Origin of the sequence: Rhodococcus sp. NPDC127593, from assembly GCF_042671975.1 — a bacterium.
GTDB lineage: Bacteria > Actinomycetota > Actinomycetes > Mycobacteriales > Mycobacteriaceae > Rhodococcus_F.
On record NZ_JBHXWI010000053.1, the window covers coordinates 1 to 55,719 of the forward strand.

Annotated in this window: 56 protein-coding genes and 1 other RNA gene (1 of these 57 only partly in view); 31 read left to right on the forward strand and 26 right to left on the reverse strand. The window is 68.1% G+C overall.

Annotated elements, in window-relative coordinates; all coding sequences use genetic code 11:
• Positions 1-90: 90 nt before the first annotated feature.
• Positions 91-561, reverse strand: coding sequence for a hypothetical protein (locus tag ACFVJ3_RS36980; RefSeq protein ID WP_378456781.1), 471 nt, complete (start codon positions 559-561; stop codon positions 91-93).
• Positions 562-688: 127 nt separating this feature from the next.
• Between ACFVJ3_RS36980 and ACFVJ3_RS36985 the strand changes: the two genes are divergently transcribed.
• The 4 genes from ACFVJ3_RS36985 (at position 689) to ACFVJ3_RS37000 (ending at position 5,034) form a co-directional block, all read left to right on the forward strand.
• A complete protein-coding gene (locus ACFVJ3_RS36985; RefSeq protein WP_073365890.1) occupies positions 689-1,300 on the forward strand; it encodes a heme-copper oxidase subunit III in 612 nt (203 codons plus the stop codon).
• Positions 1,301-1,364: 64 nt separating this feature from the next.
• Positions 1,365-2,216 (forward strand): c-type cytochrome, encoded by an 852-nt coding sequence (locus ACFVJ3_RS36990; RefSeq protein ID WP_378456782.1) that lies wholly within the window; start codon positions 1,365-1,367, stop codon positions 2,214-2,216.
• Positions 2,213-3,355: a ubiquinol-cytochrome c reductase iron-sulfur subunit gene (locus ACFVJ3_RS36995; protein WP_378456783.1), complete on the forward strand. Its 1,143-nt coding sequence runs from the start codon at positions 2,213-2,215 to the stop codon at positions 3,353-3,355. Before ACFVJ3_RS36990 ends, ACFVJ3_RS36995 begins: the two co-directional genes overlap by 4 nt.
• A gap of 29 nt (positions 3,356-3,384) precedes the next feature.
• Positions 3,385-5,034, forward strand: a complete 1,650-nt coding sequence (locus tag ACFVJ3_RS37000) for a cytochrome bc complex cytochrome b subunit (protein ID WP_378456848.1) — start codon at positions 3,385-3,387, stop codon at positions 5,032-5,034.
• A gap of 2 nt (positions 5,035-5,036) precedes the next feature.
• Here ACFVJ3_RS37000 and ACFVJ3_RS37005 read toward each other — a convergent pair whose 3' ends face one another.
• Positions 5,037-5,987, reverse strand: coding sequence for a DMT family transporter (locus tag ACFVJ3_RS37005; RefSeq protein ID WP_378456784.1), 951 nt, complete (start codon positions 5,985-5,987; stop codon positions 5,037-5,039).
• A 68-nt stretch (positions 5,988-6,055) separates the two neighbouring features.
• Here ACFVJ3_RS37005 and ACFVJ3_RS37010 point away from each other — a divergent pair, with 68 nt between their 5' ends.
• Complete coding sequence (locus tag ACFVJ3_RS37010; protein ID WP_378456785.1) at positions 6,056-6,649, forward strand: TetR/AcrR family transcriptional regulator; 594 nt, start codon at positions 6,056-6,058, stop codon at positions 6,647-6,649.
• A gap of 74 nt (positions 6,650-6,723) precedes the next feature.
• Here ACFVJ3_RS37010 and ACFVJ3_RS37015 read toward each other — a convergent pair whose 3' ends face one another.
• Positions 6,724-7,140 (reverse strand): cytochrome c oxidase subunit 4, encoded by a 417-nt coding sequence (locus ACFVJ3_RS37015; RefSeq protein WP_012688105.1) that lies wholly within the window; start codon positions 7,138-7,140, stop codon positions 6,724-6,726.
• A 41-nt stretch (positions 7,141-7,181) separates the two neighbouring features.
• Complete coding sequence (locus ACFVJ3_RS37020) at positions 7,182-8,249, reverse strand: cytochrome c oxidase subunit II (protein WP_016880030.1); 1,068 nt, start codon at positions 8,247-8,249, stop codon at positions 7,182-7,184.
• A gap of 272 nt (positions 8,250-8,521) precedes the next feature.
• Between ACFVJ3_RS37020 and asnB the strand changes: the two genes are divergently transcribed.
• Positions 8,522-10,447, forward strand: a complete 1,926-nt coding sequence (gene asnB, locus ACFVJ3_RS37025) for an asparagine synthase (glutamine-hydrolyzing) (RefSeq protein WP_378456786.1) — start codon at positions 8,522-8,524, stop codon at positions 10,445-10,447.
• A 70-nt stretch (positions 10,448-10,517) separates the two neighbouring features.
• On the opposite strand, the gene ACFVJ3_RS37030 is transcribed toward asnB, so the two are convergent.
• The 3 genes from ACFVJ3_RS37030 to ACFVJ3_RS37040 form a co-directional block, all read right to left on the reverse strand.
• Positions 10,518-11,492 (reverse strand): carbohydrate kinase family protein, encoded by a 975-nt coding sequence (locus ACFVJ3_RS37030; RefSeq protein WP_378456787.1) that lies wholly within the window; start codon positions 11,490-11,492, stop codon positions 10,518-10,520.
• Positions 11,493-11,670: 178 nt separating this feature from the next.
• Complete coding sequence (locus ACFVJ3_RS37035; RefSeq protein ID WP_005247725.1) at positions 11,671-12,021, reverse strand: iron-sulfur cluster assembly accessory protein; 351 nt, start codon at positions 12,019-12,021, stop codon at positions 11,671-11,673.
• A 141-nt stretch (positions 12,022-12,162) separates the two neighbouring features.
• Positions 12,163-13,236: a glycerate kinase gene (locus ACFVJ3_RS37040; RefSeq protein WP_378456788.1), complete on the reverse strand. Its 1,074-nt coding sequence runs from the start codon at positions 13,234-13,236 to the stop codon at positions 12,163-12,165.
• Between the two features lie 88 nt (positions 13,237-13,324).
• Here ACFVJ3_RS37040 and ACFVJ3_RS37045 point away from each other — a divergent pair, with 88 nt between their 5' ends.
• On the forward strand, positions 13,325-13,981 hold the full coding sequence (locus ACFVJ3_RS37045) for a DUF3043 domain-containing protein (RefSeq protein WP_378456789.1): 657 nt from the start codon (positions 13,325-13,327) through the stop codon (positions 13,979-13,981).
• 3 nt (positions 13,982-13,984) lie between these two features.
• Here ACFVJ3_RS37045 and ACFVJ3_RS37050 read toward each other — a convergent pair whose 3' ends face one another.
• Positions 13,985-14,200, reverse strand: a complete 216-nt coding sequence (locus ACFVJ3_RS37050; RefSeq protein WP_378456790.1) for a hypothetical protein — start codon at positions 14,198-14,200, stop codon at positions 13,985-13,987.
• Between the two features lie 100 nt (positions 14,201-14,300).
• Between ACFVJ3_RS37050 and cobU the strand changes: the two genes are divergently transcribed.
• The 3 genes from cobU to ACFVJ3_RS37065 are packed head-to-tail and all read left to right on the forward strand — an operon-like array spanning position 14,301 to position 16,806.
• On the forward strand, positions 14,301-14,948 hold the full coding sequence (gene cobU / locus ACFVJ3_RS37055) for a bifunctional adenosylcobinamide kinase/adenosylcobinamide-phosphate guanylyltransferase (protein WP_378456791.1): 648 nt from the start codon (positions 14,301-14,303) through the stop codon (positions 14,946-14,948).
• Complete coding sequence (gene cobT, locus ACFVJ3_RS37060; protein ID WP_378456792.1) at positions 14,945-16,063, forward strand: nicotinate-nucleotide--dimethylbenzimidazole phosphoribosyltransferase; 1,119 nt, start codon at positions 14,945-14,947, stop codon at positions 16,061-16,063. Before cobU ends, cobT begins: the two co-directional genes overlap by 4 nt.
• A gap of 2 nt (positions 16,064-16,065) precedes the next feature.
• Positions 16,066-16,806 (forward strand): adenosylcobinamide-GDP ribazoletransferase, encoded by a 741-nt coding sequence (locus tag ACFVJ3_RS37065; RefSeq protein WP_378456793.1) that lies wholly within the window; start codon positions 16,066-16,068, stop codon positions 16,804-16,806.
• A 19-nt stretch (positions 16,807-16,825) separates the two neighbouring features.
• Here the strand turns inward: ACFVJ3_RS37065 and ACFVJ3_RS37070 are convergent, their stop codons facing one another.
• The gene (locus tag ACFVJ3_RS37070; protein ID WP_378456794.1) at positions 16,826-17,929 is read right to left on the reverse strand and encodes a branched-chain amino acid aminotransferase; all 1,104 of its coding nucleotides are present in this window, start codon (positions 17,927-17,929) and stop codon (positions 16,826-16,828) included.
• A 63-nt stretch (positions 17,930-17,992) separates the two neighbouring features.
• On the reverse strand, positions 17,993-19,093 hold the full coding sequence (gene gcvT / locus ACFVJ3_RS37075) for a glycine cleavage system aminomethyltransferase GcvT (RefSeq protein ID WP_378456795.1): 1,101 nt from the start codon (positions 19,091-19,093) through the stop codon (positions 17,993-17,995).
• Positions 19,094-19,214: 121 nt separating this feature from the next.
• Here gcvT and ACFVJ3_RS37080 point away from each other — a divergent pair, with 121 nt between their 5' ends.
• The gene (locus ACFVJ3_RS37080) at positions 19,215-20,732 is read left to right on the forward strand and encodes a leucyl aminopeptidase (RefSeq protein WP_378456796.1); all 1,518 of its coding nucleotides are present in this window, start codon (positions 19,215-19,217) and stop codon (positions 20,730-20,732) included.
• 68 nt (positions 20,733-20,800) lie between these two features.
• On the opposite strand, the gene ACFVJ3_RS37085 is transcribed toward ACFVJ3_RS37080, so the two are convergent.
• Complete coding sequence (locus tag ACFVJ3_RS37085; RefSeq protein WP_005247738.1) at positions 20,801-21,139, reverse strand: hypothetical protein; 339 nt, start codon at positions 21,137-21,139, stop codon at positions 20,801-20,803.
• A gap of 328 nt (positions 21,140-21,467) precedes the next feature.
• Here ACFVJ3_RS37085 and sucB point away from each other — a divergent pair, with 328 nt between their 5' ends.
• From sucB to ACFVJ3_RS37110, 5 genes are all read left to right on the forward strand, one after another.
• A complete protein-coding gene (gene sucB / locus ACFVJ3_RS37090; RefSeq protein WP_378456797.1) occupies positions 21,468-23,207 on the forward strand; it encodes a 2-oxoglutarate dehydrogenase, E2 component, dihydrolipoamide succinyltransferase in 1,740 nt (579 codons plus the stop codon).
• Between the two features lie 92 nt (positions 23,208-23,299).
• A complete protein-coding gene (locus tag ACFVJ3_RS37095; protein ID WP_378456798.1) occupies positions 23,300-24,190 on the forward strand; it encodes a TIGR01777 family oxidoreductase in 891 nt (296 codons plus the stop codon).
• A 47-nt stretch (positions 24,191-24,237) separates the two neighbouring features.
• Positions 24,238-25,014, forward strand: coding sequence for a lipoyl(octanoyl) transferase LipB (lipB, locus tag ACFVJ3_RS37100; protein ID WP_378456799.1), 777 nt, complete (start codon positions 24,238-24,240; stop codon positions 25,012-25,014).
• 52 nt (positions 25,015-25,066) lie between these two features.
• Entirely contained in the window at positions 25,067-26,077 is a 1,011-nt protein-coding gene (gene lipA / locus ACFVJ3_RS37105; protein WP_172651133.1) for a lipoyl synthase, read from the forward strand.
• A gap of 73 nt (positions 26,078-26,150) precedes the next feature.
• Positions 26,151-26,909 (forward strand): DUF4191 domain-containing protein, encoded by a 759-nt coding sequence (locus ACFVJ3_RS37110; protein WP_378456800.1) that lies wholly within the window; start codon positions 26,151-26,153, stop codon positions 26,907-26,909.
• Between the two features lie 66 nt (positions 26,910-26,975).
• Here ACFVJ3_RS37110 and ACFVJ3_RS37115 read toward each other — a convergent pair whose 3' ends face one another.
• Positions 26,976-27,452, reverse strand: a complete 477-nt coding sequence (locus ACFVJ3_RS37115; RefSeq protein ID WP_378456801.1) for an RDD family protein — start codon at positions 27,450-27,452, stop codon at positions 26,976-26,978.
• A 211-nt stretch (positions 27,453-27,663) separates the two neighbouring features.
• On the opposite strand from ACFVJ3_RS37115, the gene glnA (ACFVJ3_RS37120) reads away from it, so the two are divergent.
• Positions 27,664-29,100 (forward strand): type I glutamate--ammonia ligase, encoded by a 1,437-nt coding sequence (glnA, locus tag ACFVJ3_RS37120; RefSeq protein ID WP_141469698.1) that lies wholly within the window; start codon positions 27,664-27,666, stop codon positions 29,098-29,100.
• Positions 29,101-29,281: 181 nt separating this feature from the next.
• Here glnA (ACFVJ3_RS37120) and ACFVJ3_RS37125 read toward each other — a convergent pair whose 3' ends face one another.
• On the reverse strand, positions 29,282-29,968 hold the full coding sequence (locus tag ACFVJ3_RS37125) for a DNA alkylation repair protein (protein ID WP_378456802.1): 687 nt from the start codon (positions 29,966-29,968) through the stop codon (positions 29,282-29,284).
• Between the two features lie 232 nt (positions 29,969-30,200).
• Between ACFVJ3_RS37125 and ACFVJ3_RS37130 the strand changes: the two genes are divergently transcribed.
• The 6 genes from ACFVJ3_RS37130 to ACFVJ3_RS37155 all read left to right on the forward strand — a co-directional run bounded on the left by ACFVJ3_RS37130 (position 30,201) and on the right by ACFVJ3_RS37155 (position 36,162).
• Positions 30,201-31,454, forward strand: coding sequence for a multidrug effflux MFS transporter (locus tag ACFVJ3_RS37130; RefSeq protein WP_378456803.1), 1,254 nt, complete (start codon positions 30,201-30,203; stop codon positions 31,452-31,454).
• 6 nt (positions 31,455-31,460) lie between these two features.
• On the forward strand, positions 31,461-32,441 hold the full coding sequence (locus ACFVJ3_RS37135) for an antibiotic biosynthesis monooxygenase (protein WP_378456804.1): 981 nt from the start codon (positions 31,461-31,463) through the stop codon (positions 32,439-32,441).
• Between the two features lie 98 nt (positions 32,442-32,539).
• The gene (locus ACFVJ3_RS37140) at positions 32,540-33,190 is read left to right on the forward strand and encodes an ABC transporter permease (protein ID WP_378456849.1); all 651 of its coding nucleotides are present in this window, start codon (positions 32,540-32,542) and stop codon (positions 33,188-33,190) included.
• Positions 33,183-34,409, forward strand: coding sequence for an ABC transporter ATP-binding protein (locus ACFVJ3_RS37145; protein WP_378456805.1), 1,227 nt, complete (start codon positions 33,183-33,185; stop codon positions 34,407-34,409). Before ACFVJ3_RS37140 ends, ACFVJ3_RS37145 begins: the two co-directional genes overlap by 8 nt.
• Complete coding sequence (locus ACFVJ3_RS37150) at positions 34,406-35,179, forward strand: ABC transporter permease (protein WP_378456806.1); 774 nt, start codon at positions 34,406-34,408, stop codon at positions 35,177-35,179. The genes ACFVJ3_RS37145 and ACFVJ3_RS37150 overlap by 4 nt, the downstream gene beginning before the upstream one ends.
• Complete coding sequence (locus tag ACFVJ3_RS37155) at positions 35,179-36,162, forward strand: glycine betaine ABC transporter substrate-binding protein (protein ID WP_378456807.1); 984 nt, start codon at positions 35,179-35,181, stop codon at positions 36,160-36,162. Before ACFVJ3_RS37150 ends, ACFVJ3_RS37155 begins: the two co-directional genes overlap by 1 nt.
• Positions 36,163-36,165: 3 nt before the next feature.
• Here the strand turns inward: ACFVJ3_RS37155 and ACFVJ3_RS37160 are convergent, their stop codons facing one another.
• From ACFVJ3_RS37160 to ACFVJ3_RS37175, 4 genes are all read right to left on the reverse strand, one after another.
• Complete coding sequence (locus ACFVJ3_RS37160; protein ID WP_378456808.1) at positions 36,166-37,131, reverse strand: endonuclease/exonuclease/phosphatase family protein; 966 nt, start codon at positions 37,129-37,131, stop codon at positions 36,166-36,168.
• Entirely contained in the window at positions 37,128-40,142 is a 3,015-nt protein-coding gene (locus ACFVJ3_RS37165) for a bifunctional [glutamine synthetase] adenylyltransferase/[glutamine synthetase]-adenylyl-L-tyrosine phosphorylase (RefSeq protein ID WP_378456809.1), read from the reverse strand. Before ACFVJ3_RS37165 ends, ACFVJ3_RS37160 begins: the two co-directional genes overlap by 4 nt.
• An 8-nt stretch (positions 40,143-40,150) precedes the next feature.
• Positions 40,151-41,491, reverse strand: a complete 1,341-nt coding sequence (glnA, locus tag ACFVJ3_RS37170; RefSeq protein ID WP_005247775.1) for a type I glutamate--ammonia ligase — start codon at positions 41,489-41,491, stop codon at positions 40,151-40,153.
• Positions 41,492-41,607: 116 nt separating this feature from the next.
• The gene (locus tag ACFVJ3_RS37175; RefSeq protein WP_378456810.1) at positions 41,608-43,176 is read right to left on the reverse strand and encodes an alpha/beta hydrolase; all 1,569 of its coding nucleotides are present in this window, start codon (positions 43,174-43,176) and stop codon (positions 41,608-41,610) included.
• Between the two features lie 183 nt (positions 43,177-43,359).
• Between ACFVJ3_RS37175 and panB the strand changes: the two genes are divergently transcribed.
• From panB to pip, 3 genes are read left to right on the forward strand one after another with little or no spacing between them, the layout of a single operon-like run.
• Positions 43,360-44,229 (forward strand): 3-methyl-2-oxobutanoate hydroxymethyltransferase, encoded by an 870-nt coding sequence (gene panB / locus ACFVJ3_RS37180; protein WP_378456811.1) that lies wholly within the window; start codon positions 43,360-43,362, stop codon positions 44,227-44,229.
• A 40-nt stretch (positions 44,230-44,269) separates the two neighbouring features.
• Positions 44,270-44,731 carry a hypothetical protein gene (locus ACFVJ3_RS37185; RefSeq protein ID WP_378456812.1) on the forward strand — a complete coding sequence of 154 codons (462 nt, stop codon included), beginning with the start codon at positions 44,270-44,272 and terminating at the stop codon, positions 44,729-44,731.
• Positions 44,732-44,738: 7 nt separating this feature from the next.
• Entirely contained in the window at positions 44,739-45,704 is a 966-nt protein-coding gene (gene pip, locus ACFVJ3_RS37190) for a prolyl aminopeptidase (RefSeq protein WP_378456813.1), read from the forward strand.
• 4 nt (positions 45,705-45,708) lie between these two features.
• Here the strand turns inward: pip and ACFVJ3_RS37195 are convergent, their stop codons facing one another.
• Genes ACFVJ3_RS37195 through ACFVJ3_RS37205 form a run of 3 tightly spaced genes read right to left on the reverse strand, consistent with a single transcriptional unit; the run spans position 45,709 to position 47,486 of the window.
• Entirely contained in the window at positions 45,709-47,109 is a 1,401-nt protein-coding gene (locus ACFVJ3_RS37195) for an RNB domain-containing ribonuclease (protein ID WP_378456814.1), read from the reverse strand.
• A gap of 30 nt (positions 47,110-47,139) precedes the next feature.
• A complete protein-coding gene (locus ACFVJ3_RS37200; RefSeq protein WP_073368463.1) occupies positions 47,140-47,325 on the reverse strand; it encodes a hypothetical protein in 186 nt (61 codons plus the stop codon).
• Complete coding sequence (locus tag ACFVJ3_RS37205) at positions 47,322-47,486, reverse strand: hypothetical protein (protein WP_378456815.1); 165 nt, start codon at positions 47,484-47,486, stop codon at positions 47,322-47,324. Before ACFVJ3_RS37205 ends, ACFVJ3_RS37200 begins: the two co-directional genes overlap by 4 nt.
• A 240-nt stretch (positions 47,487-47,726) precedes the next feature.
• Between ACFVJ3_RS37205 and ACFVJ3_RS37210 the strand changes: the two genes are divergently transcribed.
• Genes ACFVJ3_RS37210 through ACFVJ3_RS37220 form a run of 3 tightly spaced genes read left to right on the forward strand, consistent with a single transcriptional unit; the run spans position 47,727 to position 49,238 of the window.
• Positions 47,727-48,176 carry a MaoC family dehydratase N-terminal domain-containing protein gene (locus ACFVJ3_RS37210; protein WP_378456816.1) on the forward strand — a complete coding sequence of 150 codons (450 nt, stop codon included), beginning with the start codon at positions 47,727-47,729 and terminating at the stop codon, positions 48,174-48,176.
• Positions 48,173-48,592, forward strand: coding sequence for a MaoC/PaaZ C-terminal domain-containing protein (locus ACFVJ3_RS37215; protein ID WP_378456817.1), 420 nt, complete (start codon positions 48,173-48,175; stop codon positions 48,590-48,592). Before ACFVJ3_RS37210 ends, ACFVJ3_RS37215 begins: the two co-directional genes overlap by 4 nt.
• A 22-nt stretch (positions 48,593-48,614) precedes the next feature.
• Complete coding sequence (locus tag ACFVJ3_RS37220; protein ID WP_378456818.1) at positions 48,615-49,238, forward strand: LysE family translocator; 624 nt, start codon at positions 48,615-48,617, stop codon at positions 49,236-49,238.
• A gap of 8 nt (positions 49,239-49,246) precedes the next feature.
• On the opposite strand, the gene ACFVJ3_RS37225 is transcribed toward ACFVJ3_RS37220, so the two are convergent.
• Positions 49,247-50,050 (reverse strand): alpha/beta fold hydrolase, encoded by an 804-nt coding sequence (locus tag ACFVJ3_RS37225; RefSeq protein WP_378456819.1) that lies wholly within the window; start codon positions 50,048-50,050, stop codon positions 49,247-49,249.
• A 194-nt stretch (positions 50,051-50,244) separates the two neighbouring features.
• An RNA gene (rnpB, locus tag ACFVJ3_RS37230) (RNase P RNA component class A) lies at positions 50,245-50,683 on the reverse strand.
• Positions 50,684-50,743: 60 nt separating this feature from the next.
• Between rnpB and ACFVJ3_RS37235 the strand changes: the two genes are divergently transcribed.
• Positions 50,744-51,271, forward strand: a complete 528-nt coding sequence (locus tag ACFVJ3_RS37235) for a DUF1697 domain-containing protein (protein ID WP_378456820.1) — start codon at positions 50,744-50,746, stop codon at positions 51,269-51,271.
• 7 nt (positions 51,272-51,278) lie between these two features.
• Positions 51,279-52,529 carry an SLC13 family permease gene (locus ACFVJ3_RS37240; RefSeq protein WP_378456821.1) on the forward strand — a complete coding sequence of 417 codons (1,251 nt, stop codon included), beginning with the start codon at positions 51,279-51,281 and terminating at the stop codon, positions 52,527-52,529.
• A gap of 7 nt (positions 52,530-52,536) precedes the next feature.
• On the opposite strand, the gene ACFVJ3_RS37245 is transcribed toward ACFVJ3_RS37240, so the two are convergent.
• The 4 genes from ACFVJ3_RS37245 to cobC form a co-directional block, all read right to left on the reverse strand.
• Positions 52,537-53,643 carry a bifunctional RNase H/acid phosphatase gene (locus ACFVJ3_RS37245; protein ID WP_378456822.1) on the reverse strand — a complete coding sequence of 369 codons (1,107 nt, stop codon included), beginning with the start codon at positions 53,641-53,643 and terminating at the stop codon, positions 52,537-52,539.
• Complete coding sequence (locus ACFVJ3_RS37250) at positions 53,640-54,377, reverse strand: zinc ribbon domain-containing protein (protein WP_378456823.1); 738 nt, start codon at positions 54,375-54,377, stop codon at positions 53,640-53,642. The genes ACFVJ3_RS37245 and ACFVJ3_RS37250 overlap by 4 nt, the downstream gene beginning before the upstream one ends.
• A gap of 98 nt (positions 54,378-54,475) precedes the next feature.
• Positions 54,476-55,615: a Nif3-like dinuclear metal center hexameric protein gene (locus tag ACFVJ3_RS37255; protein WP_378456824.1), complete on the reverse strand. Its 1,140-nt coding sequence runs from the start codon at positions 55,613-55,615 to the stop codon at positions 54,476-54,478.
• Positions 55,612-55,719, reverse strand: the 3' portion of a protein-coding gene (gene cobC / locus ACFVJ3_RS37260) for an Rv2231c family pyridoxal phosphate-dependent protein CobC (protein WP_378456825.1). Its footprint extends 927 nt past the window's final position; only the last 108 of its 1,035 coding nucleotides appear in the window; the start codon falls outside the window, past its right edge; it ends in the stop codon at positions 55,612-55,614. The genes ACFVJ3_RS37255 and cobC overlap by 4 nt, the downstream gene beginning before the upstream one ends.

Here is a 55,719-nt window from a genome sequence, read left to right on the forward strand (position 1 = left end):
CCATCCGATCAGGATGACCGAGGTAGCGTCCAGCGACCGGCAATCAGGCGGCGTGTCGGACCAACGGGGCAAACAAACCCAGGTGCGGCACTAGTCACCGGGTGGAACGGACTCGCGCGCCGGTTGCGTCGCGTCCCAGCCGTCGACCGAGCCACCGAGCCGCTGCGCCAGCCCGGCCATTCTCGACCGTTCCTGGGAACAGTGCAGCGCATCGAGGATCTGGACACGCTGTAACACGAGTCCGACCGTCGCACCGTCCTCGGCCGGGGATGCCGGCCCGTCCGGATCCTGCGGTCGGTAGCCGTCCTGAGCGGCGATCGACAGGGCATCGGCCACCGCCGACGCGGGCAGCCGCAGATGGTGCCGCAGCACCGCTTCCGCGTCGGCGTCCCACCGCGGATCCTCGGCGGCGGCGCGGTCGAGCGCGGTCGAGCACGCCTCCACGTCTTCGAAGCTCGAGGCGACGACCACGAGGTCGGGCCGATCCTGATCGAGAGGGGCCGGTTGCCGACTGCCGAACAGCCTCCGCAGCCACCCCGTACTGTTGTCACGAGAGCGCATGTCTCCACCCTTTCACGGTCCGCCACCAGGGCTGTCAGCAGGGAGAATCGGACAAGCGGGGCGCGTCGACGCGTCGAGGGTGGACCCGGGTAGTCGTCTCTTACGACGAAGCGTCATACTTCTGTCTGTGACGAGCGCAGTAGGGACTTCAGGATCAGCAATCACCCAACGCGTGCACTCGCTGAACCGACCTAACATGGTCAGCGTTGGCACCATCGTGTGGTTGTCAAGTGAGCTCATGTTCTTCGCAGGGCTCTTCGCCATGTACTTCGTGGCGCGAGCGCAGGCGAATGGAAACTGGCCGCCGGAGCCGACCGAGCTGAATCTGTTCCTCGCGGTACCGGTGACGCTGGTGCTGATCGCCTCGTCGTTCACCTGCCAGATGGGTGTGTTCGCGGCCGAGCGCGGCGACGTCTTCGGCCTGCGCCGGTGGTACCTCCTGACCTTGGCGATGGGCACCTTCTTCGTCCTCGGGCAGGGATACGAGTACATCCACCTGGTCGAAGAAGGCACGACCATCTCGAGCAGCGTGTACGGCTCTGTCTTCTACATGACCACCGGCTTCCACGGTATGCACGTGATCGGCGGCCTCATCGCGTTCGTCTTCCTGATCGCCCGCACCAAGGTCAGCAAGTTCACGCCCGCACAGGCCACCGCCGCCATCGTCGTCTCGTACTACTGGCACTTCGTCGACATCGTGTGGATCGCCCTGTTTGCCACGATCTATTTCATCCGTTGATCAGCTGAACGCCCCAGGCAGCCCCCTGACGTCCAGTCCGTCCCGACATACCAAAGGGATACAGATGAGTTCATCCCCCCCTCCCGCATCCGACACCACAGCGTCTACCGCCAAGGCACGCCGCCAGCGGAAGCTCCGCAGGCGCGTCACGGGCGCCCTGGTCCTGATGATGGGACTGGTCAGCGCCGGTTTCCTCGCATCCGCGTTGACGCCGACCCCGCAGGTGGCCACCGCCACCGATGATCAGGCAGCACTGATCCGCGAAGGCCAGCAGTTGTACGACACCTCGTGCATCACGTGCCACGGCGCGAACCTGCAGGGTGTGCAGGACCGCGGCCCGAGCCTCATCGGTGTCGGCGAAGCCGCCGTGTACTTCCAGGTGTCGTCGGGACGTATGCCGGCATCGCGCAACGAGGCCCAGATCGAGCGCAAGCCCCTCAAGTTCGACGCCGAGCAGACGGACGCCATCGGCGCGTACGTCCAGGCCAACGGTGGCGGCCCCACGGTCATCCGTGACGAGAACGGCGAGGTCGCCCAGTCGTCCCTGCGCGGCGGCGACATCGGACGCGGCAGCGAGCTGTTCCGCCTCAACTGCGCGTCCTGCCACAACTTCACCGGGCGCGGCGGTGCGCTCTCGTCCGGCAAGTACGCGCCGGTCCTCGACCCGGCCAGCGAGCAGCAGATCTACACCGCGATGGTCACCGGCCCGCAGAACATGCCCAAGTTCTCGGACCGTCAGCTGACCCTCGAGGAAAAGAAGGACGTCATCGCCTACATCAAGTCGGCAGGCGAGACGAAGCAGCCCGGTGGCTACGGACTCGGCGGCATCGGTCCCGCCTCCGAGGGCTTGGCCATGTGGGTCATCGGAATCATCGCTGTCGTCGGTGCAGCACTGTGGATCGGAGCAAGGTCATGAGCGACGCTGGCCAGCCGGGCGGCGCCACGCCAAAGAAGTACACGGATGCAGAACTCGAGAACCTGAGCCGCGACGAACTCGTCGAGCTCGGCACCAACCTCGACCACGTCGATGTCGCGTTCCGCCGACACCGGTGGGCGGTTCCGGGGACGAAGGCCGAGAAGCGCGCCGAGCGGTCGGTCGCCTTCTGGTTCGCCCTCTCCGGCGTCTCCGCGATCGCGTTCATCGCGATCTACCTCTTCTGGCCCTGGGAGTACGCCGGCTCCGGCGAGGAGCACTACTCGGCCTACAGCCTGTACACGCCGCTGATCGGCCTCACCATGGGTCTGGCCATCCTCGGCCTCGGTGTCGGAGCGGTGCAGTTCACCAAGAAGTTCATCCCCGAAGAGGTGTCCATCCAGGACCGCCACGACGGTGGATCGTCCGAGGTCGATCGCAAGACGATCGTCGCGGAACTCGGTGACTCGTTCGACACCTCGACGCTGGGACGCCGCAAGCTCCTCAAGCGCACCCTCATCTTCGGCGGCGGTGCTCTCGGCATCATGTCCGTCATGCCCCTCGGTGGTCTGATCAAGAACCCGTGGGCCAAACGCGACGACTCCCCGCTGTGGGTCTCGGGATGGACCCCCCGCTACGCGGGCGAAACCATCTACCTGCGCCGCGACACCGGTCGCCCCGAGGACGTCGTCCTGGTCCGCCCGGAAGACCTGGACGCCGGCGCCATGGAAACGGTGTTCCCGTTCCGCGAGTCCGACCGCGGCGATCACGACGCGCTGCTCGAGGCACTGCGCGGCATCCGCAACGCGACCATGCTCATCCGCCTCCGCACGGAGGACGCGGCACGGGTCACCAAGCGCAAAGGCCAGGAGAGCTTCAACTACGGCGACTACTTCGCCTTCTCGAAGATCTGCACCCACCTCGGCTGCCCCACCTCCCTGTACGAACAGCAGACCAACCGAATCCTCTGCCCGTGCCACCAGTCGCAGTTCGATGCGCTGACCTACGGAAAGCCGATTTTCGGTCCGGCCGCTCGTGCACTTCCGCAGTTGCCTATTACAGTGAACGAAGAGGGTTTCCTAGTCACAACGGGTGACTACATCGAAGCTCTCGGCCCGGCATTTTGGGAGCGTCGACCGTGACCGACAACAAACCGTCCAGACTGAGCGCGATGGCCACCGGCCAGGCCGAGGCGATGGATTCGCGCTACCACCTCGCAGCGGGAATGCGGCGGCAGATCAACAAGGTCTTCCCCACCCACTGGTCGTTCCTGCTCGGCGAGATCGCGCTGTACAGCTTCATCATCCTGCTGATCTCCGGTGTCTACCTGACCCTGTTCTTCGACCCGTCGATGGCGCACGTCGTCTACAACGGTGCGTACGAGCCGCTGCGCGGCGTCACGATGTCCCGCGCGTACGAGACCACGCTGAACATCTCGTTCGAGGTCCGCGGCGGCCTGTTCGTCCGCCAGATCCACCACTGGGCTGCGCTGATGTTCGCGGCGTCGATCGTCGTGCACCTGCTGCGCATCTTCTTCACCGGCGCCTTCCGGCGTCCGCGCGAGGCCAACTGGGTCATCGGCTGCCTGCTGCTGATCCTGGCGATGTTCGAGGGATTCTTCGGCTACACGATCCCCGACGACCTGCTGTCCGGCACGGGCCTGCGCGCCGCGTTCTCCGGCATCACGCTGAGCATCCCGATCGCAGGCACCTGGATGCACTGGCTGATCTTCGGCGGCGACTTCCCCGGCGACCTGATCATCCCCCGCCTGTACGTCGCGCACGTCCTGCTGTTCCCGGGCATCATCCTCGCCCTGATCGCCGGTCACCTCGCGCTCGTCTGGTACCAGAAGCACACGCAGTTCCCCGGCCCCGGCCGCACGGAGAACAACGTCGTGGGTGTGCGCATCCTCCCGGTGTTCGCCGTCAAGTCGGGTGCGTTCTTCGCGATCACGTTCGGTGTACTCGCCGTGATGGGTGGCGTGCTGCAGATCAACCCGGTCTGGACCATCGGCCCCTACAACCCGTCGCAGGTGTCGGCAGGTTCGCAGCCCGACATCTACATGATGTGGACAGACGGCCTGGCCCGTCTGTGGCCGGCATGGGACATCTACCTGTTCGACCGATACACCATTCCGTCGGTGTTCGCAGTCGCGTTGATCATGGGTCTGGTGTTCACGGTGCTGATCGCCTACCCGTGGATCGAGAAGCGTCTGACCAAGGACGACGCTCACCACAACCTGCTGCAGCGTCCGCGTGACGTTCCGGTGCGTACCGCGATCGGTGCGATGGCGATTGCGTTCTACGCCGTCCTGACGATCTCCTGCATCAACGACATCATCGCGTACCACCTGAGCATCTCGCTGAACGCGATGACGTGGATCGGCCGCATCGGCATGGTGTTGCTGCCTCCGATCGCCTTCTTCGTGGCCTACCGGTTCTGCCTGGGTCTCCAGCGCAGCGACCGTGAGGTCCTCGACCACGGCATCGAGACCGGCATCATCAAGCGGATGCCGAACGGTCAGTACATCGAGATCCACCAGCCGCTCGGCCCGGTCGACGATCACGGTCACCCGATCCCGCTCGAGTACCAGGGTGCGACCGTCCCGAAGAAGATGAACAAGCTCGGATCCGCCGGCAAGCCCGGTTCCGGCAGCCTCGTCACGGCCGACCCGGTCGAGGAGAGCGTCGCTCTCGAGCACGCCCTGCACCACGGCGAGCACGAGCAGCTCACGATGCTGCGGGAGTACCAGGACCGCGCCCACGGCAACGGTTCGTCGACTTCCGGCAACGGATCGTCCGGCAACGGCGAGGCCCACTAGCCTTACCTCCGCAACCGAGCAGGGCCCCGAACCACTTCCGGTTCGGGGCCCTGCTCGTCTGTGGGCGCCGTGCCCGCTCCCCTCCCCCGCGGCTGTGTACGGAACACGAGCGCGACCGCCCCGAGTCCCAGAAGAAGTCCGAGCGCGGTGAGGATTCCGAACGGCTCGCCGAATATCACGGCCCCCCAGACAGCGGTCACCGGTGCCATCAGGAACATCAGGGCATTGACCCGGGTGACTCCACTCCGACGCAGCACGAGCCAGTACAGGCCGTAGCCGCCGAACGTGGACAGGGCGATCAGCCAGGCCACCGACCCCCAGAACGACGCCGTCGTCGGCGGAGGCACCCGTCCGGCGCATGCGGCGAGTGCGGTGAAGAGCGCGGCACTGGTCGCGCAGTGCACGGTCATGGCCACGACGGGGTCCGTGTCGGTCGGTGCGCGACTCTCCAGGAAGGTCGCGGCCACCAACGACAGCATTCCGGCGAACGGCACGAGATACGCCCACCAGGACACACCGGACGCAGCGGTGGCGTCGCCGGCGGTGACGATCACGACGCCTGCCAGTCCGAGCAGCAGCCCCCACCACTGCCGGGGCGCGACGTACTGGCCCAGCAGTGGGCCGGCCAGCACTGCGACGACCAGGGGCTGGGTGCCGTCGATCAGCGCGGTGGTGCCGGTCGAGACGCCGAGTCCGATCGCCTGGTAGACGGTCAGCAGATATCCGGTCTGCGACAGCGCGCCGACGATCACCTGACGTCCGAGCGCACGGGACCCGAGTCCCCGCCACCGGGCGCGTCCGAACAGCGCTGCTCCCAGGACGAGGGCGACGGCGAGTGGCAGGAACCGCCAGGTCAGTACCGTCAGAGGGTCTGCATCACCGGCACCGAGTTTGGCCCCGATGAAACCGGAGCTCCAGCACAGGACGAACATCACGGCGAGAAGCGCATTCACGACTGACCACCACCCAAGTAAACAGTTCGGTATACCCCCTAATTTATACCGATCTGTATACTTTTGTCATGGATACTCTGCGACGCGTCGCGCTGACACCGGGCGCGAGACGAGCGCTGGACGCGGCAGGCCGCCTCTTCTACGAGCGGGGAATTCACGCGGTCGGTGTGGATCTCATCGCCGCCGAGGCCGGCGTCACGAAGAAGACGCTCTACGACCGTTTCGGTTCGAAGGAACAGATCGTGGTCGAGTACCTCGCCGACCGGGACGAGCGGTGGCGGGCGTTTCTCGCAGACCACCTCGACGTCGCCGGCGACTCCCCCGGACGGCGCCTGACGGCGATCTTCGACGCGTCCCGGGAGTGGGCCGCGGAGAACAGCGCGAAGGGGTGCAGCATGGTCAACGCGCACGCAGAGATCAGCGACCCGTCACATCCGGCGTATGCCGTCATCATCGGCCAGAAACGGTGGATGCTCGACCTGTTCACCGGTGTGTGCCGGGACGCGTCGGTTCGCGACCCGGAGACACTCGCACGCACGATCATGCTGCTCCACGAAGGGGCCCTGGTCTCGCACGGGTTGCAGGTGTTCCCCGAGGCGGTTCGACTCGCATCCGATCAGGCGGCGGCACTCCTCGCCGCAGCGGCGGGCCCTGTCGACTAGGCGGACGACCACGAAACGGAGGCGCCGAATCCCGGGTGGAATTCGGCGCCTCCGCCGTCTGACTGTGGGTGGAACTAGTGCTTCTCGGGCCCGACGTAGTACTCGAAGACGAGACCTGCAGCGGCCGCGAGCACCGCAACCACGGCGACCACGATCATCCACGGCTGGAAGAAGGCCATCGAGACTGCGACGAATGCGGCGGCAGCGGCGAGCAGGATCGGCCAGTAGCTACCGGGACTGAAGAAGCCCAGGTCGCCTGCGCCGTCGGCGATCTCCGCATCCTCGTAGTCCTCGGGACGGGTGTCGAGGCGACGGGCGACGAACCGGAAGTACGTTCCGATGATCAGTGTCAGTCCCGCCGACAGGCAGATGCCCGTCAGACCCGCCCACTCGATACCGGTTCGTGAAACGGCGGTGAAGACGCCGTAGACGATCGCGACGAGAATGAAGAATACCGTCAGGATCTCGAAGAGCTTGGCTTCGATCTTCATATCAGCACTTGTCCTTGGTCAGTGAGGTATCAGCAGCAGGTTCAGTTACCTTCGACACCGCTCGCCTGCTTGTAGCCGCGATCGGTGGTGAAGGGCGACGTCGACGTCGCGACCGGGGACTCGCCGATGGCCTGCAGAGCCTCCGCCGTGGTCAGATCCCGGCCGCCCTCGCTCGCCGGCTTGCGCAACTCGATGTACTGCGCGAACTTGTCGGGGCTCACGGCGCGAACCTCGAAGTTCATCATCGCGTGGAACGTGCCGCACATCTCGGCGCAGCGCCCGACGAAGGCACCTTCCTTCTCGATCTCACTGATCTGGAAGACGTTGTCGGAGTGGTTCTCCTTCGGGTTCGGGTTCACGTCGCGCTTGAACAGGAACTCCGGCACCCAGAAGGCGTGGATGACATCGGCCGAAGCCAGTTCGAACTGGATCCGCTTGCCGGTCGGCAGAACGAGGATCGGGATCTCGTTGCTCGAGCCGATCGTCTCGATCTTGTCGTAGTGCAGGTAGGACAGGTCCTGGGGGGTCTTGCCGTGGATGGGGCCGGGCTGGGCGTGCTCACCCTCGGCCTCCGCCTCGGACGCCGGTGCGGACTCGACCGCGGCCTGCGCTTCCTGATCGACGCCGTCGTACTTGCCGCCGCCCTCGCCGAGGTCGATGGAGCGGTAGCCGAACTTCCAGTTCCACTGGTACGCAGTGACATCCACCACCACGTTGGGGTTGTCCTCCTTCTCGAGGACATGGTTCTGCACGATCACCGTGAAGTAGAACAGCACGGCGATGATGACGAATGGAACCGCGGTGTACGCCAGCTCGAGCGGCACGTTGTATGCCGTCTGCCGCGGGAACTCGGGTGAGTCCTTCTTCTTACGGTGGAAGATCACCGCCCAGAAGGTGAGTCCCCACACCAGCACACCCATGACGAGGGCGGCGATGACCGACCAGGTCCACAGTTCACGCATGCGGTGCGCCTGCGGGGTTACGCCCGAAGGCCACCCGAAACGAAGCACCTCGTTGTCGATTGAACAACCCGACAGCAGCAAGGCAGCAATGCCCAAAGATACTGCCAACCCTGCCCGCCGAAGGATCCGACCTTGCGCCACGTTCACGCCTTCCTGATCGCCGCAAATTCCACTAGGGCACACCCGATGGGAAGGCCCAATTACTACGCAGCGTAGACCAAAGGTGGCGGCTCTCCATCCTCGGGTCGGGCGACGTGTCGCTGCCGGCGCCGCGACGGCGCCGCTGTTCGAGCCGGGGCACCGTCACCGGCGGCCCGAACCGGACGCTCCGGGAATCTGCGGCATACTTTCCGGCAGAGATCCCTGACCACTCCACATCGTGGAGCCTTCCAAGATTCTGAATTGAGGTACCGGACGCTGTGTGCGGACTGCTCGGGCTACTGACCTCTGGAGAAACCAGCGACAACGCCGTCTCACAGGTCGACCAGGCGATGCACTGCCTGCGGCACCGTGGGCCGGACGAGCACGGGACCTGGCACGACGACCACTTGGTCTTCGGGTTCAATCGGCTGTCGATCATCGACATCGAACACTCCCACCAGCCCCTGCGGTGGGGTCCGGCGGAGAATCCGGAACGCTATGCGCTGACGTTCAACGGCGAGATCTACAACTATCTCGAGGTTCGGGCCGAACTCGCCGAGCAGTTCGGTGCGCAGTTCGTCACAGAGGGCGACAGCGAGGCCATCGTCGCCGCCTTCCACTACTGGGGCGAGGAGGCCGTCCGTCGTCTGCGCGGCATGTTCGCGTTCGCGATCTGGGACACCGAGACGCGGGAACTGTTCATCGCGCGCGACCCGTTCGGCATCAAGCCGCTCTTCCTGGCGACGGGCACCGGCGGCACCGCTTTCGGTAGCGAGAAGAAGAGCCTGCTGGAGTTGGCGAGCCTGATCGGCATCGGCACCGAACTCGATCCGCGGGCCGTCGAGCACTACACCGTCCTTCAGTATGTGCCGGAGCCGGAGACCCTCCACAAGCAGATCCGCCGGCTCGAGTCCGGCTGCTTCGCGCGTGTGCGCCCGGGCGAAGAACCCGTGATCACCCGCTATTTCGCGCCCACGTTCCCGGTGCGTCCGTTTGCCGCGGGCACCGAGCAGGCCCGGTACCGCGAGATCGCGGAGGCGCTCGAGGATTCGGTCGCCAAGCACATGCGCGCCGACGTCACGGTCGGTTCCTTCCTGTCGGGTGGCATCGACTCGACGGCCATCGCGGCGCTCGCGATGCGCCACAATCCGAACCTGATCACGTTCACCACCGGTTTCGAGCGCGAGGGCTATTCCGAGGTCGACGTCGCGGCCGAATCCGCCGAAGCGATCGGCGCGCGCCACGTGGTGAAGGTGGTGAGCCCGTCCGAGTTCGCCGCCGCCATCCCCGAGATCGTGTGGTACCTCGACGACCCGGTCGCCGACCCCGCGCTGGTTCCGCTGTGGTTCGTGGCCAAGGAGGCGCGCAAACACGTCAAGGTCGTGCTGTCCGGTGAGGGCGCCGACGAGCTGTTCGGCGGCTACACCATCTACCGGGAGCCGATTTCACTCAAGCCCTTCGAATACCTGCCCAAGGGACTGCGGCGGGCCGCCGGGAAGCTGTCCGAGCGCATCCCCGAGGGCACCCGCGGAAAGAGCCTGCTCAACCGCGGTTCACTGACCCTGGAAGAGCGGTACTACGGCAACGCGCGCAGCTTCAACGACGCACAGTTGCGCGCCGTTCTGCGCGACTTCCGGCCGGAGTGGACGCACCGCGACGTCACCGACCCGATCTACGCGCAGTCGCAGGGGTGGGATCCGGTGGCCCGGATGCAGCACCTGGACCTGTTCACGTGGTTGCGCGGCGACATCCTCGTCAAGGCCGACAAGATGACGATGGCCAACTCGCTCGAACTGCGGGTGCCGTTCCTCGATCCCGAGGTCTTCAAGGTGGCGTCGCAGGTGCCGCTGGATCAGAAGATCACCAAGAGCACCACCAAGTACGCGCTGCGTCAGGCGCTCGAGGGCATCGTGCCCGGGCACGTGCTCCATCGGGCGAAGCTGGGCTTCCCGGTGCCGCTGCGGCACTGGCTGCGCGGCACCGAACTGTTCGACTGGGCACACGAGCAGATCGCGGCGTCGGGCACCGATCACCTGCTCGACAAGGCGGCGATCACGAAGATGCTCAACGACCACCGGGACGGCGTGTCCGACCACAGCCGACGCCTCTGGACCGTGCTGATCTTCATGGTCTGGCACGGCATCTTCGTGGAGAACCGCATCGTTCCCGAGATCGCTGAGCCGGCGTACCCGGTCTCGCTGTAGGCGCTTCGCGCCCGTGCGCCTTTCTGGTAGTTGGAGCTACCAAAAAGGCGCACGGGCGGCGGAGCCGCCTCTACGGCAGAACGGCAGCGATCTCGTCCGCGGCGGTGGAGCCGTAGGCGTCCGCGAGGCGCTTGACAGCCTCGTCGCGGTCGAACGTCCATTCCTGGGTTCCGACGGTCTCCAGCACGAGCACGGCCACCAGCGACCCCAGCTGTGCGGAGCGCTCGAAACTCAGGCCTGCGCTGTGTGCGAGGAGGAATCCGGCCCGGAATCCGTCACCGACACCGGTCGGGTCGACCTTCGCCTTCTCGGGGACGACGGCGACGCGGGTCCAGTTGCCCTCGGAGTCGACGATCTCGACGCCCTTGGAACCGAGCGTCGTGACGCGGACGCCGACCTGAGCGCGGATCTCCGCTTCGGACAGTCCGGTCTTCTGCTGCAGCAGTCCCCACTCGTACTCGTTCGTGAACAGGTACTTTGCGCCGTGGATCAGCGCCGACGCCTCCTCGCCGTTCAGTCGGGCGAGCTGCTGCGACGGGTCGGCGGCGAACGGGATGTCCTGTCGGCGGCATTCCTCGGTGTGGCGGATCATCGCCTCGGGGTCGTTGGCGCCGATGAGGACCAGTTCGAGCGGTTCGGCGTCCTGCGCGATACCCGACAGCTGGATTTCGCGGGCCTCGCTCATCGCACCGGGGTAGAACGACGCGATCTGCGCCATGTCCTCGTCGGTGGTGCACACGAAACGCGCGGTGTGTGCGGTGGTCGAGATCCGGACGGCGGTGCAGTCGACGCCGTTGCTCTCGAGCCACTGACGGTAGTCCGCGAAGTCGGCTCCGACAGCCCCGACCAGCAGCGGAGATCCACCGAGGACGCCCATGGCGTAGGCGATGTTGCCGCCCACTCCCCCGCGCCGGACTACGAGGTCGTCGACCAGGAAGCTCAACGAGATGTGGCTGAGCTGATCGGCGAGCAGTTGCTCGGCGAACCGGCCCGGAAACCGCATCAGGTGGTCGGTGGCGATGGAACCGGTTACCGCAATTGTCACGGGCGGATGCCTTTCGATGAGTTCGGTCGGGATTTCTCACCGTACCCCGGAGTACCACCATGATCGGTCGGCAGCACGGGGCCCGGGTACATGGAGATCGGGCACGAAAAAAGTCTGACGCGGCAGCCGGTCGGCGCCGCGTCAGACTTGTCGATTCAGTTGTACTTCGGCCCGGGACTCAGTTGAAGGAGTCGCCGCAGGCGCACGAACCGGTCGCGTTGGGGTTGTCGATGGTGAAACCCTGCTTCTCGATGGTGTCGACGAAGTCGATCGAGGCACCCTCGACGTACGGCGCGCTCATCCGGTCCACCGCGAGGGCGACGCCACCGAAGTCCACGATCAGGTCGCCGTCCAGGTTCCGGTCGTCGAAGAACAGCTGGTACCGCAGTCCTGCGCAGCCGCCGGGTTGCACGGCGATACGCAGTGCGAGGTCGTCACGACCTTCCTGATCGAGCAGCGCCTTCGCCTTGGCGGACGCGGCTTCGGTCATCTTGACGCCGTGGACGGCGGTCTCGTTCTGCACAGTCATGGGCTCTCCCTGTAGTTCGTAACAAACCCGTGAACGCTTCAACGGTACTCCGCGCCCGACTTATTCCCGGGTTCCATTCCCTGCGGCAGCGTCCGCAGATCGATCCACGTCCATGGTATCCGACGTCGCGGATTCGGGTTACTACCCTGCGGCCGCACCGTCCCACCCGCGGGCTGCGGCGGCAGCAAGGTCTCTGAGCTGCGCGTATGCGTCCGACATCGCGAGTTCGACCGACCCCGCGTGGTCCACCAGGGAAAGTGCGTCGTCGATGCCCGCGCCGTCGAGGTCCGCGGTGTCGAGCAGGACCTGCCCGGCCAGAACGAGCGTCGCGATCGACCGCCGGCGGGCGGCAGCGGCGAGCGCGATCACGAGTTTCCCGCGCAGCGACTGCTGGTCGAGGCGGCCTTCCCCGGTGATCACGAGCTGGGCGGAGGCGAGTTGCCGGTCCTGCCGGGTGCGCTGAGCGACCACGTGAGCACCGGATTCGCGGGTCGCGCCGAGGGCGAGCAGCGCGGCGCCGATGCCACCGGCGGCGCCGGCTCCGGCCTCGGCGGCGACCTCCCGGGCCGTCACCCGCTGCAGTTGCCCCGCCCACGCGGCGTTCCGGTCCTCGAGGAATGCGACGGTGTCGGGGTCGGCACCTTTCTGCGGTCCGAACACGCGGGCGGCGCCGTGCTCGCCGAGCAACGGATGCTCGACGTCGGACGCGGCCACCAGTTCCACCGAGCGCAGGCGGGCGACGGCGGCGTCCGCGCTCCCGAAGCCCTGCGCGAGGGCTTCGACGAGGCCGCGGCCGCCGTCGGTGCAGCTGCTGCCGCCGAGACCGACGACGATCTTGCGCGCTCCGGCGTCGAGGGCGGCCACTACGAGTTGGCCGACACCCCGACTGTGCGCGTCGCGGGCGGTGCGGGGCGTCGGCGGTCCGCCCAGCAGTCCGAGTCCGCAGGCCTGGGCGGATTCGAGGTAGGCGTCGGTGCCGTCGAGCAGCCAGCGTGCCGTGACGTCGGCGCCGAGGGGCCCTTCCACGACCGCGGTCCGGACGGTGCCGCCCGCGGCCGCGACCACGTCGACGAATCCGGGGCCGCCGTCGGACTGCGGCGCCTCGATGAGCTGGTCGTCCGGACGCACGGCCGACCATCCCGCCGCGATCGCGGCGGTCGCCTCGACGGCGGTCAGCGTTTCACCGAAGGAGTCCGGTGCGATCATCACTCGCATCGGCGAAGTGTATGGCGACGGGCGCGACCCGGCATTTCGATGTGAGGGCGGTTTTCCTCCCGGTGGCGTCTTCCCATACTCTGGAAGGGTGAAATTGCTACGCCGCGGTGATTCGGACAATTCAGACAAGCGGGACGTCGAGGTCGCCGAGTCGTCCACGGCCCCGGAGGCGGAGTCCGCCGAACAGGCGGGCAAGGGCCGCCCGACGCCCAAGCGACGCGACGCCGAGTCGAAGCGACGCGGACCGATCGCGCCCGCGCCCCTGACTGCGAAAGAGGCACGCGCCCGCAAGAAGGCCACCCGCGGCAGCAAGGAAGAGCGCAAGGCCGCCGCGGCGGAGCGGCGCGCCACCGCCGGTGAGCGACGCGCCCGCATGCTCGCGGGCGAGGACAAGTATCTCCTCCCCCGCGACAAGGGTCCGGTCCGCGCGTACGTCCGGGACATCGTCGACGCCCGGCGCAACCTGGTCGGCCTGTTCATGCCGCTGGCCCTGGTTCTCATCATGGCGATGTTCGTCAGCCCGGCGCTGCAGGCCATCGTGACCCTCGCCATGCTCATCATGATGATGTTCATGGCCATGGAGGGCATCTGGCTGGGCCGCAAGATCAACAATCAGGTGCGGGAGCGCTTCCCGGACACCCCGGACGGCGGCTTCAAGCTCGGGTGGTACGCGTTCGTGCGTGCATCGCAGATCCGCAAGCTGCGGGCCCCCAAGCCGCGGGTGCGCCCCGGCGATGCCATCTGACGGTCAGTTGTGGGGCGCGCGGTGCGTCTCGGCGAGCAGTCGCCCCAGCTCGGCGTCACGGTCGTACGACAGGTCGGTCATGGGATCGGCCGGTCGGAAGAAGTTGTCGCGGTAGCTTTTCCGCAGCCGCGGATGGAGTGGACCCAGGTGCCGGCCCGCGTACATCACGGCCGCATGCAGCACGAGGAGAAGTGCAACGAGGACGAGGAATTCGGTCATGGCTGAAATTTTCCGCCCATTCACTTCCCGCCAACAGTGGCGGAATTGACGTTCTTCGTCAAAATACTGCCACTCCGCTGGGTTGGTAGCGTTTCCCTCCATGCCCACCGCCGATTCCCCGGACCCTCCGAGCCGTCCGAACCAGACGTCGCGAACATTGGTGCTCGGCGGTGCACGCTCCGGAAAATCCGCTCACGCCGAGGAACTGACCCAGGCCCTGGCCGGGACCGGCCGGGTGCGCTACGTCGCCACCAGCCACCGCGACCCCGAGGACCACGACTGGGAACACCGCATCGCACAGCATCGCGATCGGCGTCCCGGCAGCTGGCTCACCGTGGAAACCGCGCACCGGCTCGACCTCGCCGACCACCTGCGTACCCCCACCGAAGCGGCGGCCACCCTCGTCGACGATCTCGGCACCTGGCTCACCGTCGAACTCGACGGCGCCGCAGCCTGGGAATCGCCGCGGGGCACCATCACCCCCCGCGCCGACGAACTCGTCGCGAGCGTCCGCGACTACCGCGGCGCGCTCGTGCTGGTGACTCCCGAGGTGGGTCTCGGCGTCATCCCCGAGACCCGGTCCGGTCGCCTGTTCCGCGACGAGATCGGCGCCCTCAACGCGCGGCTCGCCCAGGTCTGCGATCGCGTCGTCCTCGTCGTCGCCGGGCTGACCATGACCCTGAAAGATGATCCCGCACGTGAGTCGTGGGGGGCAGAAGTGTCCACTCGAACGAGAGGCCAAGCGTGACCAGCGAGTCCGTGAGCACCGACCCCGGTCGGTTCGAACCCGTCACCCCACCCGACGAAGGGGTGCGCGCACAGGCCGAGGCCCGTCAGTTGCAGCTCACCAAACCGGCCGGATCGCTCGGACGTCTCGAGACGCTCGCATGCTGGGCCGCGGCCTGCCAGGGCGTCTGCCCGCCCGTCCCCTTCGAGCGCGCGCGGGTGGTGGTGTTCGCCGGCGACCACGGAGTGGCACGGACCGGCGTCTCGGCGTATCCGCCCGAGGTGACGGCCCAGATGGTCGCCAACTTCGTCGGCGGCGGGGCAGCCGTCAACGCTCTCGCGAACCGGGCCGGCGCCAGCGTGCGCGTCGTCGACCTGTCCGTGGACGGCGACACGGATCCGTCGGTGTCCGCGTTCAAGATTCGCCGCTCGTCGGGGGCGATCGACCGCGAGGACGCGCTCACACACGAGGAGACACTAAAGGCCATCGAGGCCGGACGATCGATCGCCGACTCCGAAATCGATTCCGGCGCAGACCTGTTGATCGCCGGCGACATGGGAATCGGCAACACCACGCCGGCCACCGTTCTCATTGCCGCACTGACGGACACCGAACCGGTGGCGGCGGTCGGCCGGGGCACGGGTGTCGACGACGCCGGCTGGATCCGGAAGACGGCGGCGATCCGCGACGCGATGCGCCGCGCCCGGCCGGTGGTCCGGGACACGGTGGCGCTCCTGCGTACGGTGTCGGGCGCCGACCTCGCCGCGATGGCCGGCTTCCTCGCCCAGGCCTCCGCCCGCAAGACCCCGGTGATCCTCGACGGCGTCGTCGTGACCGCGGCCGCGATGGTCGCGGAGGAACTCGCGCACGGCGCCCGCGCGTGGTGGCTGGCCGGCCACCGTTCCACCGAACCGGCCCACACGATCGCGCTGAAGCACCTGCAGCTCGACCCCCTCCTCGAACTCGACATGCGGCTCGGCGAGGGGTCCGGCGCCGTCACCGCGCTGCCGATCCTGCAGGGCGCCGTCGCGACGCTCGCGGAGATGGCGACGTTCGCGGAGGCCGGAGTCAGCACCCGCGACGCCGAGGACGGCGAGGGCACCGAGACCGGCTCCGCCGCCGATACCGCGGGCTGACCGTGTCGGGCGTGGTGCTCGCGTTCTCCTGGCTGACGGTCCTCCCCCTGCGCGGACCGGATTCCGTGGACCGTGCGGCGGGTCGCCGCGCGATCCGGGCGGCGCCGGTCACCGGGATCGCGCTGGGAGTCCTGGCCGCGGGAATGCTGTGGGCGCTCGTGTCCGCCGGTCTCGACCCCGCCCTCGCCGGCCTGGTGACGGTGGGTGCACACGCCCTCGCCACCCGGGGCATGCACGTCGACGGTCTGTCCGACACCGTCGACGGGCTCGGCTGTTACGGGCCGCCGGAGCGGGCGCGGGCAGTGATGCACAGCGGCGGCGCGGGCCCGTTCGGGGTGTGCGCCCTGGTGATCTGCCTGGGTGCGCAGGGGCTGGCGTTCGGATCTCTTGCCGCCGCAGGACAATTCGCGTGCGTGGCCGTCGCCGTGGCGGCCGGGCGGGTGGCGGTCGTCTTCGCCTGCCGGCGGGGAATTCCCGCGTCGTCGACGGAAGGATTCGGCGCACTGGTCGCCGAAACCCAGTCACCGTGGACCGGCATCGCCTGGACCGTTCCGCTCCTCGCGGCGGCCGCGTGGTGCACCTCGCCATGGTGGCAGGGACCGGTCGTCGCGGCGGTCGCGCTGACGCTCACCGCACTGCTGGTGGCCCACTGCGTCCGGCGATTCGCCGGCCTGAACGGCGACGTGCTCGGCGCTGCGCTCGAGATCACCGTCACCGTCTCGGCGATCGGTCTCGCTTTCTGAGCGACCGCCGAAACCGAGCTCAGCGCAGTTTGGTCATCCAGCCGTGGGTGTCGGCGAACGTTCCCCGCTGAATACCGGTCAGCGTGTCGCGCAGGGCCATGGTCACCTCGCCGGGCTCGCCGTCGGCGACCGTGAATTCACCCTCGGCCGACTTGACCCGGCCGACGGGCGTGATGACCGCCGCGGTACCGCACGCGAACACCTCGGTGATCTCACCCGACTTGGTCTTGGTGCGCCATTCGTCGGTGCTGATCCGACGCTCCTCCACCGCGAAACCGGCGTCGGTCGCGAGGGTCAGTAGCGAGTTGCGGGTGATCCCCGGCAGCAGCGACCCGGACAGGGACGGTGTCACGAGGCGGGCGTCGGGGCCGGAGCCGAACACGAAGAAGAGGTTCATGCCGCCCATCTCCTCCACGTACGACCGCTCGATGGCGTCGAGCCACACCACCTGGTCGCATCCCTCGTCGGCGGCCTGCGCCTGCGCGAGAAGCGAGGCCGCGTAGTTGCCGGCGAACTTGGCGGCTCCGGTGCCACCGGGTGCGGCGCGCACGTATTCCGTCGACAGCCACACGCTGACCGGCTTCACTCCACGCGGGAAGTAGGCGCCGGCGGGCGAGGCGATCAGCAGGTAGCGGTACTCGTCGGCCGGACGCACACCGAGACCGGCCTCGGTGGAGAACATGAACGGGCGGAGGTACAGCGCGTCCTCGCCGCCGGCGGCGGGCACCCATGCGTGGTCCAGCTCGAGCAGTTCGGTGATCGACTTGACGAACAACTCCTCCGGCAGCTCCGGCATCGCGAGACGGCGAGCCGACGTCGCAAGTCGTTCGGCGTTGGCCTCGAGGCGGAACGTCGAGATGCCGCCGTCGGGCTGCCGGTACGCCTTCAGCCCCTCGAAGATGGCCTGTCCGTAGTGCAGCACCATCGCGGCGGGGTCGAGCTGGAGCGGCCCGTACGGTTCCACCTTGGCGTCGTGCCAGCCGAGCTCCGTGGAGTAGGTGATCGACACCATGTGGTCCGTGAAGTACCGGCCGAATCCGGGCGCCGCCAGTATCTCTCGCCGTACCTCGTCGGAGGTGAGGGCGGGATGCGGGACGCGAACGAACTCGGTGACACCTGTCATGCCCGTGATCTTATCGAACGCCTTCCGCCGCCCCACGGCCGACAGGTCGTCCGCGACAGGGGCTTACTTGGTGTTGATCTCCACGAACGGCGGAGACACCACCTCGGCGCGCAGCGAGCGCCCCCGGACGTCCACGGAGATCTCGTCTCCGGCCGACACCCCGGCTCCGGAGTCGAGCAGCGCCAATGCGATCCCGACCTTGAGCGTGGGCGAGAACGTGCCCGACGTGGTCTCGCCGATCGACTCGCCGTCGCGCACCACGGTCTGACCGGCACGGAGAACCCCGCGGTCCAGCGCCTTGATGCCCCACAGCTTGCGCGCCGGGCCGGACTCCTTCTCGTCGGTGAGCGTCTCCTTGCCCCAGAACTTCGGCTTCTTCCACCCGATCGCCCAGCCGCATCGCGCCTCGAGCGGGGAGATCTCCAGCGACAGTTCGTGCCCGTGCAACGGGTATCCCATCTCGGTGCGCAGCGTGTCCCGGGCACCGAGACCGGCGACCTGGCCGCCGTGTGAGCGGACCTGCTCGACCGCGGCCCGGAACAGCTTCTCGCTGTCCTCCCACCGCGGCAGCAGTTCGAACCCGACCTCGCCGGTGTACCCGCTGCGGCACACGCGGACGGGAACCCCGTCCCACGTGGCGTCCGCGAAGGCCATGTACTCGATGTCGGTGGGCAGGCCGAGCGCGGTGAGCACGTCCGCCGACTTCGGGCCCTGCACGGCGATCACACCGAAGTCCCGGTGCTGGTTGTCCACCGTGACGCCCTCGGGCGCCGTGGCGGCCAGTGCCGCGACCACGTCGGCGGTGTTGGCAGCGTTCGGGACGAGGAACACCTCGTCGGGGCTCACGTAATAGGCGATCAGATCGTCGATCACTCCGCCCGACGGCGTGCAGCAGAGCGTGTACTGCGCCTTGCCGGGACCGATCTTGTCGAGATCGTTGGTCAGCGCCGAGTTGACGAAGGCGGCCGCGCCGCTGCCCCGCACGAGGGCCTTGCCGAGGTGGCTGACGTCGAACACCCCCACCGACTCGCGCACCGCGGTGTGTTCGGCGACGACACCGGCGTACGAGACAGGCATCTCCCAGCCGCCGAAGGGAGCGAACGTGGCCCCGAGTTCGACGTGAACGGCATGGACGGGACCTTGCGACAACTGCTCCTCGGTCATGGGCCTCAACTTATCCGACCCCCGGGCGCACCGGGTAGGCGACGGCGGACGAGCACTACCATCGGGACGGACGTCGACCATCCGACACCACCCGATCCCGAACCGCTGCAGGAGAGACACCGTGAGCACTCACACAGCCCGACCCCTCGGACCACAACTCGCCCTGGCCGGCACCGTCGGCAAGCGGGTGGACGTGTTGGTGATCGGGCTGACGTCGAGCTCGGACGGCCCCGAAATCGCGCTCGGCGACGGCATCGTCGACGAATCGGTACTGACCGATCTGCTCGACACGCTCGTCTCGGTGGGGGCCTCCGGCAAGGCGGAGGAGACGACCCGCATCCCGGCACCCGACACGCTTCCGGTCGACAGCGTGCTCGCCGTCGGCCTCGGTTCGGCCGAGAAGCTCGACGCCGAGCAGATCCGCAAGTCCGCGGGCGCAGCAGCGCGTTCACTCAGTGGCGTCGGCACCGTCGCGACCACCCTGTCCGTACTCGATCTCGGTGCGGCAGCCGAAGGTTTCGCCCTCGGCGCGTACCGGTTCACCGAATTCAAGTCCGCGAAATCCGCTCCCGGCCCGGACGCACAGCCCGTCTCGCGGGTGGAGCTGCTGGTGTCGTCGCCGCGTGCCAAGGAGTCGAAGGAGACCCTCGCACGCTCCGCGGCGATCGCCGAAGCCGTCGCCACCGCGCGCGAATTCGTCAACACTCCCCCAAGCCACCTCTTCCCCGCCGAATTCGCGGACCGCGCAAAGACTCTCGGCACCGACGCCGGACTGAAGGTCGAGGTCCTCGACGAGAAGGCGCTCGAAAAGAACGGGTACGGCGGCATCCTCGGGGTGGGCAAGGGCTCGTCCCGGCTCCCGCGGCTCGTCCGGCTGAGCTACTCCGCCAAGAAGCGGAACGCCCCCAAGGTCGCGCTCGTCGGCAAGGGCATCACGTTCGACACCGGCGGCATCTCCATCAAGCCCGCCGCCGGCATGGAGAACATGACGTCCGACATGGGCGGCGCCGCAGCCGTTGTCGCCACCGTGGTCCTCGCCGCCAAGCTCGGTCTGCCCGTCGACGTCACCGCCACCGTCCCGATGGCCGAGAACATGCCGTCGTCCACCGCGCAGCGTCCCGGCGACGTCCTCACCCAGTACGGCGGAACGACGGTGGAGGTCATCAACACCGACGCGGAGGGACGCCTCGTCCTCGCCGACGCCATCGTCCGCGCGTGCGAGGACGACCCCGACTACCTCATCGACACCGCGACCCTCACCGGCGCGCAGATGGTGGCGCTGGGCAACCGGACGCCCGGTGTCATGGGCACCGACGAGTTCCGCGACCGCGTCGCCGCCATCTCCCAGGCGACCGGTGAGAACGCGTGGGCCATGCCGATGCCCGCCGAACTGCGCTCGGACCTCGATTCGAAGGTCGCCGACCTCGCCAACGTCACCAACCACCGCTGGGGCGGCATGCTCGCGGCGGCCCTGTACCTGAAGGAGTTCGTCGCGGACGGCGTCCAATGGGCGCACATCGACGTCGCCGGACCGGCCTACAACTCGTCGGGACCGTGGGGATACACCGGCCGCGGCGGCACCGGCGTGCCCGTGCGCACCATGATCTCGGTGATCGAGGACATCGCCGCCAACGGGTAGGCCCTTCGGGCCCGTGCGCCTTTCCGGCTGTTCCCGCTACCAGAAAGGCGCACGGGCGGCGAAGCCGCCTACAGGTCGCGCTCGCGCTCCCGTTTCCGCTCGATGCGGCGCCGCGCGTCGTGGTCACGCATCCGCTGGGGGTAGCCGGTCTTGCGGACGTCGTACACGGGTATGCGGAGATCCTCACCGAGTTTGCGGGCGCCGCGTTCGCCGCCCACCCGGCGCCGGGTCCACTCGCCGTCCGCCGCGACGAGCACGACAGTGACTTCCGTCACCGTCGTCTGAGGTTCCACGTAGGCCTCCACACCGAGGTGTGTGCGAGTCCAGTTCGCGAGATACGCGGCATCTTCCGGGGACGCCTGAGATCGGCCGGACCGAGGCCGCGAGAATCGGTCGAACAACCCCACGTCGAGCCTCCTCGAGTGCGTGCGCCGGACGCCGCCGGCGACTGTCCTCCAAGTTTGCCAGCGAACCTCCGGTTTCCGCCGCACACGAAAACTACTGGCCGGTAGCGATTACGTCGCGACACACCGGAGTCCCCGACGGGTGCCCCTCGGCGGACACGCCGGTCGGATCAATGGAAAGATGTGGAGCGCCGACACAGCGAGTGGGTGACGACGAATCGGAATTACCTGCAAGTAGACGCAAGACACGTGCATCTCGAGCACAATGGTTCACGACCACAAGTCGACAAAATTCAACAACCCGAACACAACTGTCGAGGAGTCAAAAGACATGGCCTTCTCCGTCCAGATGCCAGCGCTTGGTGAGAGTGTCACCGAGGGAACTGTCACGCGGTGGCTCAAGCAGGAAGGAGACACGGTCGAAGTTGACGAACCCTTGCTCGAAGTCTCCACGGACAAGGTGGACACGGAAATCCCGTCTCCCGTGGCCGGCGTTCTCAGCAAGATCGTTGCTCAGGAAGACGACACCGTGGAAATCGGTGGCGAGCTTGCCGTGATCGGCGACGCCGGTGAGGCTCCTGCCGCCGACTCCGCTCCCGCACCCGCCGCCGAAGAGCCCGCCGCCGAGCCGGCTCCCGCCGCGGAGGCACCGGCCGCCGAGCCTGCGCCCGCAGCGTCCGGCAACGGTTCCGCCGAGGGCACCGCCGTGAAGATGCCCGAACTGGGCGAGTCCGTCACCGAGGGCACCGTCACCCGCTGGCTCAAGGCCGTCGGCGACGAGGTCGCCGTGGACGAGCCGCTCGTCGAGGTGTCCACCGACAAGGTCGACACGGAGATCCCGTCCCCCGTCGCCGGTACGCTTCTCGAGATCAGCGCCGAGGAAGACGACACCATCGCCGTCGGCGGTCAGCTCGCCGTCATCGGTTCGGGTGCGCCCGCCGCCAAGCCGGCCGCGGCACCGAAGCCCGAGCCGACCCCCGAGCCCGCGAAGCCCGCTCCGGCCCCGGAGCCGGCGAAGCCCGCGCCTGCCAAGAGTGCCTCGGCCCCGGCCGCCGCTCCGGCAGCGTCCGCGCCGGCTCCCGCAGCCGCCGCACCCGCTCCCGCGGCCACCTCCGGTGACAGCACCCCGTACGTCACGCCGCTGGTGCGCAAGCTCGCTGCGGACAACAGCGTCGACCTGTCCTCGGTGACGGGCACCGGAGTCGGTGGCCGCATCCGTAAGCAGGACGTCCTCGCCGCCGCCGAGGCCAAGAAGGCACCGGCCGCCGCTGCCGCGCCTGCCGCCGCACCGGCCACCGCCGCTGCTCCCGCAGCCGCCTCCGCCGGGGTCCGCCCCGAACTGGCGCACCTGCGCGGAACCACGCAGAAGGCCAACCGGATTCGTCAGATCACCGCCACGAAGACGTGGGAGTCGCTGCAGACCACGGCGCAGCTCACCCAGACCTTCGAGATCGACGTCACCAAGATCGCGGCCCTGCGCGCGCAGGCCAAGAACACCTTCCTCGAGCGCGAGGGCGTCAAGCTCACGTTCCTCCCGTTCTTCGCGAAGGCCGTCGTCGAGGCGCTGAAGTCGCACCCGAACGTCAACGCCAGCTACGACGAGGCGAACAAGCAGATCACCTACTACGACGCCGAGCACCTGGGCATCGCGGTCGACACCGACCAGGGCCTGCTGTCTCCCGTGATCCACAACGCCGGCGACCTGTCGCTGGCCGGGCTGGCCCGCGCCATCGCGGACATCGCCAAGCGCGCCCGCTCCGGTGGTCTCAAGCCGGACGAGCTGTCCGGTGGCACGTTCACGATCACGAACATCGGCAGCCAGGGCGCCCTGTTCGACACCCCGATCCTCGTGCCCCCGCAGGCCGCGATGCTCGGAACCGGCGCGATCGTCAAGCGTCCCGTGGTCGTGACCGACGAGTCCGGCAGTGAAAGCATCGGCGTCCGCTCGATGTGCTACCTGCCGCTCACCTACGATCACCGCCTCGTCGACGGTGCCGACGCCGGCCGCTTCTTGACCACGATCAAGCAGCGTCTGGAGCAAGGAGCGTTCGAGGCCGACCTCGGCCTCTGATCCGTCACCGGACTTCGAGCCGAACGTAGTTTCGCAGGGGCACCATTTCCAGCAGGGATGGTGCCCCTGCGCTGTGAAGGAGGCTGTTGCACATGCGAGTGGTCATCGCCGGTTCCTCCGGGCTGATTGGCACCGCTCTCGTCTCGTCTCTCCGCGGCGACGGTCACGACGTCGTCCGCCTCGTCCGCCGGTCGTCCGCGGGTCCCGACGAGTCGCGCTGGGATCCGCAGAAGGATCGGATCGACACGGGGATCCTCGCGGACGCCGACGCGGTCGTGAATCTGTGCGGCGTCGGGGTCGGCGACAAACGCTGGACCGGGGCGTACAAGCAACTGATCCGGGACAGCCGCATCGCCGCCACCGACGTCCTCGCCGAGGGCGTCACCGAGGCCGCGGTGCCCGTGTTCGTGAATGCAAGCGCAGTCGGCTACTACGGCGACACCGGAGACCGGATCGTCGACGAGACCTCGCCCTCCGGGACGGGTTTCCTCGCGGACACCTGCCGCGACTGGGAGGCCGCGACAGCCCCCGCCGACACCTCAAAGGTCCGGACGGTTCTGCTGCGGAGCGGTATGGTCCTCTCCCCCCACGGCGGCCTGCTCGGCAGGCTGAAGACGCTGTACTCGTTCGGGCTCGGCGGCCGGCTCGGCAACGGCCGCCAGTACCTGTCGTGGATCTCGCTGGAGGACGAGGTCGATGCGATCAAGTTCGTCCTCACCCGCGACGACGTCGCCGGTCCCGTGAACGTCACCGGCCCGGCGCCCGTCACCAACGCCCAGTTCAACGGCGCGGTCGCGCGGACGCTGCACCGCCCCGCGCCGTGGATCGTTCCCGGGTTTGCGCTCAGCGCGCTGGTCGGAGAGTTTGCGCAGGAAGGCATCCTGGCCGGACAGCGCGCGATACCCACGGTGCTCGAGAATTCGGGATTCCGGTTCCGGCACAACACCATCAGGGAAGCGCTCGACGCCGCCCTCGTGCGGTGACCCAGGTCGTGACGGTGCGGCCGGTGCCCGGGCGTAACCTCTAGCGCATGAGCAGCGCGACACAATCCGCCCGTTTCAGCCCATCCCCGATTTCCATCGAATACCTCGGCACGATCGGGTACGTCGACGCCTGGGATCGACAGCGCGAGCTGGCGGCCGAACGCGCCGAGAACGTGGGTACCGACACGCTGCTCCTGCTCGAACACCCGGCCGTCTACACCGCGGGGCGTCGGACCGAACCCGAGGACCGTCCGACCGACGGCACTCCCGTCATCGACGTCGACCGCGGCGGGAAGATCACGTGGCACGGTCCGGGACAGCTGGTGGGCTACCCGATCGTCAAGCTGGCCGAACCGGTCGACGTCGTGCGGTACGTGCGCCGGCTCGAGCAGGCGCTGATCACCGTGTGCACCGACCTCGGCATCGACTGCGGCCGGGTCGACGGCCGCTCCGGTGTATGGCTGCCGGCGTCCCTGAACAACGGGCAGTGGCTGCCCGAGCGCAAGGTGGCGGCCATCGGGGTGCGCGTACAGCGCGGTGTCGCACTGCACGGCTTCTCGCTCAACTGCAATTCCGTTCTCACGGGGTTCGACGCGATCATCCCGTGCGGCATCCGCGACGCCGGGGTCACGTCGCTGTCGCAGGAACTGGGCCGCGACGTCACGGTCGAGGAGGTCACCCCCGCTGTCACGGCGGCCGTCGTCACCGCGCTCGAAGGCGAACTTCCGGTGACCGAACACGACATCGAGCGGGTCACGTTCGACTCCGCCACCGCCGGGACGACGTCCTCCGCGCCCACCTTCACTACTGTTCAGTACGGTTGACCTCTGCTCCCCGGCCCGCCGGGTGCGACGGGCCGGGCGTACCATCGTCTCCGTGACTGTGGCCCCAGAAGGACGCAAATTGCTCCGCCTCGAGATCCGAAATGCGGAGACTCCGATCGAACGCAAACCGAACTGGATCAAGACGAGAGCGAAGATGGGCCCGGAATACTCCGAGCTCAAAAGCCTCGTCAAGCGCGAGGGTTTGCACACCGTCTGCGAAGAAGCCGGCTGCCCCAACATCTACGAATGCTGGGAAGACCGCGAGGCGACCTTCCTCATCGGCGGTGAACAATGCACCCGCCGCTGCGACTTCTGCCAGATCGACACCGGCAAACCCGACGACCTCGACCGCGACGAACCCCGCCGCGTCGCCGAGTCCGTCCAGGCGATGGGACTGCGCTACTCCACCATCACCGGCGTCGCCCGCGACGACCTCCCCGACGGCGGCGCCTGGCTCTACGCCGAAACCGTCCGCCTGATCCACCAGCTCAACCCCGGCACCGGCGTCGAACTGCTCATCCCCGACTTCAACGCCAAACCCGACCAGCTCGCCGAGGTGTTCTCCACCCGCCCCGAGGTGCTCGCCCACAACGTCGAAACCGTCCCCCGCATCTTCAAACGGATCCGGCCCGCGTTCCGCTACCAGCGCAGCCTCGACGTGATCACCGCCGCCCGCGAAGACAACCTCGTCACCAAGTCCAACCTCATCCTCGGCATGGGCGAAACCCCCGACGAGGTGACCCAGGCGTTGCACGACCTGCACGACGCCGGCTGCGACATCATCACCATCACCCAGTACCTGCGCCCCTCCCCCCGCCACCACCCCGTCGAACGGTGGGTCAAGCCCGAGGAGTTCGTCGAGCACTCCACGACCGCCGAGGAGATCGGGTTCGCCGGCGTCATGGCCGGACCCCTCGTCCGCTCCTCCTACCGCGCCGGCCGCCTCTACGCGCAGGCGATGGCCCACCACGGCCGCGAATTGCCTGCAGGACAGGCACATCTCACCGAAAGCGGCGATGCGTCACAGGAAGCAAGCTCCCTCATGGCGCGGCTCGCCCGCTGACCTCGACGCGTGCGCGGTGGTCGACACCGGACGGGTCATCACCGCGCACAGCCAGGGACGTATCCTGAAGAGCATGGCGAACGGCAGTAAATCCGGTAAAGCGGGCAAACCCAGTAAAGAAGCAAAGGCAGCCGCCAAGGCAGCCCGCAGGCAGGCGTCGAAGGAACGCAGAACTCAGCTCTGGCAGGCGTTCCAGATGCAGCGCAAGGAAGACAAGCTGCTGTTGCCGCTCATGCTCGGCACGCTCATCGGACTCGCGGTGGTGTTCTTCCTCGTCGGTCTGATCTGGGGCCTCCAGTGGTTCCTCCTCCCGATCGGTCTCCTCCTCGGCGTGCTCGGGGCCTTCATCATCTTCGGACGGCGCGTCCAGAAGACGGTGTACGGCAAGGCCGAGGGCCAGGCAGGCGCGGCCGCCTGGGCGCTCGACAACATGCAGGGCTCCTGGCGCGTGACCAGCGCGATCGCGGGCACCACGCACCTCGACGCCGTTCACCGCGTGATCGGACGACCCGGCGTCATCCTTGTCGCCGAGGGATCGCCGCAACGCGTGAAGTCGCTCCTGGCCCAGGAGAAGAAGAAGACGGCGCGCCTCGTCGGCGACACCCCGATCTACGACATCGTCATCGGCAACGACGAGGGACAGGTCCCGCTGTCTCAGCTGCAGAAGCATCTGAACAAGCTCCCGAAGAACATCGACACCAAGCGGATGGACGCCATCGAGTCGCGGCTCGCGGCGCTCAGCAGCCGCGGTGGCGGCGCCGCACTGCCCAAGGGTCCGATGCCCGGCGGCGCGAAGATGCGTGGCGTGCAGCGCACCATCCGTCGTCGCTAGAAGCCTGTCGCCCCCTACTCCGCCCGATGTCGATCCCCGACATCGGGCGGAAGACGTTCTGCGGGGTCAGCGCGTGCGGATCAGGGCGGTGCCGGTGGCCCGGTCCTGCATACCTCGACCGTCGATGTCCGTGATGGTCCCGGGCACGACGAACACGAGCAGCGCCTGACGCACCAGGGCCCGGACGAAACCGACACGGGCGGGTCCGTCCACCCGCGCCACCTGCATGCCGAGAAACAGCTGCCCCGGTGTGAAGGAGAACAGCGACACCGTCACAACACCGACGACGAACCAGACCAGCAGCGTGAAGGTCGAGAACGGACCCTCGAAGAAGTTGTCGCCGATGATCAGTGCCGCGACGCCCGCCGACGACACCCAGTCGATCATCAGAGCGGCGAGACGGCGTCCCGTGCTCGCGAGGGAACCGGGACCTTCCGCCTGCAAACCGAGGCGCTCGCCCCGGAAGGACTGCTTCGTCTCGTCCGCGCCGTTCGGCAGTGCAGCCGAAGGTCCGGAAAGCCAAGAACCGGTGATACGTGCCATGCTGTCCAGGATAGGCGTCGCCTCTCTGAGGACCTCACACCGGAGCTTTGGGCTGTGTGCGCAGTCACAGCCGGTGCAAAAGCCCAGGAAGATTCGACGCGTAACACGGGCGAAACAAAAGGTTGACCAGCGGGCAACACCAAGTCCCTACCGTCTGGCTCGACGAATTCGCCAATATCCACTTGGCTGAAGCGACTTAAGGAGCACAAGCGTGGCGTTCACCACGGCCGAAGAGGTCATCAAGTTCATCAAGGACGAGAACGTCGAATATGTCGACATCCGGTTCAGCGACCTGCCGGGCGTGCAGCAGCACTTCTCGATCCCGGCGTCCGCGTTCAACCAGGACGTGTTCGAGGACGGCCTCGCGTTCGACGGTTCGTCCGTCCGCGGCTTCCAGTCGATCCACGAGTCGGACATGATGCTCCTCCCCGACGTCGCCACCGCCCAGATCGACCCGTTCCGCGCGGCAAAGACGCTGAACATCAACTTCTTCGTGCACGACCCGTTCACGCGTGAGTCCTACAGCCGCGACCCGCGTAATGTCGCGCGCAAGGCCGAGGAATACCTGAAGTCGACCGGCATCGCCGACACCGCCTTCTTCGGCGCCGAGGCCGAGTTCTACATCTTCGACTCGGTCCGCTACGACTCCGGCATCAACGGCGCGTTCTACGAGCTCGACTCCATCTCGGGTTCCTGGAACACCGGCAACGACGTGAACGCCGACGGCAGCCCCAACCTGGGCTACAAGGTCCGCCCCAAGGGTGGATACTTCCCCGTCGCTCCGTACGACCACTACGTCGACCTGCGCGACGAGATCTCCACCAACCTGCAGAACGCGGGCTTCGAGCTCGAGCGCGGCCACCACGAGGTGGGCACCGGCGGCCAGCAGGAGATCAACTACAAGTTCAACACGCTGCTCGCGGCCGCAGACGACCTGCAGCTGTTCAAGTACATCGTGAAGAACACCGCCTGGCAGCACGGCAAGTCGGCCACCTTCATGCCGAAGCCGCTGTTCGGCGACAACGGCTCGGGCATGCATGTCCACCAGTCGCTGTGGAAGGACGGCAAGCCGCTGTTCCACGACGAGGCCGGCTACGCGGGTCTGTCCGACATGGCGCGTCACTACATCGGCGGCATCCTGCACCACGCACCGTCTCTGCTGGCGTTCACCAACCCGACGGTCAACTCGTACCACCGTCTGGTGCCGGGCTACGAAGCCCCGATCAACCTCGTGTACAGCCAGCGCAACCGCTCGGCGGCCGTGCGTATCCCGATCACCGGCAACAACCCGAAGGCCAAGCGCCTCGAGTTCCGCGCCCCCGACTCCTCGGGTAACCCCTACCTGAACTTCGCGGCGCAGATGATGGCCGGCCTGGACGGCATCAAGAACAAGATCGAGCCGCAGGCTCCCGTCGACAAGGACCTCTACGAGCTCCCGCCGGAGGAGGCCCGCAACATCCCGCAGGCTCCCACCAACCTGTCGGCCGTCATCGATCGCCTCGAAGCAGATCACGACTACCTCACCGAGGGCGGCGTGTTCACGTCCGACCTGATCGAGACGTGGATCTCGCTCAAGCGTGAGCAGGAAATCGCTCCGGTCAACCTGCGTCCGCACCCCTACGAGTTCCAGCTGTACTACGACGTGTAAGTCGTCCGCAGCCACTGACCTGCGTCGGGGTGTTCGGTAGAGCGCCCCGGTCCGCAGTCGGTACGCAGTAGCTTCAGTCGAGCCCCCCGCGCCGCGATCACGACACCGATCGCGGGCGCGGGTGGGCTCTTCTGCGTCCGGCCACAGGTGACCGGCCGCGGGTCGGTGCGGTCGAACCTTCCTACTCGTCGCCCTGCCGGCGCACCATCTCGGTGATCCAGATCGGCGCGAACGGAGATGTGCAGCCCGGGGAAGTCGGGTAGTCCTTCAGCACCTCCAGGCGCTCACCGATGTCGAGTGCGCGGGCGCGGTGCTCGGCGTCCTCGATCCCGATCTGAGCCAGGCAGTGGTTCATCGCCCACTGCAGGCGATCCGGAGCGTCTTTCATCTCCGCCTCGAGGACGTCGAGCAGTCCCGCGAGGTCGAGGCCCTCGGGCTTCTTCGCCACGCGTTCGGTGGTCAACGCCCAGCCGGCACTCGCGACCACTGGATCCGGATCGGCAAACCACGCCAGGCGCAGCTCCTCGGAGTGCGGGTTCTTCTTCACCACGTAGTTCACGAGCCAGTCGTGCACCTTGGGTGCGCGCGCCTCGCGCACCATGACGTCCAACTCGTCCCGCTCGAACGCCTTCGGGCGGCAGATCAGGATCGCCAGCAGTCTCGCCGCGGTGTCACCCGTCTCCCACAGCCGGCACGCGAGTTCCTGCTGTGTCTTCAGCCTCTTCGCGAGCGCGCGCAGCTTGCCGAGGTTCACACCGTGATCGTCACCGTGCTTCTCGTTCACTTCGCGCGCCTTCGGGTCCTCGAGCTCGTCCAGCTCGGCCATCACCTCGGCCACCGTCGTCTCGGTCAGCGCCGTCTCGGCCACCTCAGCCTCCTGTCCGTCACATGGGAGATTCAGCCTACGACGGAAGCCTGCCTCCGTCGTTTCGTGTGTTACTCCCCTACCGCGCGGTCCGGAACCCACCCGAGCGCCGCGGGTCGCGTCGTATGATCCAGGGAACCGACCGCCCGGACCGTTGCGGAACGTGCGGTCGAAGCCTTTCGGGATACTTGCTCCGTTCTCCAGCCCCCTCGGGTCGAGAAGCAGGTGGTGCGGGATGTCAGTGCCCACGACGCCGTCCGGCGTGCCGGTTCCGCGCCGTGTCGTGGTCATTCTGCTGCTGGTGATTCCGCTCAGCCAGATCCCGCTCGACATCTACACCCCGGCGTTGCCGCAGATGGTGCTCGATCTGGACGCGTCCGCGGCCGTGGTGCAGAACACGGTGACGGCCTACATGCTGGGGATGAGTCTGGCGTTCATTCCGGTCGGGCTGATCGCGGATGCGGTGGGCCGCAAACGGACTCTGCTGACCTGCCTGGCGATCCTCGTCGTCACCAGCGTGGGATGCGCACTCGTGCAGAACATCACACTCCTGCTGGGTCTGAGATTCGTGCAGGGTATCGGTGGGTGCGCGTGCCTCGTCCTCGCCTACGCGATCGCCGCCGACTGCTACCGCGGTGCCCGGCTCACGTCCGTGTCCGGTCTCCTCGGGGCCGCGTGGGGGCTGGCACCCGTCCTCGCACCCGCCGTGGGTGGGGTACTCGTGCAGTTCATCTCGTGGCGTCTGGTGTTCGGGCTGATCGCGCTTCTGGCGGCGCTCGCCGTTCCCCTCGTCGTCGTGGGATTGCCGGAGACGCTTCCGCCCGAACTGCGGGCACCGGTCGACGTCACCGCCGCGGCGCGGGTGCTGCGGGCGGCTCTGCGGCACCGCATCTTCGTGGGGTTCGTGCTCGTGTTCGGACTGATGGCGTCCGCTCAGATGGTGTTCGGTGTCGTCGCACCCTTCCTCTACCAGCAGATCCTGGGCTTCTCCCCTGCCGCCTACGGTGCGGTGGCGCTCGTCGTGGGCGGCGCCAACCTCCTCGGCGAACTCGCCTGCAGCGCGTTGGCGGTTCGGGTCGGCACCCGCCGGCTCGCGTTCGGCGCGTGGTGGGTGTTCGTGTCGGGTGCACTCGTGCTCACCGTCACGGCCGGGCTGTCCGTCGTCACCGCACCGGCCATCACGATCGGCGCCTGCCTCGCGCTCGCCGGATGCGGAGTGCTCTGCCCGCAGATGTACGGGCTCGCCCTCGGACTGTTCACGCGCAATCTCGGACTGATCGGCGGTGTCGTCACGGCGGCCTGCTATCTCGTCGTCAGTGCGGCGATGGCCGTCGCCGGAGTGCTGCCGGAGAACAGCCAGGCACCGTTGGGCTGGCTGTACCTCACCCTGGGCGCGGGAGCCGGGGTCCTGCTGCTCCTCACCACGTCCACCCGGCGGTCCCAGGGTTCCCCCTCCGCCGCGCCCGCACCACGACCAGAACGGAGGTGACCGCACGTGCCGCATTCACACCCGCGCAGCCCTGCCGCGTCCCCGGTGTCGGTGATCTTCCAACGCCGGATCGACGACGCGAGTTACGCCGACTACGCACGGTGGCAGAAGCGCGCGGCGGAGGCCCTCGCGACGGTTCCGGGTTTCATCGATCAGGACATCGTGCCGCCGTCGCCGCCCGTGCAGGACGACTGGGTGGACGTGCTGCGGTTCGTCACCATCGAGGACGCCCGCGCGTGGCTCGACAGCGACCGCCGGACGGAGCTCGTGGCGGAGATCAAGCACGCCTTCATCGGCAACGAGGACGTCCACCTGCTCACCGGCGAGCAGACCCGGGAGCAGTCGGCGACGTCGGTGGTCATCTCCTGTCACGTCGACCCCGAGGACGAGTCGGCGTTCATGGACTGGCAGCGCAAGATCTCCGCCGCCGAGGCGGGGTTCCGGGGTTTCCGGGGGCACAAGGTCGAGAGGCCGGTGCAGGGGATCACCGAGGACTGGACGATCGTGCTGAGCTTCGACACCGAGGACAACCTGGCGTCGTGGATGGATTCGCCCGAGCGGGCGGCCCTCCTGAAGGAGGGTGAGAAGTTCAACAAGAATCTCCGAATCCGCAAAGCGAGCTACGGTTTCGACTTCTGGTTCCGCGGCGCGGGCGGTGACGAGCCGCCACCCGTGCCGGTCGCCCGAAGCAACCTCCTGGCGCTGCTGGTGCTGTATCCGCTGGTCGTGATCTGGGGCCATTTCGTCAGCGCACCGATCATCGAGGCGCACGGTGTGCCGATCGCCGTCGCCCTGTTTCTCGCGAACCTGGTCACCACTCAGATCCTCGGCTGGTGGGCGGTTCCGGCGGCGTTCAAGGTGTTCGGGTGGTGGATGGATCCGGCGATCTCCCCCCGCCGGCGGAACCTCGGTTACGCCGTGATGATCGCGCTGTTCGGGATTTCGATCGCCGTATGCACCCTGCTATTCATGATTCCGACCACGTAACAGAGTTTCCCGATTCACCTGCGCGATGTTCGGGTACATAGCACTGTGAAGGACCGAGGTCTGTTTTCACATCTGGAGAAAGGTGTTCACGGTTGGACATGCAGCAACTGTGGGACTTCGTCTCCGCCAGGAAGCAGCAATTGCTCACCGACTCGTTCCTGCACGTCAGCGCAGTCGTGCAGTCGGTGGTGATCGCCACGATCGTCGCGGTGGCGATCGGGATCCTCGTGTACCGCAGTCCGGCCGGCTCCGCGATCGCCACCGCACTCGCGAGCACGATCCTCACCATCCCGTCGTTCGCCCTGCTCGGCCTGCTGATCCCGATCCTCGGCCTCGGTGTGGCCCCCACCGTGACCGCTCTGGTGCTGTACGCACTGCTGCCGATCATCCGGAACACCATCCTCGGACTCGCCTCCGTCGACCCCGCGATCACCGACGCCGCCCGGGGGGTGGGAATGAGCCGCACGACGGTGCTGAGCAGGATCGAACTCCCACTCGCCTGGCCGTCGATCCTGACGGGCATGCGGGTGAGCACGCAGATGCTGATGGGCATCCTCGCGATCGCCGCCTACGCCAAGGGTCCCGGTCTCGGCAACCTCATCTTCTCGGGACTCTCCCGCGTCGGCAGCCCGACAGCGATACCGCAGGCCCTCACGGGGACCGTTCTGATCGTGATCCTCGCCCTCGTACTCGACGGCGTCCTCGCCGTCATCGGCCGACTCACCACCTCCAGGGGGATCCGTGACTGACCTCGATACACCGCACACCAACGGAAGCACCGTCTCGGGCGTGGACATCGTCCTCGAAGACGTCGTCAAGAGCTACCCGGGCCAGGACAAGGCGGCCGTCGACAACGTGTCGATGCGCATCCCCGCCGGGGAGATCGTGGTCCTCGTCGGCCCGTCCGGCTGCGGTAAGACCACCACCATGCGCATGATCAACCGGCTCATCGAACCGACGTCGGGGAAGATCACGATCGGCGGCAAGGACGCCCTGTCCATCGACCCGGACAAGTTGCGGCGCGGCATCGGCTACTCGATTCAGCAGGCCGGACTGTTCCCGCACCTCACGATCGCCAAGAACGTCGGCACGGTCCCCGGTCTGATCGGCTGGGACAAGAAGAAGATCGCCGACCGCACCGACGAGATGCTCGACCTCGTCGGACTCGAACCCGACCTCTACCGCGAGCGCTACCCCCGGCAGTTGTCGGGCGGTCAGCAGCAGAGGGTCGGGGTGGCGCGGGCGCTGGCCGCCGATCCCCCGGTGCTGCTCATGGACGAGCCGTTCGGCGCGGTCGACCCGATCACGCGCGGACTGCTGCAGGACGAGTTGATGCGACTGCAGTCCGATCTCGGCAAGACGATCGTCTTCGTGACGCACGATTTCAACGAGGCGGTCAAGCTGGGCGATCGGATCGCGGTGCTGGGCAACCAGTCGCACATCATGCAGTACGACACTCCGGAGGCGATCCTCGCGCATCCTGCCAACGACATGGTGGCCGGGTTCGTCGGCGCGGACGCGTCGCTGAAGCAGCTGACGCTCACCCGGGTGGCGGAGGTCGAACTCCTCGACTGCCCCACCGCGTACGAGGACGGCTCGGTGGACGATCTGCGGGCGGCGATCGCCCCCCGCAAGATCAAGTGGGGCGTCCTCCTGGACGCGCGCGACCGCCCGACCCGCTGGGTGTCGATGCGGCACCTGGCCAACGCCACCTCGCTGCGCGACATCGGCGACCCGATCGAAGAGGTGGTGTCGACCCAGTCCACGTTGCAGGACGCCCTCGAGGCGCTCCTGGCGGAGAGCAGCGCGTCGACGATCGTCACCGGCAGGCGGGGCGAGTACCACGGCCTGATCACGATCGACACGCTGGTGACGCACCTGTCCGCGATGCGTGAGGAGCACGCGCACGACGACGAGGACAGCGAGCCGCAGCAGAACGAGGCGAGCGAGGGCGGGGCAACGTCATGACGGCCGCCGTCGTCGCGAAGCCCGCCGCGCCTGCCGCCCGGCGTTCGGAGCGGGCCCGCTTGCTGGTCCAGCCGATCATCGTCGTGATCCTGGTGGTGGGTGTCCTCGCCTGGGCCTTCAGCCGCGAACTCACCGCCACGCAGAAGGGCAGCCTCAACGCCGCCAACATCGCGACATTGACGTGGCAGCACGTGCTGATCACGGTCGTGGTGGTCGCGATCGTCGTCGTCATCGCCGTTCCGCTGGGGATCCTGCTGACACGGCCCGGGTTCACCAAGCTGGCACCGATCTTCATCGGAATCGCCAACATCGGACAGGCCGCGCCGGCCATCGGACTACTGGTGCTGCTGTTCCTCGCGACGGGGACGACCGGATTCTGGATCGGGGTGCTCCCCATCGCGTTCTACTCCCTCCTGCCTGTTCTCCGGAACACGATCCTGGGTCTGCAGGAGGTCAATCCCGCCGTCATCGACGCCGGGCGGGGACAGGGCATGACCGCCGGTCTCGTCTTGCGGAAGGTCGAGTTCCCGCTCGCCGTCCCCTACATCCTCGCGGGACTGCGCACGTCGCTCGTGCTCGCCGTGGGCACCGCGACGCTCAGTTTCCTCGTCAGCGCGGGCGGTCTGGGAATCCTCATCGACACCGGATACAAGTTGCGCGACAACGTGACCCTGGTGGTGGGAGCCGTGCTCGCGGTCGCGCTCGCGCTGCTCGTCGACTGGTGCGGAGCCCTGGCCGAGGAGTTCCTCGGCCCGAAGGGGCTGCGCTGATGAACCACCTCCGGAAGGCGATCGCCGCGACGGCCGTGGCACTCTGCGGAGTCCTCGCAGCGTCCTGCGGCCTCGAATCCGGTGGCGCCCTGCCGCTGTCGGTGGAACCGGGAAGCATCCAGCCCGTCCCCGAACTCGAAGGTGTCAAGATCACCGTCGGTTCCAAGGACTTCACCGAGCAGGTCACCCTCGGGTACATCATCGAGTTCGCCCTCAGCGCCGCCGGCGCCGACGTGCGCGACCTCACCAACATCCAGGGGTCCAACAGCACACGGGACGCCCAGCTGGACGGGCAGATCGACGTCACCTACGAGTACACCGGGACCGGGTGGATCAACTACCTCGGCAACGAGATTCCGATCCCCGACCCGACCGCGCAGTTCGAGGCGGTCCGCGACGAGGACCTCGCAAGCAACGGCATGGTGTGGGTGGATCCTGCCCCGATGAACAACACGTATGCACTCGCGATGAGCAGGCAGACCGCCGAGGAAACCGGGATCACCACCCTCTCGGGGTACGCGGACCTGGTCAACCGCGACCCCGCCGCGGCGACGACCTGCGTCGAAACCGAATTCAACGTCCGGCAGGACGGGTTCCCGGGTATGGCCGCCAAATACGGCTTCGACCCCGCCCGCGCGAACCGCCAGATCCTCCAGACCGGCATCATCTATCAGGCCACCGCGGACGGAACGCAGTGCAAGTTCGGCGAGGTGTTCACGACGGATGGCCGCATCATCGCGCTCGATCTGGTGCTGCTGGAGGACGATCGCCAGTTCTTCCCGAAGTACAACCCGGCGATCACCATGCGCAAGGATTTCGCGGAGGCGCATCCGCAGGTGGCTGACGTGATGGCCCCGATCTCCGCGGCGCTGACCAACGAGGAGATCACCGAACTGAACCGGCGGGTCGACGTCGAGGGCGAGGAACCGGCGGACGTGGCCCGGGACTGGCTGGTGGAAAAAGGATTCGTCACGCTGCCGTGACGGTCAGCCGCCCAGGGCGATCTTCGCGATCAGGCCTCGGTGATCCGAACCCGTCAGCACCACCGATTCCACGGACTCCGCCTGCGCTCCGCTCGTGACGATGTGATCGATCGCGATCATCGGCGGGAACGGCTGCCGGTCGGCGGGATACGTGTTCTGGATTCCGGCGCCCACCTGGTCGGCGGCGTCGCGGTAGCGTCCGGTCACGAGGTTGCGGTACTTCACGTGGTCGCGGGTGGAGTTGAAGTCGCCGCTGACGATCACGGGTCCCGAGTCGGCGGGGACGGCGTCGAGAATGACTTTGATGCGGTCCATCTCGCGCGACCACAGCGACGGATCCGACGGCCACGGCGGGACCGGGTGGAACGCGTACAGTGCCGTGCTCGCACCGTGCGGGAGTTCCACCCGGGCCGACAGCGCGGACAGGACGAATTCCGAGTGGTGGACCTTGTCGGTCAGCGGGTACCGGCTCCAGATCCCGGTTCCCTCGCCGCCGCTACCGGGCATGAGGAACGAGAACGGCAGGGTCGATTCGATTCCCGCGGCCACCAACCGGTCGACGGCCTCCGGTGTCAGTTCGTTGGTGGTGAGCACGTCGACGTCGCGGTCCCGGACCTGCCGGACGAGAGAGTCGGCGTCCGCGTTGCCGAGCCAGATGTTGGCCTGCATCACCGTCAGTTCCGGCCCGGACGCCGTCACCGAACCGTTCGTCACGTACAGCGGGCCCTGCGACAGGGTGGCCACCGCGGCCACCGTCAGCGCGACGCCGAAACCGATCCAGTGCCGGGTGATTCCGAGCAACAGCACCCCGACCGCGGCAGCGGCCATCAGGTACGGCGCCGCGGACGCCAGGACGAGCAGACGCTGATTCTGGACGTCGAGGAATCTCAGCACGACACCGAACACGCCGGCGAGCACCGCGAGCCACCCGAGCGCCGTCAGCGCCCGCACCCCCCAGGTGGCGATCACTCCCCGAAGACTCTCTCCACCACAGCCTTGGCCCGCCGGGTCACCCGCAGGTAGTTGTCGAGGAACTCGCCTGCATCGCTGCCACCCCAGCCGGCGATCTGCGCGACCGCGGACAGCACCCGGCCCGAACCGGGCAGCTGATCGGTGGCCTTGCCGCGAACGAGCACGAGGCAGTTGCGCGCCTTCGTCGCCGTGATCCACGCGTCACGCAGCAGTTCGACGTCGGACTCGCTGAGCAGCTCCGCCGCGCCGATCGCGTCAAGTGTCTCGAGGGTCGACGTGTTGTGCAGCGACTCGATCTCGTGGGCGTGCCGGAGCTGGATCAGCTGCACGGTCCATTCGATGTCGGCGAGGCCGCCGCGCCCGAGCTTGGTGTGCGTCGCCGGGTCGGCGCCGCGCGGCAGCCGTTCGGAGTCGACGCGCGCCTTGATGCGCCGGATCTCGCGGACCGCCTGATCCGACACTCCGCCCTCCGGGTAGCGGGTCTTGTCGATCATGTGCAGGAAGCGCAGCCCCAGATCGGCGTCGCCCGCGACGTGATGCGCGCGCAGCAGTGCCTGGATCTCCCACGCCTGCGCCCACTGCGCGTAGTAGGCCTCGTAGGACGCCAGCGTGCGCACCATCGGGCCGCTGCGACCCTCCGGCCGCAGGCCCGTGTCGACCTCGAGCGGCGGATCGGTGCTGGGCGCGCCGAGCAGAGCCCGTACCTTGTCGCCGATGCTGTTGGCCCACTTGACGGCGACCGTCTCGTCGATCCCCTCGCGCGGCTCGCACACGAACAGCACGTCCGCGTCGGAACCGTAGCCGAGCTCGCCACCACCGAGCCGGCCCATGCCGATCACCGTGAAGGTCGCGGGAGCGGGCGTGCCGAGTTCCTTCTCGCTCGCCTTGGTCACAGCCGCCAGGGCGGCATTGAGCACGGCCGCCCACACGGACGACAGCGCCTGGCACACGCCCGGCACGTCGAGCATGCCGAGGATGTCCGCGGAGGCGATACGGGCCAGCTCGTAGCGGCGCAGAGAGCGCGCCGCCGCGATCGCACGGGCCGGGTCGTCGTGGCGTGCCGACGCCGTCAGGATGCCGCGGGCGACGTCCTCCGGCTTCGACTCCAGCAGTCGCGGTCCGGCCGGCGAATCCGCGAACAGGCGCACCACGTCCGGCGCCTTGATCAGCAGGTCGGGAACGTAGGCCGAGGATCCGAGCACCGTCATCAGCCGCTCGGCGACCGAGGCCTCGTCACGCAGCAGCCGGAGGAACCAGGTCTGATCGGTCATCGCGTCCGACAGCCGCCGGTACGCGAGCAGGCCCGCATCGGGATCCGGTGTGTCGGCAAGCGATTCGAGCAGCGTCGGCAGCAGCAGCGCCTGGATGCGGCCCTTGCGGGACGCGCCGCTGGTGAGTGCGGTGAGGTGCCCGAGCGCGTTCTCCGGGGCGGTGTAGCCCAGCGCCGCCAACTGACGGATGGCCGCGTCCGGGCTCAGCCGCAGCGCCTCCTTGTCGATGCGCGCCACCGATTCGAGCAGCGGCCGGTAGAACAGCTTGGCATGCAGGCGCCGCACGCGGTGCGCGTTGCGCTTGATCTCCGCATTGAGAACGCCGAGAGAATCCTTGCTGCCGTCGGGCCGCATGTGCGCCGCGCGAGCCAGCCAGCGCAGCGCTTCCTCGTCGTCGGCGGGCGGGAGGGTGTGTGTGCGCCGCAGCTTCTGCAGCTGCAGCCGGTGCTCGAGCAACCGGAGGAATTCGTACGACGCAGCGAGATTCGCGGCGTCGTCGCGGCCCACGTAGCCGCGGGCGGCGAGGGCGGTCAGCGCGTCGATGGTGCTCTGGACGTGCAGCGCCTCGTCCGCACGCCCGTGCACGAGTTGCAGGAGCTGGACGGCGAACTCGACGTCGCGCAGACTGCCGCGGCCCAGTTTCAGTTCGCGTTCACGGAGTTCCGGCGGAACCATCTCCTCCACCCGGCGGCGCATCGCCTGCACCTCGGGAACGAAGTCTTCGCGCTCCGATGCGGTCCACACCATCGGGCTGAGGGCGTCGGCGTACTGCTGTCCGAGCGCGACGTCGCCGATCATCGGGCGGGCCTTGAGCAGCGCCTGGAACTCCCAGGTCTTGGCCCACCGCTTGTAGTACGCGACGTGGGATTCGAGGGTGCGGACGAGTTCCCCGCGCTTGCCCTCCGGCCGCAGCGCGGCGTCCACGTCGAAGAACGCCGAGGACCCGATGCGCATCATCTCGCCCGCGATCCGGCTCGCGATCGAGTCGGCGGGTTCGGCGACGAAGACCACGTCCACGTCGCTGACGTAATTGAGTTCGCGGGCACCGCACTTGCCCATGGCGATGACGGCCAGCCGCACGGGGCACGGGGCGTCCGGGCACACGGCTGCGACGGCCACGGCGAGGGCGGCGCTCAGCGCGGCATCCGCCAGATCGGACAGCTGATGCCCGACCGTCTGGTACGGAAGTACCTGTTCGTTCTCGACAGTCGCCGCGAGGTCGACGGCGGCGAGCAGCATCAGCTCGTCGCGGTACGCCTTGCGCAGCGCCGCGATGGCATCGGGTCCGGTGACCTCGGCCCGGTAGAGGTTGGCATCCGGGTGGGCACCCACCTCGGGTTCGGCCCCGACTGCGGCCATCATCGTGGCGGTCGCCTCGGCCTTCGACGGGAGGCGGACGTCGCCGTCGAGGATCTTCCAGGACGCGGGATCCGCGACCAGGTGGTCGCCGAACGCGCTGGACGCACCGAACAGCCCGAACAGCCGGCCTCGCAGGCCCTTGTCGGTGCGGAGCGCCGCATCGAGTTCGGCCCAGCCCTCGCCGAGCCCTTCCTTCAGGCGCACCAGGGTGCGGAGGGCCAGGTCGGCGTTCGCGGCCCGCGACAACGACCAGAGCAGTTCGATGCTGTCTTCACCGACCCAGCCCAGTTCGCGGAGTTCGGACGGAGCAGTCGGCTCGACGAGACCCAGACGACCCGGACCGGGAACGGCAGAACGCGCTGCCGGAGGCTTCACCATGCTCTTGCTCACAACCCCAGATACGTCTTGAGTTCGAACGGCGTCACGTGGCTCCGGTACTCCTCCCACTCGCGACGCTTGTTGCGCAGGAAGAAGTCGAACACGTGCTCGCCGAGTGCTTCGGCCACCAACTCCGACTTCTCCATCTCGCGCAGCGCGCCGTCGAGGTTGCCGGGCAGTTCCCGGTAGCCCATGGCGCGGCGCTCGGCCGACGTCAACGCCCACACGTCGTCCTCGGCCTCGGGAGGAAGTTCGTAGCCCTTCTCGATTCCGCGCAGGCCCGCGGCGAGGAGCACCGCGAACGTCAGGTACGGGTTGCAGGCCGAATCGGGGCTGCGGATCTCGACGCGACGCGACGACGCCTTGTTCGGCGTGTACATCGGGACGCGGACCAGCGCCGACCGGTTGGACGGACCCCAGGACGCGGCGGTCGGGGCCTCGCCACCGTGGATCAGACGCTTGTAGGAGTTCACCCACTGGTTGGTGACGGCGCTGATCTCGTTCGCGTGCTCGAGGATGCCGGCGATGAACGCCTTACCGGTCTCCGACAGCTGCATCGGATCGTCCGGGTTGTGGAAGGCGTTGGTGTCGCCCTCGAACAGGCTCATGTGGGTGTGCATCGCCGAGCCGGCCTGGTCGCTGAACGGCTTCGGCATGAACGTGGCGCGCACGCCCTCGGCGATCGCGACCTCCTTGACGACGTAGCGGAACGTCATCACGTTGTCGGCCATCGACAGGGCGTCCGCGTACCGCAGGTCGATCTCCTGCTGGCCGGGAGCCGCTTCGTGGTGGCTGAACTCGACGGAGATGCCCATCGACTCGAGTGCGTCGATGGCGTGCCGGCGGAAGTTGGGAGCGGAGTCGTGGACCGCCTGGTCGAAGTAGCCGCCGGAGTCGGCGGGCTTCGGCGGAGTGCCGTCGATCGGCCCGTTCTCCAGGAGGAAGAACTCGATCTCGGGGTGCACGTAGCAGCTGAAGCCCAGATCGCTCGCCTTGTTCAGCTGACGGCGCAGCACGTGCCGCGAATCCGCCCAGGAGGGGGAACCGTCGGGCATGGCGATGTCGCAGAACATGCGCGCGGAATGCTGATGTCCCTTGCTCGAACTCCACGGCAGCACCTGGAACGTGGAGGCGTCCGGCTTCGCGACCGTGTCCGCCTCGGACACCCGGGAGAAGCCCTCGATCGCGGATCCGTCGAAGCCGATGCCCTCCTCGAAGGCACCTTCCAGTTCCGCGGGGGCGATCGCCACCGATTTCAGGTATCCGAGAACGTCCGTGAACCACAATCGGACGAACCGAATGTCGCGCTCTTCGAGGGTGCGAAGCACGAATTCCTTTTGGCGATCCATGTCCGCGAGAGTAAGCAAAGTTCGTTAAATCTGTGTTACTTCGTTGATTCGACCATGCCGGATTCCGCATCGTGCCAGCGTGCGGGCACCTCGGCCGATCCCGTCACACGCGCGGGTCAGCACGCCAGGTCCGCGGGCGGCGCCGCGAGGTCGACCAGATAGTCCGTGACGGCGTCGTCGACGCACGCCTCGCCGTCGAGAACGACGGTGTGCTGAGTGCCCCGGTACGTGACGAGTGAGCCGTTCATCTGCTTCGCCAGATCCACGCCCGCCTGGTACGGCGTCGCCGGGTCCTCGGTCGTCGACACGACGACGACCGGCGGGATCCCGGGCGCCGACACGGTGTGTGGCGAGCCCGTGTTCGGCGCGGGCCAGAACGCGCAGACGTCCAGCGGCGCGCTGCCGGTGCCGCGGCCGTCGTCGAGGAACGGCGACGCCTGGCGATACCGCACATCCGCCGCCCCGACCACCGCGCGGTCGGTGACCGGCGGATCGTCCATGCAGCGGATGGAATTGAAAGCGTCGTTGAGGTTGGAATACGTACCGTCGTCGGCGCGCCCCTCGTACAGATCGGCCAGCATCAGCAGCGAATCACCCGTCCCCGTCCGCAGGCTCTCCAGGCCGCCGCGGAGCGGGCCCCACAGATTCGGCGAGTACAGGGCCTGCTGGACGCCGGTGATCGCATCGGTGTAGCCGAGTCCGCGCGGGTCGGTGGTCGCGGCCGGCTTGTCGATCAGCGGGTCGACGAGTGCCCGGAACCTGGCGTTCGCCTGCGCCGGATCGGTGCCGAGCGGACAGTCCTGCTGCTGCATGCAATCCGCGGCGAACGCGTCGAACGCGGACTGGAATCCGGCCGCCTGCAGGATCACCTCCTCCGTCGGGTCCTGCTCGGGATCGAGGGCACCGTCGAGGACCATCGCGCGCACGTTGCCCGGGAACGTCTCCGCGTACGTCGAGCCGAGGCGGGTGCCGTACGAGTAGCCGAGGTAGTTGAGCTTCTCGTCACCGAGCACCGCCCGGATGACGTCCATGTCGCGCACCACGTCGTACGTTCCGACGTGCGCGAGGACGTCGACGCCGGTCCGCTCCGCGCACTTGTCCGCGTACTCGCGGTTCTCACCCTCCGTCTGCGCGATTCCGGCGGGACTCATGTCGACGTCGTCATCCTTGCGTCTCGCGTCCACCTCCGGCGGGGTCAGGCACGTCACCTGCGGCGTGGACGCGCCGACGCCGCGCGGATCGAAACCGATGACGTCGAACCGCTCCGCGATCTCGGTGCCGTCGGCCACGGACGCCAGCCCGATACCCGACGCCCCCGGGCCACCGGGGTTCACGAGCAGCGATCCGACCTTGTCGCCGGTCGCCTTCAACCGCGAGACGGCGATCTGTGCGGTGGCGCCCCCGGGGTTCGCGTAGTCGTTCGGCACGGTCACCTTCGCGCAGTCGAGAGTGTCGCCGAGCGGAGAACCATCCGTGCTGTACCCCTCGCACGAACCCCACTGCACCTGCTGTGTGTAGAACTCCTCGAGCCCCGCGGGAATCGGTCCGGCCGGAGCCGCCTCGGCCGCCGACGGCTCGGCGACGGCCTCACCGGCGTCCCGACCGCCTCCGGCACAGCCTGCGACGACAAGGACGACGGCGATGCACCCCGCGAACGCGGCCGGTACCCGAGCACTCTTCGACATACGACGATCGTGCCAGGGGTTTCGCGCCGTCAGGCCTTCCCGCAGGTCAGAGGACAGTCCGGGGGTGTGACCTATCGCACCCGCGCGAGCCCTTCGCTCCCCCGCGGGCCGGTGGCAGACTGTAGGCGTCATCACCCGCACCCGGGGACCCGTCAAGGGCCTCGAGGCCAGAAAGGGACAACGATGTCCGATAGCAAGTCGTCCGCGAGCACGTCAGAAGATCGGCTCTACGGATCAGCACCATCGCACGACGTTCCCAAGCGCAAGACCCGAACCCACCACCTGCAGGCCATGAAGGCCGAGGGTGAACGCTGGGCGATGCTCACCGCCTACGACTACTCCAGCGCCCGCATCTTCGAGGAAGCCGGGATTCCCGTTCTCCTCGTCGGCGACTCGGCCGCCAACGTCGTCTACGGATACGAGACCACCGTCCCGGTCACGATCGACGAACTCCTCCCCCTCGTTCGCGGCGTCGTCCGCGGTGCGCCGCACGCTCTCGTGGTGGCGGATCTCCCGTTCGGCAGCTACGAAAGCTCACCGGAGCAGGCCCTCGCGTCCGCGACCCGGTTCATGAAGGAGGGGCTGGCCCACGCGGTCAAGCTCGAGGGCGGCGAGCGCGTGGCGCCGCAGATCGCCGCCATCACCGCGGCAGGCATCCCCGTCATGGCCCACGTCGGGTTCACTCCGCAGAGCGTGAACTCGCTCGGCGGTTTCCGCGTGCAGGGCCGCGGCGACGCCTCCGAGCAGTTGGTCGCGGACGCGATCGCCGTGCAGGAGGCCGGCGCGTTCTCCGTCGTCATGGAGATGGTGCCCGCCGAGATCGCAGGCCAGGTCACCCGCAAGCTCACCATCCCGACCGTGGGTATCGGAGCGGGCGTCGAATGTGACGCCCAGGTCCTCGTGTGGCAGGACATGGCCGGCTACACCAGCGGCAAGACGGCGAAGTTCGTCAAGCGCTTCGGTAACGTCGGTGACGAGTTGCGTAGCGCGGCCGCCGCATACGCGACCGAGGTACGCGCCGGAACGTTCCCGGCGGAAGAGCACAGCTTCTAGGTCGTCCTCGACTCACCGGGCCGGCACACACTCGAGGGGGATGTTCATGGGACAGCGACACGTGCAGCGCACCGGACGTCGTCACCGTCTGGCCGTGGTGGCGGCCGGGACGGTGGCGGCCGCGGCGGTCGTCACGGGGTGCGCCGGACAGGGTCCCGCACCCGCGCCCGGCACCACCGCGCCCCCGGCACCGACCACCGCCGCGGTTCCCGGCACCGCCCTGGTACCGGGTGGTGTCACCGAGGCGCAGGCCGCCCAGCTGTGCACCGACCTCGAGGGTCAGTTGCAGAGTTGGCGCACCTACACCCCGACCATCGGCAAGACCGGGTTGAACGGTCTGGTCGGCACGTGGATCGCGAAGAACAACCTCAACGCGCTCGACTTTCTGCAGGACCGGGCCCGGATCGACGTGATCACGACGGCGGCCTGCCCCGGCATCCGGCAGGAAGCGGTGACTGCGCTGGAGATCCCCGATCTGGCGTCCGGCCTGATCGGGTTCTGAGGCCGACGTGACCCAGCCGCGCACCCTGTACCCGCCGCTCGAGCCGTACCAGTTCGGGCATCTCGACGTCGGCGACGGACAGCAGATGTACTGGGAGCAGAGCGGCAACCCCGACGGGAAGCCGGTGGTGTTCCTCCACGGCGGGCCAGGGGGCGGCACCGACCCCGCCCAACGACAGTTCTTCGACCCGCAGGTGTACCGGATCGTGCTGCTCGACCAGCGCGGATGCGGACGTTCCACACCCCACGTCGCCGACGGGGCCGATCTGTCGGTCAACACCACCGACCGTCTCCTCCGCGATGTGGAGTTGCTGCGCACCCATCTCTGCATCGACCGGTGGCAGGTCTTCGGCGGGTCGTGGGGCTCCACACTGGCACTCGCCTACGCCCAGAAGCATCCCGACCGGGTCACCGCGCTGGTGCTGCGCGGCATCTTCCTGCTGCGCCGCAGCGAAATCGACTGGTACTACAACGGCGGTGCCGGACACCTGTTCCCCGAACTGTGGGAGGAGTTCCTGGCGCCGGTGCCGGAGTCGGAGCGGGGTGGCGATCTCGTCGAGGCCTACCACCGGCTCCTGCAGTCCGCCGATCCCGACGTCGCGACGCGGGCGGCGGTCGCGTGGTCCACGTGGGAGGGCGCGACGAGTTCGCTCCTCCCCAAACCGGAACGGGTGGTGGAGACGTCCCAGCCGAGGTTCGCGCTGGCCTTCGCCCGCATCGAGAACCATTACTTCCACAACCGCGGGTTCCTGGACGAGGGCCAGCTTCTCCGCGACGCCGCCGCACTGGACGGCATTCCGGGCGTGATCGTGCAGGGTCGCTACGACGTGGTGTGCCCGGCGACCAGTGCGTGGGCGCTTCACCGGGCCTGGCCGGGTTCGCGGCTCGAGATCGTCGACGACGCGGGACACTCCGCGATGGAACCGGGCATCGTCCATCACCTCGTCGAGGCAACGGACCGGTTCCGCGACTGACGCGCTATGCGGGGTACCCGAACTCGACGGTCCGCTTCGCGGCGTCGGCGGAGACGAGCCTGATTTTCACCTGTTCGCCCTCGGCCGGGTCGCCCACGCATTTCGCCATCACGGACACCGACGGGACGAACACGTCCGCGGTGCGCTTGCCGTTCCGTGACCGCAGCACGGTCGCGTCGAACGTCTCCCCCACCCGGTCGGCGAGCACGGTCGCTTCGGTGAGGTCGATGCAGGCACGGTCGATCTTGCTCGCGAGGGAATCCGAGCCGACCATGATCTCGGGCATAGAGGCGAGGGCGTCCCGCGCCCAGGACGGCACCGGCGTTCCGGCGGCGACGGCGAGGCACACCTCCGTGGAGTACCGGTCCGAGAGCCGGCGCAGCGGCGCGGTCACGTGGGCGTACGGGGCGCCGATGGCGGCGTGCGCGGTCAGGTCCGGCAGGGCGCCGTCGAACGCCGCGTAGTCGGCGCCCCGCAGCAGTGACGGCGCCTCGGTCATCAGCACCAGCGTCGACGCCGAATTCGGGTCGAGCCGCGCCAGGAGTTCACCGACACCGACGCTCTCGGGCCAGTCGATCCCCAATGCCGCCGCCGTGCGTCGCAGCGCGTCGACCGCGTCCGGTCCGGCGGGCGGCAGGGTGCGGAGCAACCCGACCTTCGCGTCGAGCATCATGGCCGCGGCGCACATTCCGGTGAGGAGCGAAACCTCGGCGTTCCAGTCGTCGGCCTCCGTGCGGGGCGCGAGATCGACGCGCCAGCCGTCCCCGTCCGGCACCACTTCCTGCTCGGGGAGCCGGAGTTCGATCGCGCCGCGCGCCACCGCCGCCGCCGTCCGGAGCCGGCCGAACTCCGGCAGCGACGCGATGGACGGATGCAGTCGTCCCGCCTCCGAATCGGCCTGCACACCGGCGTAGTCCAGCCGCGCCACGGAACGGACCGTGGCACGGGACACCGTGCAGGACACCGGTTCGGCCGACTCGTCGAGTTCGATCCGCCACACCACCGCCGGGCGATCCTCGTCCGGGAGGAGACTCGCGGATCCCTCGGAGAGTTCCTTCGGATGCAGCGGCACCTTGCCGTCAGGGAGGTAGAACGTCTGCCCGCGTTTCCGGGTCTCCACGTCGAGCACCCCCCCGGGCCGCACGACGGCGCCGACGTCCGCGATCGCGTAGTGCAGGACGAATCCGTCGTGTGTCCGCTCGAGGTGCAACGCCTGATCGAGATCGAGGGAATCGGGCGGATCGATGGTGACGAACGCCAGATCGGTGCGGTCCTCCCGCTCGGACGCGTACCGGTCGGACGCCGCCCGCGCCTGCGCGACCGCCGCGGGCGGATAGCCCTCCGGCAGGTGGAATTCGGTGCGCACGGTGCCGAAATCGATTCCGCGCGCTACGAAACGACTCATCGGCATCTCACGCACACCCTGTCCGCAACGCTAGTTGTTCCACTCCTCGTCTGCCCGGTCCGCCGCCTTGTTCCGCTCCGCGGCGATCTGCAGCGCCTTCTCGGCCGAGTCCCGGTCGGGGTAGGGACCCATCCGGGACATCGACGATGCCGCCTTCCCCTGCGTGACCGTGCCGTCCTCGACGTTGTAGTACCAGAGATGATCTTCGTCAGTCATGTCCTCAGTGTGGCACCGGTGGGACGGATGGAGTTGTGGATCACGCTCAGACTGTTACCCTCGGAGACCTGTCCGGTGATACGTTCCCCGGCGCCGGTCAGTGCGGTGCCGATGGCCCGTCTTTCCGTGCGCAGTGCCCGAACAGAGAATGGAGCGAGCATGTCGACGATCATTTTTGATCAGCTACTTCCCTACCTCGGTGCCGAAGGCGCCACGTACTGGGCCCAACTGCTGATGGTCGATCCCGTCTGAGGCTGTCGACCAGTCGATACCTCGAAGCCCCCGCCGGCACCGAACGGCGGGGGCTTCGTCGTGTTCGCAGGCATGCCCGCGACACATTCGTGACGAATCATCGAACGCTTCGCCCTGCCCCCGGGACGGGACGTCTCTAGGCTGACCTGATGGCAGTGAATCCAGCGATCGAGGGTCGTGTCTACCCACCGACCGAGCCCTACCTCGTCGGCCGCGAGAAGATCCGGGAGTTCGCCCGCGCCGTCTTCGCCACCAACCCCACCTCGTTCGACGTCGACCGTGCCCGCGCCGCCGGTCACGCCGATCTCGTTGCCCCGCCCACGTTTCCCGTCATCGTGCAGGAACGTGCACTGGCCCAGCTCGTCGCCGATCCGACGTCGGGAATCGAGCCGGTCAATCTGGTGCACAGTACCGAACACGCCACGTCCATCCGCCCGGTCGTCGCGGGCGACGAACTCTCCGCGGTGCTCACCGTCACGAACGTGACGTCACGCGGTCCGCACACGCTGCTCGTCGCCGACATCGAGATCCTCGACGCCACAGGCGATCACGTGAGCACGATGACGTCGACGCTGTTCATCAGGGGGGACGGGGAATGACCGCCCCGCAACGAATCCTGCTCGGCGACACCGTCGCCAAAGCCCGATACCACGTGACCCGGGAATCCCTGGTCCGCTATGCCGGAGCGTCCGGTGACTTCAACTCCATCCACTACCGGGACGACGTCGCGGACGCTGTGGGCCTGCCCGGTGTGCTGGCGCACGGCATGCTGACGCTGGCACTGGCCACGCAGTGCATCGTCGACTGGCTGGGTGACCCGGCGCGGGTCACCGGATACCGCGCCCGCTTCACCAAGCCGGTGATCGTCGACCCGGACGAGGGTGCGGTCGTCGAGGTCGTCGCGAAGGCCGCGCAGGTCGACGAGGCGGCGGGCACCGCGAGGATCGACCTGACGGTGACGTTCGACGGACACACCGTGCTCGGCAAGTCGCAGGTCTGGATTTCACTGCGCTGAGCACGCCCGACATACTGAGCCGATGATCGGTGTCGTGGTGACCGCCTTCGCGGTGCTCGGGCTCCTGACCGTCATTCCGGGCCCGGACATGGCGGTGGTGACGCGCGCGGGCTTGTCCGGTGGACGCAGCGCCGCGCTGCGGGCCACGTTCGGTGTGGTCGCCGGGTTGATGGTGTGGGGCGCGCTGACCGTCGTCGGACTCGGCGCGGTGCTCGCCGCCTCCGCGGAGGCGTACATCGTCGTGAAGATCGTCGGCGGGATGTACCTCGTGTTTCTGGGACTCTCCACCCTTTGGCGCAGCCGGTCGCGAAAGCGCACCGCCGAGGCCGAACCGGCACCCGCCCCGTCGCCGGGGTCGAGTTGGCGGGCCGGGTTCCTGACGAACCTCCTGAACCCCAAGATCGCAGTGTTCTACACCGGCCTGCTCCCCCAGCTCGTTCCGCCCGGATGGCCGACCGCCCCGACACTGGCATTGCTCGTGCTCGTCCACGGGCTCCTCGGGATCCTCTGGCTCGGCGCGTACAGCCTCCTGCTGACTCGTGCGCGCACCACGCTGGAGAAGCCGTCGGTGCGACGGGTCCTGGATCGGATCACCGGAACAGTCCTCTTCGGTTTCGGTGCCGTGGTCGTCGCCGAGGCGCGGTAGGAGCGAGGTCAGTCCGGGCAGTCGCGGGAACTGGCCGAGCTGCCGCCGAGCAGAATCGTGCTGATCAGATTGGGGTCGTCGGTCATCGGGACGTGCCCGATGCCGGGCAAAACCAGTATCCTCGCCTGCGGGAAGAATCGGCGCACCCGTCGTGCCTGGTAGACAGGCAGAATCAAGTCGCGCCGCCCCCACGCCACGGTGACCGGAACCGTCGCGTCGACGACCGGCGGGAGATCGAACGAGGCCGTCATCCCCTTGTCGACCAGGGCATTCGTGGTGAGCGAGTGCGCGTCGATCACGGCATCCTCGTAGGGCACCCGGCTGGGCCGCGCAAAGAAGGCGGCGAGCGAGGGATAGCGGACAGCCTTGTAGCGCAGCGCCTTCGGAGCGTTCGGCCCCAGTGCCCGGGTGAGTCCGCGCAGGGCCCGGAACGTGTAGATGGTGCGGGCCTGATCGGCGTGGTTGACGAAGAAGCCGGCCGGTGAGAGCGCCGTGGCCGAGGCGACCTCGCCCCGGGCCGCGAGAGCGAGGGACAGCCAGCCTCCGAGCGAGTTTCCGGCGACGTGCGGCCGTTCACCGGGCGGCGTCACCGAGCGGACGAACCCGCTCAGTTCCTCGAGGAGTTGATCCATCATGTCCGGGCCGTCGTCGAGTGCGGCCGATTCTCCGTGTCCCGGAAGGTCGACGGTCACCACTCGTCGACAGGGCGTCAATTGGTCCAGGAGTGCATTCCAGGCCTGCCGGCGATGCACCACTCCGTGCACGAGTACCAGAGTGGGGCCGGAGCCGGCGATGTCGTGAGGCAAGTCCATGGACAGATGTTACCGCTATCGCGAGTAACATCTACCACCGCCGATCAGTGGGGCCCCGTCGCCCACGAATGTGGGCGACGGGCCCCGACATCGACCCCGATTCGGGTCGGTCGGGCCGATGCGGGAAAGATGCTAACCGGTCTGTTTGTTACTCGCCAGTCGGGGTCGTGGCCAGCGCCGACGCGGACAGAGCGCGGACGAGTTGGCGTGTAAGCCGGATCCTGTCCCCGAGCGCCGAAGCGCCGGGTGGCGACCATCCATCTGGGCACACCGTCGCCGGGTACCTCGAGCGGTTCACCCGCAGGCTCGGGCGAGCAGCCCTCGAACACCTGCGCAGCCGCACCGGGATCCCGGAGGATCCGATGCGGCCTTCAACCTTGCTCCGGGCGGGGTTTACCTAGCCACCCCGGTCACCCGGGGTGCTGGTGCGCTCTTACCGCACCGTTTCACCCTGACCGACGCCTCACCCCGGAGGATGTGGCGTCGGCGGTCTGTTTTCTGTGGCACTGTCCCGCGAGTCACCTCGGGTTGCCGTTAACAACCGCCCTGCTCTGTGGAGTCCGGACTTTCCTCGACTCGGGGCCTGTGCACTGATGTGCTGGTTCCCTGTGCCGCGGTCGCCCGGCCAACTCGTCCGCCCGATCAGCCTACAGTTCGCGCGAACGTGTCATGCCGCCGCACTATGGTCTGTTCATGACCCGATACGCCGCCCTCCTGCGCGGTATCAATGTGGGCGGCATCAACATCAAGATGGCCGACCTCCGCAGCACCTTCGTCGATCTGGGATTCGAGAACGTGAAGACCGTTCTCGCGTCGGGCAACGTGCTCTTCGATTCCGACCGCGACGACGTCCCCGCACTGAAGAGTGAGATCGAAACCGGGCTGCGTGCCGAATTCCACTACGAAGCCTGGGTTTTCGTACTCGACCTCGACACGGTCCGGAAGATCGTCGACGACTACCCGTTCGACCCCGAGCGAGAAGGCTGGCACCCGTATGTGCTGGTGACGCCCGAACCCGAGGTCCTGGACACACTTCTGAGCATCCGGGACGAGCTGGATCCGGACGTCGAACGGGTGCAGGCCGGTGACGGCGTCCTGTACTGGGAAGTCGAGCGGGGTATGACGCTGAAGAGCCGGTTCGGCAAGAGCACCGGCGCTCCCAAGCTCAAGGCGTTCACCACGACCCGGAATCTGCGCACGCTCCACAAGCTCCTGAAGTGACCCCTCGGTGACGGTTCTGGCGGTGGCGCTCGTCGCCGGAGTCCTCGTCTTCGCGGTCGTGCGTCCACGCAGGCTGCCCGAGATCGTCGCGGCCGCACCGGCCGCCGTCGTCGTGCTGGCCACCGGTCTGGTGACGCCGTCGGAGGCCTGGGACGAAGTGTCGGAGATGGCCCCGACCGTCGGGTTCCTGGCGGCGATCCTCGTCCTTGCGCACCTCGCGGACGCCATGGGTGTGTTCACCTGGATCGCGGGCCGGTTGCGGCGCGGAGCGCGCGGGGATCCGAAGAGGTTGCTGACTCTCGTATTCGCGGCGGCGGCTCTGACCACCGCGGTGCTGAGTCTCGATGCGACGGTGGTCCTGCTGACACCGGCGGTGATCGCCACGGCCCGCTCGCTGCGGATGGATCCGCGCCCCCATTCGTACGCCACCGCTCACCTGTCGAACACCGCATCGACCCTGCTGCCCGTGTCCAACCTGACGAACCTCATCGCGTTCTCGGCGACCGGGTTGAGCTTCCTGCATTTCACCGCCGTGATGGCACTGCCGTGGGCGGTGGCGATCATGGTCGAGCTGATCCTGTTCCGCGTATTCTTCCGGCGTCACCTCGTCCGGCCCGAGGCCGAGCCGGAGCCGAAACGCGATCCTCAGGCGCCGGCGGCCGCGCTGTCGATCATCGCGGCCACACTCCTGGGGTTCGCCGTGTCCGGCTTCGTCGGGGTCGCACCGGCATGGGTGGCCGCGGCGGGGGCGATCGTGCTGGGCGTCGTCGCCCTGCGCGACGGCCGGACCAGCGTGGGCCGGATCGTGTATTCGATCGACGTGTGGTTCTGCGCGTTCGTCCTGATCCTCGGCGTCGTCGTGGCCGGGGTCGCGAACGGTCCGATCGGCGACTGGATCGCCACCCGGCTGCCGACCGACACGTCGTTCACGGCGTTGCTCACGATGGCCGTCGTCGCCGCGGTCGCCGCGAATCTGGTGAACAACCTCCCCGCCACGCTGCTCCTGCTGGCAGCGCTCGGACCGCACGCTCCGACCGGACTCGTTCTGGCGATGCTGCTCGGTGTGAACCTCGGCCCCAACCTCACGTACGTGGGGTCGCTGGCAATCATGCTGTGGCGGCGCGTGGCCGCGCGGGCCGGATCTCCCGCAGATCTCCGGACGTTCACCATTCTCGCGCTGGTGACCACGCCGTTGACCCTGCTTGCTGCGGTCGTTGCCCTCTGGGCCTGTGAGTACTTGTCAACCGCCCGCGGTTGACAAGTACTCACAGGTGGGAGGTGTCGTTGACCAGGCGGACGGACGAGCCGCCGTCGGGATAGAACTCGGCGATGCTCAGCGACGCCAGATCCAGATGCAGCCGGTACAGAAGGGAGGGTCCCGCGTCGAGCGCCAGCTGCAACAGCGTCTTGATGGGCGTCACGTGGGTGACCACGAGGATGGTGGAGCCGCCATAGGTGGCGGTGAGGTCGTCGCGGACCTTCAGGATCCGCTCACGCACCTCGTCGAAGCTCTCCCCCGACGGCGGGCACACCGAGGTGTCCGACAACCACTTGCGGTGCAGTTCCGGGTCGCGGTCGGCAGCTTCCCGGAACGTAAGACCCTCCCACTCGCCGAAGTCGGTTTCGGTGAGGCCCTCGTGCACGGTGACCGGGAGTCCGAGCACCTTCGCCGCCGCCGTGGCGGTCTGCTGCGCGCGCCCCAGCGGGGACGACACCACGGCCGCGATTCCGTTGTTGCCCGCGAAGCGGGCGGCCGCGCCGTTCGCTTGGGCCTGCCCGATCTCGGTGAGAGCCGGGTTCCCGCGACCCGAGTACCGCCGGTCGACGGACAGCGCGGTCTGCCCGTGCCGGAGCAGCAGCATCCGGGTCGGGGCGCCCGTCGTGTCCATCCAGCCCGGTGCCGCGGGGGTGGTCTTCTCCGACTGGACGGCAGCCGGTTCCGGTTCGGCGTCGGAATTGCCGTCGGCGCCGTCCATGGCTTCGTTGGCGAGGCGGTCGGCGTGCGCGTTCTCGGCCCTCGGAATCCACGTGTACGTCACAGAATCGAACTGCCGGGCGAGTGTGGACGCCTGCCGCTGCAGCGGAATCATGTCCGGGTGCTTCACCTTCCAGCGCCCGGACATCTGCTCGACCACCAGTTTGGAGTCCATCCGCACGTCCACCTCGGACGCACCGAGATCGGCGGCGGCGTCGAGACCGGCGATCAGGCCCCGGTACTCGGCGACGTTGTTCGTGACGATCCCGAGGGCCTTCTTGCGCTCGGCGAGGACGGTGCCCTGGGCGGCGTCGAACACCACGGCCCCGTAGCCCGCGGGTCCGGGATTGCCGCGGGAACCACCGTCGGCCTCGACGACGACCCGACCGGCACTCACAGACCCGACTCCTTGGTGCGCACCAGGATCGCGCCGCATTCGGAGCAGCGCGCCACGACGTCGGGTGCCGAGGCGGTGATGCGGGAGATCTCGCCGCGGTCGAGTTCGATGCGGCACGCTCCGCAGCGCCGCGCCTGCAGCAGCGCCGCTCCGACACCGTTCTGGCTGCGCTGCTTCTCGTAAACGGTGATCAGGTCGGCGGGGAACTGGTCGGCCAGCGCCGTGCGGTCGCGGATGCAGCGCTGCTCGGCGGCGTCCAGGTCCGCGACGGCGTCGTCCCGGCGGCGGGCGGCGTCGATGAGGTCTTCCTCGATCTGCGACAGCTGCGCACCCGCATGATCGTGGTCGGACTGCGACGCCTCGCGTCGTTCCATCACCTCGAGCAATTCGTCCTCGAGCAGTCCCTGACGGCGGACGAGGCTGCCGAGTTCGTGTTCGAGTTCGGTGAGCTGCTTCGATCCGACCGTTCCGCTTTGGAGCAGCGTGCGGTCGCGGTCCTCGCGCTGGCGGACGGCGTCGACCTCACCTTCGAGCTTGCGGATGTCGCGGTCGAGATCGTCGAGGACGATTTCGACGGCTACGGCCGCGTCCTTCCGGGTGACGCGTTCCGCCTCGAGCCGCTCGACTTCCTGACGCTCCGGAAGCGCGGTGCGTCGGTGGGCGATCCTCGACAGCTCCGCATCGACGCCGGCGAGGTCGAGAAGCTTGGACTGCACCTGTGGTTCGACGTTCACGCGTGGTAACTCCTGCTGTCTTCTGTGAAGGGTTCTGGTGTGCAGATTGCTGGGTGTCAACCGTACCCCGGCGGATCACGGGTTTCGGCCGGACGGCGCTACGACGGCGACGCGCTGACCGACCACGGATCGGTCCGTACGGCCGACACCCGAACCTGCCATTCGGGTGTCCGGCCGAAAGCGGTGTCGAGGACGCCCTTGGCCTGGCCGCACCACGGCTGCTCGCTCGCCCAGTGCGCGACGTCGATCAGGGCCGGACCTCCGGCGCGCAGGTGCTCGTCCGCCGGGTGGTGTCGCAGATCGGCGGTGACGTAGGCGTCCACGCCGAGTCGTGCGACGGCGTCCAGGTACGAGTCGCCCGAGCCGCCGCACACCGCGACGGTGCGGATCGTGGCTTCGGGGTCGCCCGCGGCTCGCACTCCCCACGTCGTGGCGGGCAGCGCGTCCGCCACCCGGTCGGTGAATTCCCGCAGCGACAGCGGCTCGGAGAGCTCCCCGACCCGCCCGAGGCCGCGGGGTCCGGGAAAGGTCGCCATCTCGAAGACGTCGAATGCGACCTCCTCGTACGGGTGGGCGGCGCGCATCGCGGCGAGCACCTTCAGCCGGATGCCGCGCGGGGCGATCACCTCCACCCGGCTCTCCTCCACACGTTCGAGCGCACCGACCGCGCCGAGGGTGGGGTTCGCGCCGTCGGTCGGGAGGAACTGGCCCTGTCCGGTGACGGACCAGCTGCAGTCGCGGTAGTTGCCGATGCGTCCGGCGCCCGCGTCGAACAGTGCGCGGCGCACCGTGTCGGCGTCGCCGGCCGGGACCAGGACGACCCACTTGTCCAGGTTCTCGGTGGGGTGCGGGTCGATCGGTCCGGTGACGGTGAGTCCGAGCGCCGCGGCCAGGGCGTCGGAGACGCCGGGGGCCGCGGAATCGGCGTTGGTGTGCGCAGTGAACAGGGCGCATCCGGCCTTGATCAGCTTGTGGACGAGAGCGCCCTTCGGCGTGTGGGCGCCGACGGTGTCGACGCCGCGCAGCAGCAGCGGGTGGTGGACGAGGAGAAGGTCGGCGCCTGCGTCGATCGCCTCGTCGACCACCGCGGCGGTCGGATCGACCGCGATCGTCACCGTCGCCACCGTGTCGTCGGGGTCGCCGCAGACGAGGCCGACGGAGTCCCACGACTCGGCGAGCGCGGGCGGGTACGCCGCATCCAGGGTCGCGATCACGTCGGCGAGACGCACCGGGTTCACATGATCTCCTTCATCGCGTCGATCAGGACATCGGTCTGCTCGCGGGGGCGCACCGCGACCCGGAGGAGGTCGGGACCGAGTCCGGGGAACGTGTCGCATCGCCG

Coding starts and splice junctions, on each gene's coding strand:
- gcvT (WP_378456795.1), bottom strand. CDS start 19,093: ATGACCGAGGAGCAGTTGTCGCAAGGTCCCGTCCATGCCGTTCACGTC.
- ACFVJ3_RS37175 (WP_378456810.1), bottom strand. CDS start 43,176: ATGTCGAAGAGTGCTCGGGTACCGGCCGCGTTCGCGGGGTGCATCGCC.
- ACFVJ3_RS37140 (WP_378456849.1), top strand. CDS start 32,540: ATGCAGCAACTGTGGGACTTCGTCTCCGCCAGGAAGCAGCAATTGCTC.
- ACFVJ3_RS37215 (WP_378456817.1), top strand. CDS start 48,173: ATGACCGCCCCGCAACGAATCCTGCTCGGCGACACCGTCGCCAAAGCC.
- ACFVJ3_RS37000 (WP_378456848.1), top strand. CDS start 3,385: ATGGCCACCGGCCAGGCCGAGGCGATGGATTCGCGCTACCACCTCGCA.
- ACFVJ3_RS37040 (WP_378456788.1), bottom strand. CDS start 13,236: ATGCGAGTGATGATCGCACCGGACTCCTTCGGTGAAACGCTGACCGCC.
- ACFVJ3_RS37195 (WP_378456814.1), bottom strand. CDS start 47,109: ATGAGTCGTTTCGTAGCGCGCGGAATCGATTTCGGCACCGTGCGCACC.
- ACFVJ3_RS37220 (WP_378456818.1), top strand. CDS start 48,615: ATGATCGGTGTCGTGGTGACCGCCTTCGCGGTGCTCGGGCTCCTGACC.
- ACFVJ3_RS36980 (WP_378456781.1), bottom strand. CDS start 561: ATGCGCTCTCGTGACAACAGTACGGGGTGGCTGCGGAGGCTGTTCGGC.
- ACFVJ3_RS37110 (WP_378456800.1), top strand. CDS start 26,151: ATGGCGAACGGCAGTAAATCCGGTAAAGCGGGCAAACCCAGTAAAGAA.
- ACFVJ3_RS37070 (WP_378456794.1), bottom strand. CDS start 17,929: ATGACAGGTGTCACCGAGTTCGTTCGCGTCCCGCATCCCGCCCTCACC.
- ACFVJ3_RS37115 (WP_378456801.1), bottom strand. CDS start 27,452: ATGGCACGTATCACCGGTTCTTGGCTTTCCGGACCTTCGGCTGCACTG.
- ACFVJ3_RS37205 (WP_378456815.1), bottom strand. CDS start 47,486: ATGCTCGCTCCATTCTCTGTTCGGGCACTGCGCACGGAAAGACGGGCC.
- ACFVJ3_RS37185 (WP_378456812.1), top strand. CDS start 44,270: ATGTTCATGGGACAGCGACACGTGCAGCGCACCGGACGTCGTCACCGT.
- ACFVJ3_RS37050 (WP_378456790.1), bottom strand. CDS start 14,200: ATGACCGAATTCCTCGTCCTCGTTGCACTTCTCCTCGTGCTGCATGCG.
- panB (WP_378456811.1), top strand. CDS start 43,360: ATGTCCGATAGCAAGTCGTCCGCGAGCACGTCAGAAGATCGGCTCTAC.
- ACFVJ3_RS36995 (WP_378456783.1), top strand. CDS start 2,213: ATGAGCGACGCTGGCCAGCCGGGCGGCGCCACGCCAAAGAAGTACACG.
- ACFVJ3_RS37200 (WP_073368463.1), bottom strand. CDS start 47,325: ATGACTGACGAAGATCATCTCTGGTACTACAACGTCGAGGACGGCACG.
- glnA (WP_005247775.1), bottom strand. CDS start 41,491: ATGGATCGCCAAAAGGAATTCGTGCTTCGCACCCTCGAAGAGCGCGAC.
- lipB (WP_378456799.1), top strand. CDS start 24,238: ATGAGCAGCGCGACACAATCCGCCCGTTTCAGCCCATCCCCGATTTCC.
- ACFVJ3_RS37150 (WP_378456806.1), top strand. CDS start 34,406: ATGACGGCCGCCGTCGTCGCGAAGCCCGCCGCGCCTGCCGCCCGGCGT.
- ACFVJ3_RS37010 (WP_378456785.1), top strand. CDS start 6,056: ATGGATACTCTGCGACGCGTCGCGCTGACACCGGGCGCGAGACGAGCG.
- sucB (WP_378456797.1), top strand. CDS start 21,468: ATGGCCTTCTCCGTCCAGATGCCAGCGCTTGGTGAGAGTGTCACCGAG.
- ACFVJ3_RS37225 (WP_378456819.1), bottom strand. CDS start 50,050: ATGGACTTGCCTCACGACATCGCCGGCTCCGGCCCCACTCTGGTACTC.
- cobU (WP_378456791.1), top strand. CDS start 14,301: ATGCCCACCGCCGATTCCCCGGACCCTCCGAGCCGTCCGAACCAGACG.
- ACFVJ3_RS37165 (WP_378456809.1), bottom strand. CDS start 40,142: ATGGTGAAGCCTCCGGCAGCGCGTTCTGCCGTTCCCGGTCCGGGTCGT.
- ACFVJ3_RS37235 (WP_378456820.1), top strand. CDS start 50,744: ATGACCCGATACGCCGCCCTCCTGCGCGGTATCAATGTGGGCGGCATC.
- ACFVJ3_RS37015 (WP_012688105.1), bottom strand. CDS start 7,140: ATGAAGATCGAAGCCAAGCTCTTCGAGATCCTGACGGTATTCTTCATT.
- ACFVJ3_RS36990 (WP_378456782.1), top strand. CDS start 1,365: ATGAGTTCATCCCCCCCTCCCGCATCCGACACCACAGCGTCTACCGCC.
- ACFVJ3_RS37155 (WP_378456807.1), top strand. CDS start 35,179: ATGAACCACCTCCGGAAGGCGATCGCCGCGACGGCCGTGGCACTCTGC.
- ACFVJ3_RS37095 (WP_378456798.1), top strand. CDS start 23,300: ATGCGAGTGGTCATCGCCGGTTCCTCCGGGCTGATTGGCACCGCTCTC.
- ACFVJ3_RS37210 (WP_378456816.1), top strand. CDS start 47,727: ATGGCAGTGAATCCAGCGATCGAGGGTCGTGTCTACCCACCGACCGAG.
- ACFVJ3_RS37130 (WP_378456803.1), top strand. CDS start 30,201: ATGTCAGTGCCCACGACGCCGTCCGGCGTGCCGGTTCCGCGCCGTGTC.
- ACFVJ3_RS37035 (WP_005247725.1), bottom strand. CDS start 12,021: ATGACTGTGCAGAACGAGACCGCCGTCCACGGCGTCAAGATGACCGAA.